The sequence below is a fragment of the Cupriavidus sp. CPT47-8839-RL05A genome, from assembly GCF_058792255.1.
This window is the reverse complement of record NZ_JBYTEG010000002.1, coordinates 285,756-341,405: the sequence shown is the minus strand read 5'-3', so window position 1 is coordinate 341,405 and position 55,650 is coordinate 285,756. Positions and strand designations below refer to the sequence as shown.

Here is a 55,650-nt window from a genome sequence, read left to right as displayed (position 1 = left end):
TCCGCCGCGGTGTTCCTGATCGCGCTGGCCACCGCCTTCCCGGTGGCGGTGCTGACCTGGTCAGGCGTGGCCGGCGTCAACAAGAGCTACTACGACGTGGCGCGCACCATGGGCGCCTCGGGCTGGTTCCTGGTGCTGCGCGTGGCGATCCCGGCGGCGCTGCCGCAGGTATTCGTCGGCCTGTTCATGGGGCTGGGCGCTTCGTTCTCGGTGCTGGTGACGGCGGAGATGATGGGCGTGAAGTCGGGCCTGGGCTGGTACCTGACATGGGCGCAGGGCTGGGCTTCGTACGTCAATATGTATGCGGCGCTGATCGTGATGGCGCTGCTGTTCTCGGGCGTGATCACGCTGCTGTTCGTGGCGCGTGACCGGGTGCTGTCGTGGCAGAAGGGGACGGTGAAATGGTGAGTGTGGTTGAGCGGTTGAAAGCATCGAGACCCTACACGCACGTGAAGAAGGCTCCCCTCTCCCGCACGCGGGAGAGGGGAGTTAACGCGGCGGCAGACGACACCGCGGAAGCCCGGACCGGTGCCCGCATCGACATCCATCAGGTCAGCCACTGGTTCGGCAGCGGCGGCGACCGGCTGCAGGTGCTGGACGACGTCGACCTGAGCGTCGCACCGGGCGAGTTCGTCGCGCTGCTGGGGCCCAGCGGTTGCGGCAAGTCCACGCTGCTGCGGCTGGTGGCAGGGCTGGACCAGCCCTCCTCCGGCGAGATCCTGCAGGACGGCACCTCGATCACCGAGCCTGACCCGTCGCGCATCGTGGTGTTCCAGGACCCCACGCTGTACCCGTGGCGGCGCGTATGGGACAACGTCGCGCTGGGCCTGCAGGCGCGCGGCGTGCTGGCAAGCCAGCGCCCGCGCGTGGATGACGCGCTGCGGCGCGTCGGGCTGGAAACCTTCGCCCACACCTTCCCGCACCAGCTCTCGGGCGGCATGGCGCAGCGCGTGGCACTGGCGCGCGCGCTGGTCAACGATCCGCGCCTGCTGGTGCTGGACGAGCCGCTGGGCAAGCTGGATTCGCTGACGCGGCTGGCGATGCAGAGCGACCTGGTCGAACTGTGGCAGCGTTCGCGCTTCTCGGCGCTGCTGGTCACGCACGACGTGGAGGAAGCGCTGTTCCTGGCGCAACGCGTGATCATCTTCAGCCAGCGTCCGGCACACATCACGGCAGAGATCCGGGTCGACCTGCCCTACCCGCGCCATCGCGGCGATCCGCGGCTGACCGGGCTGCGGCACGAAGCGCTGCGCCACCTGGGGCTGGACGCGAGCTGGTAATGGCGTTGCGCTCCGCCTCGCGGGCCGCCAGATGAACGGCCCGCCGCCGCAGGCATGGCTCAATGCATTGCTGGTTCTGATCGAGAAATTCCAGCTTGGCTTGCTGTCGCTCTGGCATGCCCTTGGCCTGACCGGCGACAGCCACGGCCAGCCCGCGTGGCCCTGGGCACGGCGCGTGGCGGGCCAAACCCTGCTGATCGACCTGGGCCTCGCGCGCCAGGTCGGCCTGAGCCTGTGCGCGCTTGTCTTTGCCGTGCTGGCCATTACCGCCGCGCTGGCATGGCGACGCCAGCGCGGCATATTGCTTGCCGCCGGTGCGCTCGCCCTGGTGGCGGCTCCCTGGCCCGGCGCAGCGCTGCTGTTGGTGCCAGCCGCGCCGACCAGCTTCCACGCCAGCCCTACCCGCTTCTCCGTCGATGCCATCGCGCTCGGCGCCCGGGTCTATGCGCAGCATTGCGCCAGCTGCCACGGCGCGGACGGGCGCGGAGAAGGCCCGCTGGCCGCCAGCCTGGCGCAGTGGCCGCCCACGCTGGTCAGCCCGCTGCTGGCACGCCGCGCCGATGGCGAACTGTTCTGGCATGTGCTGGCCGGCATGCGCGACCGTCACGGCCAGCCCACCATGCCGGCCTTCGGCAATGTGCTCGGCCTCGGCGAGGCCTGGGCTGTGATCGACTACATGAAAGCGCTGTCGGCCGGCGGTGGTGCCGAGGGCAACTGGCCGGTGCCGTTGCGGCTGCCGGAGATGGCAATCCGCTGCGCCAATGCCGCGCCGCTGGCGCTGTCGCAATGGCGCGGCGACCAGCGCGTGCGGCTGGTGGCGGTGGACGGGACGGCATCGTTGCCGTTCGAGGATCCCCGCTTCCTGACCGTGCTGGTCACCCCCGACGGGCAACCGCCGGCGCAGGTGCCGCGCTTCCGTGCCGGCTGCACCGCGGTTTCCTCACATGCCTGGCAGGCCGTGGCGGCAATCGCCGGGCAATCGCCTTCGCGCCTGGCCGGCACCCAGCTGCTGGCCGACCGCGGCGGCTGGCTGCGCGCCCGCGGCACGCCGGGGCGGCAATGGTCCGACGCAGACCTGGTCTGCGTCTCGGGACCGGACGCCGGCGCACAGCGCGCGCCGTCACCCGCGGCTGACGGGCTGACTGCGCTGCTCCTGCGCATGGACGCCGAGCCGGTGCGCTTCGTCAAGGGCGGTTTCATTCACTGAACCGCCCCCCAGGCCGGCACGCAGCCATCCGAGTGCCGCACGCCTGCCCCTCCTCCCCCTTGTTTCCTCCACCGCAGGTGAGCCCTCGCCCGCGGCGCACCTTCCGTCGCCGCTCTGGAACGGCCAACCGACCCCTATAAATGCCGTACAAGGCACTCAAAACCGCATCTTGTCTCAATTTTTCATCAATTTCATTCCGTAAACCAAAACTTCCTATTGACCAACCGAAGTCTTCCGCCTACATTTCCCCCAACAAGCAATTTTCCGGAACGCCCTGTTCCACTTTATAAGACCCTCATCAGGAGACAACGCCATGCGCGACCTCGATACCACCTCGAATCCCGCCGTTTCCGGTGGCTCGGCCGCCGCGAAGGAGAGCCAGGTCCCGGCCGGCCCGCAGACCATGACCCCGTCGGAAGCCTTCGTTGAAACGCTGGCCGCCAACGGCGTGACCGACATGTTCGGCATCATGGGCTCGGCCTTCATGGATGCGATGGACATCTTCGCGCCGGCGGGCATCCGCCTGATCCCGGTGGTGCACGAACAAGGCGCCGGCCACATGGCCGACGGCTACGCCCGCGTGTCGGGCCGCCACGGTGTGGTGATCGGCCAGAACGGCCCCGGCATCTCCAACTGCGTGACCTCGATCGCCGCTGCCTACTGGGCCCACAGCCCGGTGGTGATCGTCACGCCCGAGGCCGGCACCATGGGCATCGGCCTGGGCGGCTTCCAGGAAGCCAACCAGTTGCCGATGTTCCAGGAGTTCACCAAGTACCAGGGCCACGTCACCAACCCGGCCCGCATGGCCGAGTTCACCGCCCGCTGCTTCGACCGCGCCACCGCGGAAATGGGCCCGACCCAGCTGAACATCCCGCGTGACCACTTCTACGGCAAGGTCAACGTCGAGATCCCGCAGCCGCGCCGCCTCGACCGCGGCCCCGGCGGCGAGCAGAGCCTGAACGATGCGGCCGAGCTGCTGGCCAACGCCAAGTTCCCGGTGATCATCTCGGGCGGCGGCGTGGTGATGGCCGATGCGATCGAAGAGTGCAAGGCCCTGGCCGAGCGCCTGGGCGCGCCGGTGGTCAACAGCTACCTGCACAACGACTCGTTTCCGGCCAGCCACCCGCTGTGGTGCGGCCCGCTGGGCTACCAGGGTTCGAAGGCGGCGATGAAGCTGATCTCGCGCGCCGACGTGGTGATCGCGCTGGGCTCGCGCCTGGGGCCGTTCGGCACGCTGCCGCAGCACGGCATGGACTACTGGCCGAAGAACGCCAAGATCATCCAGATCGACGCCGACCACAAGATGCTGGGCCTGGTGAAGAAGATCTCGGTCGGCATCTGCGGCGACGCCAAGGCCGCCGCGGTCGCGCTGAGCCAGCGCCTGGCCGGCCGCACGCTGGCCTGCGATGCCAGCCGCGAGGCCCGCGCCACCGAAATCGCCAACGAAAAGGCCGCGTGGGAGAAGGAGCTGGACGACTGGACCCATGAGCGCGACCCGTACAGCCTGGACATGATCGAAGAGCAGAAGCAGGAGCGCACGCCCACCGGCGGCCACTACCTGCATCCGCGCCAGGTGCTGCGCGAGCTGGAAAAGGCCATGCCGGAAGATGTGATGGTGTCCACCGACATCGGCAACATCAACTCGGTGGCCAACAGCTACCTGCGCTTCGAGAAGCCGCGCAGCTTCTTCGCGGCAATGAGCTGGGGCAACTGCGGCTACGCCTTCCCGACCATCATCGGCGCCAAGGTCGCGGCACCGCACCGCCCGGCCGTGTCGTACGCCGGTGACGGCGCCTGGGGCATGAGCCTGATGGAAACCATGACCTGCGTGCGCCACAACATCCCGGTGACCGCGGTGGTGTTCCACAACCGCCAGTGGGGCGCGGAGAAGAAGAACCAGGTGGACTTCTACAACCGCCGCTTTGTCGCAGGCGAGCTGGACAACCAGAGCTTTGCCGAAATCGCCAAGGCGATGGGTGCGGAAGGCATCGTGGTGGATCGGCTGGAAGATGTCGGCCCGGCCCTGAAGCGCGCCATCGACCTGCAGATGAATCATGGCAAGACCACGATCATCGAGATCATGTGCACGCGTGAACTGGGCGACCCGTTCCGCCGCGATGCGCTGGCCAAGCCGGTGCGTTACCTGGACAAGTACAAGGACTACGTCTGAGTCTGAGCCTGTACAGGCGCCCCGCTTGCAATCGGTTTGCTCCCTCTCCCGCTTGCGGGAGAGGGTTGGGGTGAGGGCGGGGATCTCCACGAAGTTCCGCCTGGTGGCATGCCACCGCCTGCCCTCACCCCCTGCCCCTCTCCCGCAAGCGGGAGAGGGGAGCAAACCGCAAGCATGACAAGGGCTCCGGCCCTTTTTTCCGTTTCTGAAACCATCCGACCATGAAAGCCATCCTCCGCATCATCGACCGCGCCCGCGCCGCGCCTCGCCGCATCGTGCTGTGCGAGGCCGAAGACCCGCGCATCCTGCAGGCCGCGCAGCGCGCGACGCAGGAAGGCATCGCGCGCATCGTGCTGGTCGGCAACACGCGCCAGATCAACGCCGCCGCGGCCATCCACGGCATCGGGCTGGACGGCATGACGCTGGTCGATCCATCGACCTCGGCGCTCACGCCCTCGTTCGCGCAGCAACTCTTTGCGCTGCGCCAGAAGAAGGGCATGACGCTCGATGAAGCCAAGCGCGCGGTGCTCGATCCGCTGTGCTTCGCCAACCTGATGGTGCGGCTCGGACACGCCGACGGTTCGGTGGCGGGCGCCGACCACACCACCGCCGACGTGGTGCGCAACGCGATCCAGCTGATCGGGCTGGCACCCGGCTTCCGGCTGGTGTCGAGCTTCTTCCTGATGATGCTGTGCGAGCCTTTCCACACGCTCAAGGGCGGGCTGATTTTCTCCGACTGCGGGCTGGTGGTGGATCCGGATGCCGATGCGCTTGCCGATATCGCCATGGCCGCGGCCGACAGCGCACGCACCTTGCTGATGGAAGAGCCGCGCGTGGCCATGCTGTCGTTCTCGACCAGCGGCAGCGCCAGCCATGCGGCGGTGGACAAGGTGGTGGCAGCCACCGAGCGCGTGCGCGCGCAACGCCCGGGCCTGGCCATCGATGGCGACGTGCAGCTCGACGCCGCCATCGTCGCCGAGATCGCCGCGCGCAAGGTCGCGCATTCGCAGGTGAACGGCCACGCCAACGTGCTGGTGTTCCCCAGCCTGGAAGCCGGCAATATCGGCTACAAGCTGGCCGAGCGGGTCGGTGGCGCCAAGGCCATCGGGCCGATGCTGCAGGGGCTGAACAAGCCCGCCAACGACCTCTCGCGCGGCTGCAGCGCGGACGATGTGTTCCACGTCATCGCCGTCACCGTGGTCCAGGCGCAAGCCACCGCGGAACAGGCCGGCAAGGGCGAGCAGGCGGCGGCATGAAAGCAGAACTGTTGTTGCCGCTGCTGGGCCTGCAGGCCCTGCTCGGTGCCGGCACCTATTTCCAGACGGTGACCGGCTTTGGCCTTGGCATGATCGTGATGGGCGTCACCAGCGGACTGGGGCTGGCGCCCGTGGCCACCGTGGCCGCGGTGGTGAGCCTGGTCACGCTGGCCAACAGCGCCTGCGCGCTGCCAGGCAAGCTGCAGCATATCGACTGGCGCGCCGTCGCCGCGGCAGCCATCGGCATCCTGCCGTCGGTAGTGGTCGGCGTGCTGGTGCTGGAGTACCTGAGTTCCAGCGCAGCCACCCTGCTGCAACTGCTGCTGGGCGCCGTGATCCTGTATGGCGGCCTCAGCGCCGCACTCAAGCCCGCGCCGCTGGCGCAACGCTCCGGTGATGGCACCTTCTTCATGAGCGGGGTCTTCGGCGGACTGCTGAGCGGCATGTTCGGTGTCTCTGGCCCGCCACTGATTTTCCAGTTCTACCGGCAGCCGATGAAGCCGGTTGAAATCCGTTGCGCGCTGATCCTGGTCTTTACCGTGACCTCAACCGTGCGCACGCTGTTCTCGGCCTGGCAGGGGCAGCTCGATGCCGCCGTGTGCATGCAGGCCGCCATCGCCGTGCCGGTGGTGGTGATCGCCACGCTGCTGGGGCGGCGTTTCCCGCCGCCGTTCTCGCCGATGACGACGCGACGCCTTGCGTTTGGCGTGCTGATCGGGATCGGGGTCAGCCTGATGCTGCCGGCGGTGGTGGGGTGGGTGATGTAACGGCGGCTGCCGCTGTACGTGTTCCGTGCGATGTACACGTTACGCGTACATCGCGAAATATCGGACAGCGCACACTGATGCGTGTCCGCGCCCTCACCGCCCCTCAGCGTCTTCTCGCCCCCACCAGCCCCGCCACCTCATCCAGCATCGCCATATCCACCGGCTGCGACAGGTCCAGCGCCAGCGTGTGCCGGTAGTAGGGGCTCAAGTCCAGCCCCACCCCCAGCCCCAGCACTTCCACATCCCGCAGCGCCTCGTGCCGCGCCACCACGGCCTTCAGGTGGTTGTCCAGGTAGCAAGCGTCGTTGGCCTGCCCGGTCGCGGTATCCATGGGGCTGCCGTCGGACACCACCACCAGGATGCGGCGCACCTTGCCGGTGGCGTGCAGCCGCGCGCATGCCCACTCCACCGCCTCGCCGTCCACGCCTTCGCGGAACAGGTCGGCCTTGAGCAGCGCGGCGATGTCGGTGCGCGCGCGCCGCCAGCTGCGCTGCGCGTCCTTGAACACCATATGGCAGGTCTCGTTGAGCCGGCCAGGGTGCTGCGGGCGGCCGCGCGCGAGCCAGTCGGCGCGGGCGCGGCCGCCGTTCCAGGCGTTGGTGGTGAAGCCGAGCACCTCGGTGGCCACGCCGGCCTGGTCGAGCGCGCGGGTGAGCATGTCGATCAGCAGCGTAAGCGGCTCGGCCTGCGCCTTCATGGAGCCCGAGCAATCGATCAGGAAGGCGACCACGCAGTCGGCATGGGCCTTGTGCGCTTCCAGGCGGAAGAGCCGGCGCTCGGCGGGGGAGCTGACCAGTTGCGCCAGGCGGCGGCCGTCGATGCGGCCGCTTTCCTCGCCGAAGGACCAGCCGTCCACGCGCGGCTGCGACAGCGCGGCGCGCAGCCGGCGCGCCAGCCGGGCGACGTTCACGCCCGCGCGCGCGATGCGTGCGTCGAGCCGCGTGCGGTACTCGTCCAGCAAGGCGCGGCGCACCAGCGTGGCGGCGCGCACTTCGCGGTCGTAGCGGGCGGTGAAGACGCGGTAACCGTCGGTGGCGTCAGCCAGCACGCGGCTGTGGCCGCTGTCGGCCAGTGCAAAGTCTTCCGCAGGCGGTTCGTCGAAATCCAGCCACAGCGCAAACCCGGCGCGCGCGGCCGAGGCTAAGTTGTCGTCGTCTTCGCCGGCAAGCGGGGCTTCGGTACGGATCATCTGCGCCACCGCGCGCGCCAGCGCCAGTGCGTGCGCGGCGTAGGCGGCCTGGTCGTGGCGTTGCGCGCGCAGGCCGGCCAGCGAGGTGCCGAGCACCGGCACGATGGCGGCGCGCGTGGCCTCGATCAGGTCTTCGGTCTCTTCCAGCACCGGCTCCCCCGTCAGGCGCGACCACGACACCTGCGCCACGGTATAGAGCAGGATGCCGAGATGCCCCTCGGTCAGCCCGGAGCGATGGAAGGCCCGCGACCACGCCATGAAGCGGTGGCGCAGGTTAGCCGCCACGCCGGCCATGCCGCGCGGCAGGCGGGTCTCGCAACGCAGCTGCTCCAGCAGTTCGAAGACCAGGCGCTCGACCGGATCGGCCGGGCACAGCTGCCGATGCAGCGCGGCGTCGGAATGCGCCTGGCGCAGCGCGGCACCATCGGCCGCGCCGCGCAGGCAGGTGGCGGTGTCGGTTTCCAGGTCCGTGCGCAAGTGCGGCGCATGCTGCGGCACCGGGCGCATCGCGCGCCAGAGCTGGCCGTCGCGGAAATGCAGCGCCGCATCGCCGGTGATCGCGCGCACCGCGGCACCGGACAGCGCATCCTGCCGCTGGCGCCGGCGCAACTGCTGCGCGACCGTGCCCGCACTCATCGCGCGGGCTCCGACTCGGCGCTCACGCCGGCGGCCTCACCCGGCAGGTGGCCGAAGCAACGCTGGTAGTACTCGGCCACCACCGGCCGCTCGGCCTCGTCGCACTTGTTCAGGAAGGTCAGGCGGAAGGCGAGCGCGGGGTCGCGGAAGATCTGGCAGTTCTCGGCCCAGCTGATCACCGTGCGCGGCGACATCAGCGCCGACACATCGCCGGCGGCAAACCCGCGGCGCGTGAGGCCGGCCAGCGCCACCATCGCATCGACCAGCGCGCGCCCGGCGTCGTGGTCCAGCTCCGGCACGCGCGCCAGCACGATGCCGGCCTCCTCTTCATGCGGCAGGTAGTCCAGCGTAGCGACCACGTTCCAGCGGTCGATCTGCGCGTGGTTGAGCAGCTGGGTGCCGTGGTAGAGGCCGTTGACGTTGCCCAGGCCGACGGTATTGGAGGTCGCAAACAAGCGGAAAGACGGATGCGGGCGGATCACGCGGTTCTGGTCCAGCAGCGTGAACTTGCCGTCGCGCTCCAGGATGCGCTGGATCACGAACATCACATCGGGCCGGCCTGCGTCGTATTCATCGAAGATCAGCGCCACCGGGCGCTGTAGCGCCCACGGCACGATGCCTTCCTGGAATTCGGTGACCTGGCGCCCGTCGCGGATAACGATGGCGTCCTTGCCGACCAGGTCCAGCCGGCTGATATGCCCGTCCAGGTTGACGCGCACGCAAGGCCAGTTCAGCCGCGCGGCGACTTGCTCGATATGGGTCGACTTGCCGCTGCCGTGCAGGCCCTGCACCATCACTCGCCGGTCGCGCATGAAGCCGGACAGGATTGCCAGCGTCACCTCGGGCTGGAAGCGGTAGGCCGGATCGATCTCCGGCACGTGGTCGTCGCGCTGGCTGAAGGCCGGCACCATCAGGCCGGAATCGATGCCAAACGCGCTGCGCACCGGAATCATCCGGTCCGGCTTGCCAAACTGGTCTTGCGTCACCTCATGCTCCTTGTTGCTTGCTGCCATGCCATCGGCACTGCGGCAAGCGGAGCAATCCGCGTGACGCCGTGCGCGCTATTCGTCCTCTTCCGCGCCGCCCTGCCAGTTGCCGGCGCTGTCGGCCTCGATCGCCGCCAGCGCGCCCGCCGCACGCTGCAGCGCGGGCAGCAACTGCAGCACCTTGTCGCGCGTCACGCGCATCACCGGGGCCTGCAGCGCCAGCCCCAGGTTGGACTTGCCGCCGTCCACGGCCGGCACCAGCACGCCGATGCAGACCAGCCCCGGCAGGAACTCTTCATCGTCCATCGCGTAGCCGTCGCGCTTCACGCGCTCCAGTTCGGCTTCCAGCTGCGCGTGGTCGGTCAGCGTGTTCTGCGTGTAGCGTTCCAGCTCCACGTTGGCCAGCAGCCGCTGGCGCTGCGCCGGCGCCAGCTGCGCCAGGAACAGCTTGCCCGTGGCCGAGCAGTGCGCCGGCACGCGCGAGCCCGGATGCAGGTAGAAGCGCAGCGGCGCCGCCGTTTCCACGCGGTCCAGGTACAGCACCTCGCCGCCGGAGAACGCGGTCAGGTTGCAGCTCTCGCCCACCTCTTCCACCAGCCGGCGCAACACCATGTGGCGCGCGCCGTGCGAGGTGCTGTTGAGCAACAGGTTCTCCGCCAGCCGGCGCAGCCGCAGGCCGGTGCCGTATTGCCGCCCGTCGCCGTTGCGCTGGATCAGGCCCGCGGCCTCGAGCTGCTGCAGCATGCGGTGCAGCGTGGGCTTGGGCAGTCCGGTTTCTTCCACCAGCGCCTGCAGGTTGAAGGACTGGTCCTTCTCCGCGATGACTTCGAGCAGGCCGAACAAACGCAGTGCCGGCGTGTCTCCATCCGGCTTGGCGTCACTTTTGGCGAGGCGCATATCGTTCATGCCTGGCTCCATCATAGGTAAGTTTCATTTTCAGAGTCAAATCATATCAATTATCGAAACTTCTGGTTGACCTTCCCCCGCGAACGGCCTACATTCCAGTGAAAGAACAATTTTTCGGAACTTATGGTTCCAATTTTTTAAGCGATCACCGGAGACAAGTCGACATGTACGGATAGGCCTTCCCTCCCCGGGATTGCAAATACTGACCGACCACGGCCCCAGGCTGGCAATTACTGCCCTGCCGCCTATACCGAAGAGAAGCCGTGGCGCCTGCCTTAAACGCTGTACTGGCTGCAACGCAGTACCGACAGCAAGCGCAGCACAGGAGACACAACATGATCCAACAACCAGAGTCCGGCAACGGGCTATCCCACGGCCTGAAGCAACGCCACATGACCATGATCGCGCTGGGTGGCGTGATCGGCGCGGGCCTCTTTGTCGGCAGCGGCGTCGTCATCAAGTCCGCCGGCCCCGCCGCGGTCCTTTCCTTCCTGATCACCGGCCTGCTGGTGGTGCTGGTGATGCGCATGCTGGGCGAGATGGCCTGCGCCATGCCTGGCAGCGGCGGTTTCTATGAGTATGCACGCGAAGCCTGGCGCGACCGCCCGGCGGTGGGCAACCTGGCCGGCTTCCTGACCGGCTGGATGTACTGGTATTTCTGGGTCATCGTGGTGGCGCTGGAAGCCGTGGCCGGTGCCGACCTGGTGCGCTACTGGCTGCCCGACGTGCCCAACTGGATCATCAGCCTGGTGCTGCTGGTGATGCTGACGCTGACCAACCTGGTGTCGGTCAAGTCCTTCGGCGAGTTCGAGTTCTGGTTCGCATCGATCAAGGTCGCCGCGATCATGGTGTTCCTGTTCGTCGCCGGCGTCTATGTGCTGGGCCTGGCCCCGGGCTCCCATGGCATGCAGGTGGCCAACCTGACCGCCAACGGCGGCTTCATGCCGCACGGCATTGTCCCGGTGCTGACCGGCGCGGTAGCCGCCACCGGCTTCTACTTTGGCGCCGAGATCGTCACCATCGCCGCTGCCGAGACCGCCGAGCCGCAGAAGGCCGTGGCCAAGGCCACCAGCTCGGTGATCACGCGCGTGCTGGTGTTCTATGTGGGCTCGATCCTGCTGGTGGTCTGCCTGGTGCCGTGGGACTCCTCCAGCATCGCCACGCCGTACGTCAGCGCGCTGAACGTGATGGGCGTGCCGGCGGCCGCGCAGATCATGAACGCGATCGTGCTGACCGCGGTGCTGTCGGCGCTCAACTCGGGCCTCTATGCCTCGTCGCGCATGCTGTTCGCGCTGACCCGCCGTGGCGACGCCCCCAAGTCGCTGGCCCGCGTGAGCCGCAACGGCGTGCCGGTGCGCGCCATCCTGGTGGCGACCCTGTTCGGCTACGGTGCGGTGGTGATGTCCTATGTCTCGCCTGATACGGTGTTTGCCTTCCTGGTGAACTCGTACGGCACGGTGGCGATCTTCGTCTACATCCTGATCGCGATCTCGCAGCTGCGCCTGCGTTCCCGCCTGGAGCGCGAAGCGCCGGGCCAGCTGCGCGTGCGCATGTGGTGCTACCCGTACCTCACCTACCTGGCGATCGTCGGCATGATCGGTATCGTGGTGGCGATGGCCTTCATCCCCGACCAGCGCACGCCGCTTGCGCTGGGTGTGGTGAGCCTGGGCATCCTGCTGGTGGCCTACGCCGCGCGGCAACTGTTTCGCGGTAGCGTGGATCCGGTAGTGCCGCTGGCGGAGATGCCGCGCCCGGACCTGCATGAGTATTGATGACTGACCATGACTGACGTGGCGCGCCGGTGCGGTATGCTGGCGCGCTTCGCCGTCTAGGCAACGCCCCCGCCCCATGAGCCTGAAGTCTCCCACCACCCTCTGGTCCCAGCTGTTCCAGCAGCATGCCCACTCGGGCCTGAGCCTGCAGGGCAAGATCCGCCAGATGCTGGTCTCGGCCATCCTTGACGAGCAGCTGCCGCAGGGCGAGCCGCTGCCCAGCAGCCGCGAGCTGTCGGCGCAGCTGCGCGTGGCGCGCAACACGGTGGTGCTGGCCTACCAGCAGCTGGTCGATGAAGGCTACCTGGTGGCGCGCGAGCGCAGCGGCTACTTCGTCAACCCGGAGATCCTGGGCACGCGCGTGAGCGGCGTGGCCTCGCTGCGCGGCGAGGCGGTGCCCGCCCGCTCGGGCGAGCCCGACTGGGAGCGGCGCTTTGTGTTCCGCCCCACGCAGCAGCGCAATATCGTCAAGCGCGCCAACTGGCGCGACTACCCCTACCCCTTCATCTACGGCCAGTACGACCCGGTGCTGTTCCCCACCGCGGACTGGCGCGAATGCTGCCTGAAGGCGCTCAGCGTGCTCGACATCCACGACTGGGCCCAGGACATGATCCTGCGCGACGACGAATCGCTGGTGCAGCAGATCCGCACCCGCGTGCTGCCGCGCCGCGGCGTGTGGGCCGGCGCCGACGAGATCGTGGTGACCGTGGGCGCGCAGCAGGCGCTGTACCTGCTGGCCGACCTGCTGGTCAGCCCCGACACGCCGGTGGGCATCGAGGACCCCGGCTATCCGGACGCACGCAATATCTTTGGCTCGCACACCTCCCACCTGGTGCCGCTGCCGGTCGACGGCGACGGCCTGACCCTGTCTGACGCGCAACGCGCCTGCGACTATGTCTACGTGACCCCGGGCCACCAGTGCCCGACCACCGTGACCATGCCGCTGGCGCGCCGCCAGGCCCTGCTGCGCCAGGCCGAGGAAGCTGACTTCGTGCTGATCGAGGACGACTACGAAAGCGAAAGCCGCTTCGAAGGCGACCCCACCCCCACGCTCAAGAGCCTGGACCGCAGCAACCGCGTGATCTATGTCGGCAGCCTGTCCAAGAGCCTGGCGCCGGGGCTGCGCATCGGCTATATCGTCGGGCCGGCGGCGCTGATCGCCGAACTGCGCGGCGCGCGGCGGCTGATGCTGCGGCATCCGTCGGCGTATATCCAGCGCGCGTTCTCGCTGTTCCTGTCGCTGGGCCACTATGACGCGCACCTGCGCCGGCTGGCGGCCGCGCACCGCGAGCGCGCCGAAGCCGTGCTGGCGGCGCTGGCCACGCATATGCCTGACTTCCGCGCGGTGCCGATCGCCGGCGGCGCCTCATGCTGGATCGAGGGGCCGTCCTGGCTCGATGCCGATGCGCTGGCGCGGCTGGCCGAGCTGCAGGGTGTGCTGATCGAGCCCGGCAGCGTCTTCTTCATGGCCGAGCCCGCGCCGCGCAACGGCTTCAGGCTGGGCTACTCGTCGATCTCGCTGGACCGCATCGAGCCCGGCATCCGCGTGCTGGCGGGCGTGGCGCGTGAACTGCAGGCCACCGCCAGCGGCGCCACAACCATCGCCGCCGTCACTTCCCGGGTCCGTCCCGCGGCCTGAGCCTGCCCGCGGCGGTGTCTGCCGCCGCTGGCCCAAGCGATTGTCCCGAACTGGCGCTACAGCGCCGCGCACGGCTTCCCTATCCTCGAGTCATGGCCGGTTCCCCACGGACCGGCAGACAACACTCAGGAGACCAACCCATGTCCAAGGACAACACCGCCGCCGGCATCGAACTGCTGCAGGCCTTCAACGACGCCTGGAACCGCCACGACATCGAGGCCCTGATGAGCTTCATGGCCGATGACTGCGCCTTCCACGGCGTGGCCGGGCCCGATCTGCTGGGCCGCAGCTATATCGGCCGCGACGCGGTGCGCGAAGGCTTCCAGCTGGCCTGGCAGACCTTCCCCGACGCACAGTGGGTCGATGGCGACCACTTCGTCGTGGGCGACCGCGGCGTGAGCGAATCCACCTTCCGCGGCACCCGTGCCGACGGCGCCCGCATCGAGGCGCGCATGGTGGACGTCTTCACCTTCCGCGACGGCAAGATCGCGGTCAAGAACGCGTACCGCAAGGATCGCCCGCCCGTCGTAGCGCCCGCAGCCTGACCGAGGAGACGCGCCATGCAAGCCGTAGCCCCCCGCAGCCTCCTTGCCGGCGAGCAGTCCACCGCTCCCGCCCGCCCGTACGACCCCGCCTACGACCCGCTGCACACCCCCAACCCCGGCCACGGCCGCGAGTACGCGCCCACCTACTGGATCGGCACCGCGGGCGAGCCGCCCGCCGACGACGGCCCGATCACGCACGACATCGACGTGGATGTGGCGATCATCGGCTCGGGCTTCACTGGCCTGACCTGCGCCATCTTCCTGGCACAGGAATACGGCATCAAGGCCACCGTGCTCGAAGCCAACCGCGTCAGCTGGGGCTGCAGCACGCGCAACGGCGGCCAGGCGCAATGCGCGTCCGGGCGGCTCAAGCGCTCGCAGTGGATCCAGCGCTACGGCCTGGATACCGCGCTGCGCCTGCATGAGGAAGTCTGCGACGGCATGGAGACCTTCAAGGGCCTGATCAAGGACATCAACTGTGACCCGCAGCCGGGCGGCCACCTGTATATCGCGCACCGCGCCAAGGTGATGCCGGCGCTGGAGAAGGAGGCCAAGCTCCTGCGCGAAGTCTTCAAGTACGACGCACGGATCATGGACGCCGACACCGTGCGGCGCGAGTATGTCGACGACAAGGAAGCCGCCGGCGCCATGCATGAGCCCGAAGGCATCGGCATCCACGCCGGCAAGCTCGCCTTCGGCTACCTGCGCCGCGCGCGCGAGCTGGGCGCCAAGGTGCATCCGTCCAGCCCGGTGACCGGCTGGGAAACGCGCAACGGCGTGCACTACCTGCGCACCCCCGGCGGCATCGTGCGCGCCCGCGCGGTGGGTGTGGCCACCGGCGGCTATACCTCGCAGACGCTGCACCGCGAGCTCAAGAACCGGCTGTTTCCGATCCTGTCGAACTCCATCGTCACGCGCCCGCTCACGGCCAGCGAACTGGCCGCGTGCAACTTCCGCACCACGCAGGTCATCACCGACACCCGCATCCTGCGCCACTACTACCGCCTGATGCCAGACGGCCGCCTGCAGATCGGCAGCCGCAGCGCCATCACCGGCAACGACGCGCCGCAGGAGCAGTACAAGCACAAGCTGATCGGCGACATGTACCGCAAATTCCCAGCGCTGCAGGGGATCCAGGTCGATTACTCATGGTGGGGCTGGGTCGATGTCAGCCACGACATGATGCCGCGCATCACCCAGCCGGATCCGGCCCAGTCGATCTACTACGCCATGGGCTATGGCGGCAATGGCGTGATGTACTCCGCGCAGGCCGGCAAGCGGCTGGCGGCGTTGATTGCCGGCAAAGCTGCCGCGCTGCCGGAACTGCCGATCTTCCGCTCGCCGCTGCCGTTCCCGAACGTGCGCGAGATGGTGGAATCGCAGATGTTCGCGCCGTTCCGGAGGATGGGGCAGCGCGTGCTGTACCACTGGTATCACTTGAAGGATGACGTGCTTTGAGGAATGTGGTCGGGCGGCTGCATCGAGGACGCCGGCAACGCGATAGCAGGCCTTCGCCTCCCATCCTTGTCGAGCCCGCCGTGGCGGGCCCCTTCGCGCTATGCCATATGCCCGGCGCTTCTGCACAGGGCTATGTACTGGCAGGCCACCTGCATCCGGCCTGCCGCCTGCGCGGCGCAGGCGCAGACAGCCTGCGCCTGCCCTGTTTCCTGTTCGGCCCGCATGGCGCCATCCTGCCGGCTCTTGGCGCCTTCACCGGCCACGCCACCGTCCGGCCGCAACCGGACGAGCGCGCCTATGGGGTCGGCGGCGGCCGGGTCTGGCCTGTTGGACCTGCCGGACGTCCGGCTCAGAACAGCGTATAGCCACCGTCGATCACGAAGGTGTCCCCCGTGTGGTATGCGGAAGCCGGGCTCATCAGGTACACCGCAATCCCGGCGAAGTCGCTGCCCTCGCCCCAGCGGCGCATCGGCACGCGCTTGTGCACCATTTCCTGGAAGGCATCGTTGCCCTGGGCCACGCTGGTCATCTCGGTCTTGATCCAGCCCGGCAGGATCGAGTGCGCGCGGATGCCTTTGCGCGCGTACTCCACCGCCAGCCCCCGCATCATCGAAATCACGCCGCCCTTGGTGGCGGCATAGTGCTCGGAGCGCGGCGCGCCTTCAATCGCTGCAACCGAGGCCGTACTGCACAGCACCCCGCCCTCGCCCTGCACCAGCATCTGCCGCACCGCGGCGCGCAGCGTGAAGAAGGCACCGTCCAGGTTGACGCGCATGGTCCTGCGCCAGGCCTCGGTCGGCATCTGGTCGAACGGCCCCTTGTTGCCGCTGCCCACCCCGGCATTGGCAAAGCAGCCGTCAATGCGCCCCAGCGCCGCCACCGTGCGCTGCATTGCAGCATCGACCGCCTGCTCGTCGCCAACGTCGCAAAGCTCGGTATGCACCTTGCGCCCACGCTGGGCCAGGCGGTCGGCGGCGGCAGCGTTCTTGGCGGCATTCGTGCCCCAGATCGCGATATCGGCGCCGGCCGCGGCCAGCCCTTCGGCAATGCCCAGGCCGATGCCGCCGTTGCCGCCGGTCACCAGTGCCACTTTGCCGCTCAGGTCGAATGGATGCTTTGTCATGTGATTGTCTCCTTGGGTGGTGGGACATTGTTCACATGGCAAAGGGTTCAAGGCGTCGTCGGAATGGATGAAATCGCCGAGGCAGCTGACGGGCGCCGGACAGGCCATGAACGGCCAGCCGGTGAATGCGCATACGAACGAACTGGGCGTCAAGGGATTAGCCGAAATCGCGTTGGTGGGCGTGGCGCCGGCCGTGACCAACGCCGTGTTCCACGCAACCGGAAAGCGCGTGCGGGAGCTTCCGATCCGCGTCGAGCACCTGGTCGAGCAAAAGTCTGCGCACTGGCCTGCCCTTGCTGTTTTCGTACTACCGGCTGGCATTATGATGGCCACATTCCCAACCTCTGGTTGCCAGTCATGGACAAGGCCCGTGTCCTCACCCTCTTCCTCGGCGTGGTGCGCGCCGGCAGCTTCCACCGCGCCGCGGTGGAAGCGGGCGTCACGCCGCAGGCCGCCAGCAAGGCCTTGCGCACGCTGGAGGATCATCTCGGCGTGCGCCTGCTGCACCGGACCACGCGCAAGCTCAGCCTGACGGAAGAAGGCGCACGCCTGTTCGAGCTGGCCGCGCCGGGCATGCGCCAGCTTGACGAAGCGCTAGAGCAGGTCCGCAGCAGCAAGAGCGACGACGACGGTCTGATCCGCCTGACCGCTCCGCCGTCGCTCGGCAGCCGCGTGCTGGTCCCGCTGGTGCGCGGCTTTCGCGAACAATATCCCGGCATCACCTTCGATGTGGTGCTGAGCGACCTCTTCACCGATCTTGTGGAAGCCAAGATCGACGTCGGCTTCCGCGTCGGCACCAGCCCCGGCCAGAACCTGGTGGCGCGGCGGCTGTGCGACCTGCCGCTGGTCATCTGCGCGGCGCCGGATTACCTGGCGCGGCACGCCGAGCCGGCCACCCTCGACGACTTGCTGCAGCACCAGTGCACGGGCTTCCGCCGCCCCGCGACCGGGCGCATGGTGCCGTGGGAACTGCAGGTGGACGGCGACCTGATCTACCAGGAGGTGCCTGCCGTGGCGAGCTTCAATGACGTGGAAACCGAGGTCGAAGCGGTGCGCGCCGGCATGGGCATCGGCCAGCTGCCCGCCTACATGATCCACGCCGACCTCGTGAGCGGGCGGCTGAAGGCGATCCTGCCGGGGTACAGCAGCAGCAATGTCGGCTTGTACATGTACTACCCGCATCGCAGCCAGATGCCGGTGCGGGTCCGGCGCTTCATCGACTTCGTGGTGGAGGCGGGCCGGGGCGCGGAGCAATCGCTGTCGCGCCTGGTCGGGATCGTGCCCTGAGCCGCTTCACCACCGCTTGTTTGCAACGACGACAGCAGCAAGCACCCCGCCGCCAAAGCACGTCTGCAAACGCCCTCCCTCCCCTTTCGCTTGATTCTTCTCAACCGAAAACGCCGGAAATATCGTTTGTCGCGCAAGCCGACGACGACAACCATTACGCCAAGGCCAACCAACAGCGATCTCAGACCAGCTCTATCCGCTCTGGAGCGCGGAACCCGTCCCCAACTGCTCGCGTCGCGCGACCGCGCCACCGGCGAGTGGATCTTCCCGGCGCTGCCAGCCCGACTCGCCACTGGCGGACGGGCACGAGACCGTCGCCATCCCGGCACGGGCGTGCTCTACAGCTTCACCGTGTCCACCCCGCGCGCAAGAGCGGACTGGCTCCGCATGCGCTCGGCTATGTCGATTTCGTCGGCTCGACGCGCCGGCCTTCCATTCACAACTAATGGTTGTCGTTGAAACGCGATTACATCGCCTAGTGTTGTGGGCGTTGCCGGCCTAAATTGGTCTCCGTGGCCCCCACCATCAGACATCGCAGTCAAACCGAGCACCCTGAAAGGAGATTCACCATGTCCGCCAACACCACCAACACCGCCATCAACGCTGCCAGCAAGGTCTGGTTCATCACCGGCGCTTCGCGCGGCTTCGGCCTGGAACTGACCCGTGCCGCGCTGGCACGCGGCGACCGGGTCGTCGCCACCGCGCGCCGCCCGGAAACCATCACCGCCGCACTGGGCGAGCACGACAACCTGCTGGGCGTGGCGCTGGACGTCACCAACGAAGCGCAGGCGATCGCCGCCGCCGAGGCCGCCGTGGCCCGCTTCGGCCGCATCGACGTGCTGGTCAACAACGCCGGCTACGGCCTGCTCGGCGCGGTCGAAGAGGCCTCCGCACAGGAAGTCGAGCAGCAGTTCGCCACCAACGTGTTCGGCGTGCTGACCGTGACGCGTGCGGTGCTGCCGCAGATGCGCCGTCAGCGCAGCGGCCGCATCCTCAACATTTCGTCGATCGGTGGCTACGCCGCGTATCCCGGCTGGGGCGTCTATGGCGCCACCAAGTTTGCGGTGGAGGGCCTGACCGAAGCGCTCGATGCGGAACTGTCGCCGCTGGGCATCCGCGCCACCGTGGTCGAGCCGGGCTTCTTCCGCACCGACTTCCTCGATGCCAGCTCGCTGGTGCGCGTGCGCACCGAGATCGCCGCATATGCCGATACGGTCGGGGCAATGCGCGAGCACATGGCTTCGGCCAACCACCAGCAGCCCGGCGACCCGGCCAAGCTGGCGGCAGCGCTGCTGACCCTGGCCGACAGCGAAACCCCGCCGGTGCGGCTGCCGCTGGGCTCGGACACGGTCTACCGCATCACCGAGAAGAACCGCAAGGTGGAAAGCGAACTGGCCGCCTGGCAGGCGCTGGCGGTGTCGACCGACCACGACGACGTGCGCCGCTGATCTTGCTGCAACGCAGCAGCGCACGCTTTGCTGCAATGCGGGCAAGCTGTGTGAAACGCGAAGCGAGGCCGGCCGAGCGCCGGCCTCGCCACTTGCGAGCCATCTTGCGTCAGGCAATGCACCGAGTCGGGCATCCGCGTATGTCGCTTCCGGCGAATTTGGCCAATAATTCCCGGACAGCCATTGCCGGACGAGAGCCACCATGCACGATAGTCCCGATGCCATCCGCACCGCCGCCTTGCTAGGGCACGCGGGGTGCGGCAAGACCTCGCTGGTCGAAGCGCTGTTGCACAAGGGCGGTGCCCTGCACACGCCCGGCAGCGTCGAACGCGGTTCCACGGTCTGCGACAGCGACCCGCTCGAGCGCAAGTACAAACGCTCGCTCACCACCGCCGCCGCCCACCTGCACTACCGCGACACCCGCATCTACCTGCTTGACACCCCCGGTTACCCCGACTTCTCCGGCCTCGCCATCAGCGCGCTGGCGGCGGTGGAAACCGCCGCCATCGTCATCAATGCCCAGACCGGCATCGAGATGACCACGCGCCGCGCGATGGCGTGGGCGCAGGCGCGCCAGCTGTGCCGGATGATCATCGTCAACGGCATCGACGGCGACAAGGTCGACCTGCCCGCGCTGCTTGCGGATATCCAGGAGGCCTTTGGCAAGGAATGCCTGCCGATCAACCTGCCTGCCGGCAACGGCAGCCAGGTGGTGGACTGCTTCTTCAATCCGGCCGGCGAGTCGGATTTTTTATCTGTTCCCGCCGCCCACGATGCGCTGATCGACCAGGTGATCGAGATCGATCCCGAACTGATGGAGCTGTACCTGGAACAAGGCGAGGCGATCACGCCGGAGCAGCTGCATGCGCCATTTGAGCGCGCGCTGCGCGAAGGCCACCTGGTGCCGATCTGCTTTACCTCGGCCGCCACCGGCGCCGGCATCACGGAACTGCTCGACGTGTTCGTGCAACTGCTGCCCAACCCGACTGAAGGCAATCCGCCGCTTTTCTATCGCGATACGGGCGATGGCAGCGAACACCGCAAGGCCGTGCGCGCCGAGCCCGTGCCTGACAAGCACGTGCTGGCCCATGTCTTCAAGGTGGTGATCGACCCCTATGTCGGCAAGCTGGCGGTGTTCCGCATCCACCAGGGCACAGTCACGCGCGACAGCCAGCTCTATATCGGCGACGGGCGCCAGCCGTTCAAGGTGGCGCACCTGCTGCGGCTGCAGGGCAAGGAGACCCAGGAGATCCCACGGGCCGGCCCGGGCGATATCTGCGCGGTGGCCAAGGTCGACGAACTGGGCTTCGATGCCGTGCTGCACGACGCCACCGAGGACGGCAATATCCACCTGACGCCGCTGGAGTTTCCAACCCCCATCTACGGCCTGGCGATCGAACCGGCGCGGCGCGGCAACGAGCAGCGCCTGGCCGAAGTGCTGCACAAGCTCAGCGCGGAAGACCCGTGCCTGCGCGTCGAGCATCCGGTTGGCACCAATGAGACCGTGGTGTTCGGCCTGGGCGAATTCCACCTGCGCTGCGCGCTCGAGCGGCTGACCGAGCAATACAAGCTGGAGGTGGTGACGCGCCCGCCCAAGATCGCCTACCGCGAAACCATCGGCGGCAAGGCCGAGGGCCATCACCGGCACAAGAAGCAGACCGGCGGCGCCGGGCAGTTCGGTGAAGTAATGCTGCGCGTGGAGCCGCTGTCGCGCGGCGAGGGCTTCGACTTTGTCGATGCGGTAAAAGGCGGCGCGATTCCCGGCCAGTTCATTCCCGCCGTGGAAAAAGGCATCCGCCAGGTGCTGGACAGCGGCCCGCTGGCGGGCTTCCCGATGCAGGACGTGCGCGTAACCGTGTATGACGGCAAGAGCCATCCGGTCGATTCCAAGGAAGTCGCGTTCGCGACCGCCGGGCGCAAGGCCTTCATCGATGCGGTGCTCAAGGCCAGGCCCAGCGTGCTGGAACCGATCGTCGACATCGAGGTGACGGCGCCGGGCACAGCCATGGGCGACATCATCGGCGACCTCTCCACCAAGCGCGGCCAGGTCCACGGCACGCGCACCGCGGTCGGCAACGCCGTGGTGGTGGCCGGCCAGGTGCCGCTGTCCGAGCTCAACGACTACCAGTCACGGCTGAACAGCATCACCGGCGGCCACGGCAGCTATACCATCCAGTTCAGCCACTACGACAACGTGCCGCCGGCGCAGCAGGACAAGATGGCATCGAAACACAAGGCGCAGCAGGATACGGATTGAGCGGTTCGCGCCCGCGGCTGCGTCTAGTACGTTTCCAGATGCAGTCGCCCCTCCCGCTTCAACCCTTCAGCCAGCGCCTCCCATTGCAACCCCGCCTGCTGCGCTACGTCCCTCAGCGCCAGCACCACGCCCTCTTCCATGCTCTTTAGCCCGCACACATAGAAGCAGGTGTCGGAACTCGCCAGCAACGCTGCCAGGTCCGCCGCGCGCTCGCGCATCAGGTCCTGCACATAGCGCTTGGGCTGCCCCGGCGTACGCGAGAACGCCAGGTTGATGTCGATGAAATCCTTGGGCAGGTTCTGCAGCGGGCCGAAATAAGGCAGATCCTCCTGCGTGCGCGCGCCGAAGAACAGCATCAGCTTGCCGCCGTCGAACTTGCCGGCCTTGCGCAGGCGCCGGCGCCATTCGGTCATGGCGCGCATCGGTGCGCTGCCGGTGCCGGTGCAGATCATCACGATGTTGGAGCGCGGGTGGTTGGGCATCAGGAAGCTGGCGCCGAACGGGCCGATCACTTCGACCTTGTCGCCGACCTGGAGGTCGCACATGTAGTTGGAGGCCACGCCACGCACCGGGTTGCCGTCATGGTCCTGCAGCACGCGCTTGATGGTCAGCGACAGGTTGTTGTAGCCCGGACGCTCGCCGTTGCGCGGGCTGGCGATCGAGTACTGACGGGCATGGTGCGGGCGGCCGCCGGCGTCGGTGCCGGGCGGCACGATGCCGATCGACTGACCTTCCAGCACCGGGAACGGGGTCGCGCCAAAGTCCAGCACGATGTGGTGCGTGTCGTATTCGCGGCCCACTTCGGTCACGCGCACATTGCCGGTCACGGTAGCGGTGATGGTCTTGTTGGCGGACTTCGCGCCATACAGGTTGGTGTATGCATGCGCGGCGGACCAAGGCGGCACCGTGGCGCCGTAACGGGCGCCGTTGATGGCATCTTCGCCGGAGCCGGCCAGCGGCGACGCGGCGGGAATCTCCGGCGCGGCGGTCTGCAGCTCGGCGCCGGGTGCCAGGTCGGCCAGTTGCTCGGGCGTCAGCTCGTCGGGCAGCGTGTCCCAGCTGAGCTGCTCTTCGATGCTGTAGGCGCGCAGCTTCGGCATGGCGCGCCAGTTGTCGATCGAGCCGGTCGGGCACGGGGAAATGCAGGCCATGCACAGGTTGCACTTGTCGGCATCGACCACGTAGTTGCGCGAGTCGTGCGTGATCGCGCCCACCGGGCAGGTGGCTTCGCAGGTGTTGCAGCGGATGCAGATCTCGGGATCGATCAGGTGCTGCTTGATGACTTGAATTTCTGCCATGTCCATGGCGGTCTCCAGAATCAGAGTGCTTCCAGGGCGTGTATCCCTGCCCTTGGTGTTCCCCTCTCCCTCAGGGGAGAGGTAGGGTGAGGGGTGGTTTAAGCACCGGCGCTTCGTTGATGCCCCCGCCCTCACCCCACCCCTCTCCCGCATGCGGGAGAGGGGAGCAAACCCGCAGCGGGCGGATGGCCCGAAGCTCAGTTAAACCGCACGTACTCGAAATCCACCGGCTGGCGGTTGATGCCCATCACCGGCGGCGCGATCCAGTTGGCGAACTTGCCCGGCTCGACCACGCGGCCCATCAGGCTGGCGACAAAGGCGCGATCGCCTTCGCCGGGCAGCCACTGGTCGCGGAAGTCGCGCCATTCGGCGTCGGAGATCACGCGGCCGTCCGGCGATACCTTGACGCCCGCCAGCGCGCCGATATTGCGGTGGAAGGCCTTGTGCGGCACCTTCAGGCGGAACGGGATGCCGGCCTTCTCGATGACCTTGTTCCAGCGTTCGATGCCGGCCATGCTGTCCTTGATGTAATCGTCGCGCAGCACTTCATTGAGCGCGTTCAGCATCGGCACTTCCTTCTCGGTCAGCTGGCCGTTCTGCGCCTGCAGGATGCGGTAGGTCTGGCCCTTGAGCACGTGGTCGTCCATGCGCTTGCCTTCTTCGTAGCGGCCCTTGAGGCCGGTGCTGTAGAAGGTGGCGGCGTTGCTCGACTCATCGGCACCGAACAGGTCGATGGTGACGCTGTAGTGGAAGTTCAGGTAGCGCTGCAGGGTCGGCAGGTCGATCACGCCGGCCGCGCGCAGCTTGGCGGGATCGTCGGTCTTGAGTTCGTTCATCACCTGGCAGGTGCGCTGGATCACGCGCGACACGCCGGACTCGCCCACGAACATGTGGTGCGCTTCCTCGGTCAGCATGAACTTCGTCGTGCGCGCCAGCGGATCGAAGGCGCTTTCCGCGAGCGCGCACAGCTGGAACTTGCCGTCGCGGTCGGTGAAGTAGGTGAACATGAAGAACGACAGCCAGTCCGGGGTCTGCTCGTTGAACGCCTGCAGGATGCGGGGATTGTCCTGCTGGCCGCTGCGGCGCTCCAACAGGGCCTCGCCCTCCTCGCGGCCGTCGCGGCCAAAATACTTGTGCAGCAGGTAGACCATCGCCCACAGGTGGCGGCCCTCTTCCACGTTGACCTGGAACAGGTTGCGCAGGTCATACATGCTGGGCGCGGTCAGGCCCAGGTGGCGCTGCTGTTCGACCGACGCGGGTTCGGTATCGCCCTGCGTCACGATGATGCGGCGCAGGTTGGCGCGGTATTCGCCGGGCACGTCCTGCCACGCATCCTCGCCCTTGTGGTCGCCGAAATGGATCTTGCGGTTGGCCTCGGCCGGGTTCAGGAAGATGCCCCAGCGGTAGTCCGGCATCTTGACGTGGCCGAAGTGGGCCCAGCCCTGCGGATCGACGCTGATCGCGGTGCGCAGGTAGATGTCATGGCTGTGCGAGCCTTCCGGGCCCATGTCGTTCCACCAGCTCAGGTAGTTAGGCTGCCATTGCTCGAGCGCGCGCTGCAGGGTGCGGTCTTCGCTCAGGTTGACGTTGTTGGGGATCTTGTCGCTGTAGTTGATGCCGGACATGGTGGTCTCCTTCGGGGGACGATTCGGTTGTCGTGTAAGGCTGGATCAGACGCGGTTCCAGTCGAAGGCGGCCTTGTCGCCCTTGCCGTAGACCTTGAGCGCGCCCTTGTCTCCCACCGCGTTGGGACGCTGGAAGATCCAGTTCTGCCACGCGGTCAGGCGGCCGAAGATGCGGGTGAACATGTTTTCCTGGCCGTTGAAGCGCAGGTTGGCTTCCATGCCGGTGAGCGCATCGGGCGACATCGCCACGCGCTCTTCCAGCGCGATGCGCACTTCGTCGGTCCAGTCGATGTCGTCGGGGTTGGCGGTGACCAGGCCCAGCGCATAGGCGGCATCGGCATCGAGCGGCTGGCCGGCCTTGGCGCGCACCGCGTCCAGCGCGGGCTGCTCGTCGTAGAAGCGGCGTCCCAGGCGGCTCTGGCCGGTGGCCATCGGGTACAGGCCGAAATTGACTTCCGCCACGGTGATCTTCGGTGCGCGCGCCTCGTCGTCCGGCAGTGCCAGGTGGTAGCTGCGGTCGCAGGCCAGCGCCAGTTCCAGGAAGGTGCCGGCAAAGCAGGACTGCGGCTCGATCAGCGCGAACAGGCTGCGCGACGACACGTCCAGGCGGCTCAGCGTGCGGCGCAGCAGGCCGATGGTCTCGCGCACCAGCCAGTGGTCCTTGTGCGCGAGCAGCGTGGCGTCGGTGGCCAGTACCGCGGCGGCATCGCCGCTGGTCTTGATCAGCCAGGTGCCGATGTCGAGTTCATTGGTGCGCATCGACAGGATCGCGTCTTCCAGTTCGCGCGCCAGTTGCAGCGGGTACCAGGCGGCGCCGGCGGCGACGATCTCTTCGATGCTCTGCGGTTGCGCACCGACGGGCGCCTTCACGGTGAAGGTCGCGGTACGGCCGGTGCGATCGATCTCGACCGTCACATGCGTATAGCGCAGCGCATCCGCTTCGATCGTCCGCTCGATCGGCTCGAGCGCCACGCCCTGCGCATCGGCCGGACGATCGCTCTGCGCGGCCAGCGCCAGCGCGCGCTCCTGCACCTTCTGCGCGAACACGGCGGGCTTGGCGATATCGTCCACCAGGCGCCAGTCCTTGGCACGCTGGCCGCGCACGCCTTCGGTGGTGGTGCAGAAGATGTCGGCGAGGTCATGGCGCACGTGGCGCTTGTCGGTCACGCGGGTCAGGCCGCCGGTGCCGGGCAGCACGCCCAGCAGCGGCACTTCCGGCAGGCTCACGGCCGACGAGCGGTCGTCCACCAGCAGGATCTCGTCACAGGCCAGCGCCAGCTCATAGCCGCCGCCGGCGCAGGCGCCATTGACCGCGGCCAGGAACTTCAGGCCGCTGTGCGCCGAGGAATCCTCGATGCCGTTGCGGGTCTCGTTGGTGAACTTGCAGAAGTTGACCTTCCACGCATGGCTGCTGACACCCAGCATGAAGATATTGGCGCCGGAACAGAACACCTTGTCCTTGCCGCTGGTGACGACCACGGTGCGCACTTCCGGGTGCTCGAAGCGGACGCGGTTGAGCGCGTCGTTCAGTTCGATGTCGACGCCGAGGTCGTAGCTGTTGAGCTTGAGCTTGTAGCCGGGGCGCAGGCCGGCGTTCTCGTCGATGTCCACCGCCAGCGTGGCGACGGGGCCGTCGAACGTCAGCTTCAGGTGTTTGTATTGGGCGGGGGCGGTCTGGTAGTCGACGCGGGGGGCGGTTGTCACGGCGGTGTCTCCTCTGCGAAACTGCACTATCGTGCATGAACAGGAATCTGGTGAGACGAACTATAGTTCATCTATCAGATTTTCTGCAAGCATTATTGTGCAGATTTCTCAGGAGGTGCCGCTCGCTGCCCCCGATGCCGCGTTATTGCGCCCCAGCCGTCACAACGGCATGCGCAAGGCCTGGCGCACCAGCTCGCGCAGCGCGGTAAATGTGGGTTCCAGCGGTTGCGCGCTGGTGTCCAGCGCGAACTCCGCCTTGGAATAGAAGGCCGCGCGACCGGCCAGGATATGGCGCAGGTCCTCCATGGCCTCCTTGCTTGCCGCCATCGGACGGAAGTCGCCCTGCCCGCGCACCCGCTCCATATGGTCTTCCGGCTCCGCCTGCAGCCAGACCGTGGTGCAGTGGGCCAGCAGCAGGTTGAAGGTGGCCGGATCGGAGACCAGGCCGCCGGGCGTGGCGATCACGGCCTCGGGGTAGATCTGGATGGCTTCTTCCAGCGCGCGCCGCTCATAGCGGCGATAGGCGTTCATGCCATACAGGCCCTGGATCTCCGAGATGCTGCAGCCGGCAAACTTCTCGATCTCGCGGCTCAGCTCGACAAAGGGGAAGTCCAGGTCTTCGGCCAGCATCCCGCCCAGCGTGCTCTTGCCGGCGCCGCGCAGCCCGATCAGCGCCACGCGCGGGCTGCGCGCGGCCTGGCCGGCATTCTCGCCACCCGTGCCGAGCATCTCGCCCACGGCAATGCGCACGCGCCGCAGCGTGGCTTCGTCACGGTGCTCCAGCAGTTCGCGCAACAGGATCCATTCCGGCGACGAAGTGGTGACGTCGCCCAGCAGCCCGGCCAGCGAGCACTGCAGCGCATCCGCAATCTGCTGCAGCACCAGGATGGAAGCGTTGCCGCTGCCGTATTCCAGGTTTGCCAGGTGCCGCTCCGATACGCCGGCGGCCTGCGCGGCGGCCTTTCGGGTCAGGCCGCGGCAGGCGCGCAACTCACGCACACGCTCGCCCAGCGCGACCAGAAACGGGTTCTTCTCAGTGCCATTGGCAGCGCTTGCATCTGAATCATGATGCATGTCGGCTGCCGGGGTTAACCCAGATTTATGCAATATAGTGCTTGACATGATTTCTGTGCGGCTCTATTTTCCATACATGCACAATAATGCATGAAGCCAGTGATAGCAACTGGCGAATCAGATGGAGCCCCCAACACCATGTCCCCCACAGAATTCCGCAGCCAGATCGCGCAGCTCACCGCGCAACTGGCAGGCCGCCCGCTGGATGCCGCACTCGATGCGTGGCTCAATGCCGAGCACGGCGCCGGCAGCCCCACCTACCAGCAACTTAAGGACGCCTGCCAGGCCGGCGTGGCCGAAGGCTGGCTGTGCGACCGCGAAGGCGGCGGCATCCGCTACGGCCGCATCTTCAAGCCGGCTGACGACCTGCACGGCTTTTCCGTCGACGTGGTCGACATGCAGGACATTGCCGGCCCGCATCACACCCATCCCAACGGCGAGATCGACCTGATCATGCCGCTCGAGGGCGACGCGCAGTTCGACGGCCGCCCCGCCGGCTGGCTGGTGTGCCCGCCGGGCAGCGCCCACCGCCCCACCGTCAGCAACGGCCGCGCGCTGGTGCTCTATCTGCTGCCGGAAGGCCGCATCGACTTCACGCGCTGAGATCCCCCATGACTGAATTGCTATCCAACTACCTCGGCGGCAAGTGGCAGGCCGGCAGCGGTGCCGGCACGCCCTTGTTCGATCCGGTGCTGGGCGACGAACTGGTGCGCGTTGACGCCACCGGGCTGGACCTCGCTGCCGGCTTCGCCTTTGCCCGCGAACAGGGCGGCATGGCCCTGCGCGCGCTGACCTATCGCCAGCGTGCCGCGTTGCTGACTGACATCGTCAAGGTGCTGCAGGCCAATCGCGATGCCTATTACGACATCGCCACGGCCAACAGCGGCACCGTCAGGAACGACTCCGCGGTCGACATCGACGGCGGCATCTTCACGCTGGGCACTTACGCCAGGCTGGGCGATGCGCTCGGCGACCGGCACTACCTTCCGGATGGCGAGGCCGCGCGGCTGGGCAAGGACCCGTTGTTCCAGTCGCAGCACGTGCTGGTGCCCACGCGCGGCGTGGCGCTGTTTATCAATGCCTTCAACTTCCCGAGCTGGGGACTGTGGGAGAAGGCGGCGCCGGCATTGCTGGCCGGCGTGCCGGTGATCGTCAAACCCGCTACCGCCACCGCCTGGCTGACCCAGCGCATGGTGCGCGACGTGGTCGAGGCCGGAGTGCTGCCGGCCGGCGCGTTGTCGGTGGTGTGCGGCAGCTCGGCCGGACTGCTGGACCAGTTGCAGCCCCTTGACGTGGTGTCGTTCACCGGTTCGGCCGATACGGCCGCGGTGATCCGCTCGCATCCCGCCATCGCGCAACGCTCTGTTCGCGTGAATATCGAAGCGGACAGCATCAATTCCGCCGTGCTGCTGTCGCAGGACGGCCCTGATACCGCCGCCTTCGACCTGCTGGCGAAGGAAGTCGTGCGCGAGATGACGGTCAAGTCCGGCCAGAAATGCACCGCGATCCGGCGCGTGTTCGTGCCTGAAGCGCTGTATGGCCAGGCCGCCGAGGCCATCGGCGCACGGCTGTCGAAAGTGACCGTGGGCAACCCGCGCAACGATACGGTGCGCATGGGTGCGCTGGTCAGCCGTGCGCAGTTCAACGCCGTGCAAGACGGGCTGGCAACCCTGCGCAAGCAGGCACAGGTGCTGCATGACGGCACGCAGCAGCCGCTGGTCGATGCCGATCCGGCCGTGGCCTGCTGCGTCGGCCCGACGCTGCTGGGCGTGACCGATGCGGACTCCGCCGCCGCGGTGCACGACACCGAAGTGTTCGGCCCGGTGGCCACGCTGCTGGCCTATCGAGATACCGCCCATGCACTGGCACTCGTGCGCCGTGGACAGGGCTCGCTGGTGGCATCGCTCTATGGCAGCGACGCGGCCGCGCTCGGCGCGGCCGCCGTCGAGCTGGCCGACAGCCATGGCCGCGTGCATGTAATCTCGCCCGACGTGGCGCAGCTGCACACCGGCCACGGCAACGTCATGCCGCAATCGCTGCATGGCGGCCCCGGCCGCGCCGGCGGCGGCGAGGAACTGGGCGGACTGCGCGCCCTGCACTTCTATCACCGGCGCAGCGCCATCCAGGCCAGTACCGCGGTGCTCGACGCGCTCGCCTGACCGTTCAAGCCAACCCGCTTCACCGCGCCGCCACGTCCGCATGGCGGCGCGCGGCACACCGTACACCAGCAACGGGGAGACACCCATGACCGCCACGCCTTCAGAACCACCCGTCCGGCCACCCGGCACGTCCTTCAACTTTGCCGGGCACCTGCTCGGCTGCAATGCCGGGCGCGCCGGCAAGGTGGCCTATATCGATGACGACGGCCAGCTCACCTACGGCGAACTGGCGCAGCAGGTGCGGCGCCTGGCCGCGGCGCTGCTCGGCGCCGGCATCCGCCGCGAGGAACGCGTGCTGCTGCTGATGCACGACTGCAGCGACTGGCCGGTCTGCTTCCTGGGCGCGATGTACGCCGGCATCGTCCCGGTGGCCGTCAACACGCTGCTGACCGCCGACGACTACAGCTACATGCTGCAGCACAGCCGCGCGCAGGCGGTGCTGGTGTCGGCCGCGCTGCTGCCCGTGCTGCAGGAGGCGCTGGCACGTCCCGGGCATGAAGTCGGGCAAGTGTTCGTGTCCCGTGCGCATGAGCCGCTGCCTGATGGCATGGCGGCGCTGGATGCGCTGCTTGCCGCGCAAACGCCGTTGCAGGCGCCTGCCGCCACCAGTTGCGACGACCCCGGTTTCTGGCTCTACTCGTCCGGCTCGACCGGCCAGCCCAAGGGCGTGGTGCACAGCCACGGCAACCCGTACTGGACCGCGGCGCTCTATGCAGTCCCGGTGCTCGGCCTGCAGGAGCAGGATGTCTGCTTCTCTGCGGCCAAGCTGTATTTCGCCTACGGGCTGGGCAACGGCCTCAGCTTCCCGCTCAGCGTAGGCGCCACCGTGGTGCTGATGGCCGAGCGGCCCACGCCCGAGGCCACCTTCCGCCGCTGGCTGCAACACCGGCCAACGGTGTTCTTCGGCGCGCCGACAGGCTACGCCGGCATGCTCGCCTCGCCGGCGCTGCCGCAGCGCGCCGAGGTCGCGCTGCGGCTGTGCTCGTCCGCCGGCGAGGCCCTGCCCGCCGATATCGGCCAGCGCTTCACCGCGCATTTCGGCTGCGAGATCATCGACGGCATCGGCTCCACCGAGATGCTGCATATCTTCCTGTCCAACCGCCCCGGCCAGGTGCGCTACGGCACCACCGGCTGGCCAGTGCCGGGCTATGCCATCGAGCTGCGCGACGAAGAAGGCCGCCCGGTGCCCGACGGCGAGATCGGCGACCTCTATATCCAGGGCCCCAGCGCCGCGCTGATGTACTGGGCCAACCGCGAGAAGTCGCGCGAGACCTTCCGCGGCGGCTGGACCAAGAGCGGCGACAAATACGTGCGCAACCCGGATGGCACCTACAGCTACGCCGGGCGCAGCGACGACATGCTCAAGGTCAGCGGCATCTACGTTTCGCCGTTCGAGGTCGAGGCCACGCTGGTGCAGCACCCGGCAGTGCTGGAGGCTGCGGTGATCGGCGTACCTGACCAAGACGGACTGGTCAAGACCAAGGCCTTCGTGGTGCTGAAGGCCGGCGCGCAGCTTGGCGACGGCGAACTGAAGGCCTTCGTCAAGGAGCGGCTGGCGGCCTACAAGTACCCGCGTGCGATCGAGTTCGTCGATGCGCTGCCCAAGACCGCCACCGGCAAGATCCAGCGCTTCATGCTGCGCGAACGCGAACTGAAGGCCGCCGCAGAGCGCGCCGTCGCGGTGGCGTGAGCGGCAACGCCGCCCGCCCCCATCATACCACCATACCGGAGACAAACCATGCGTCAGATCGATGTCCACAAGCTGGCCGACGAGGCCCGCTTCAACCGCTTCCATGCGCTCATCCTGTTCTGGTGCGCGCTGATCATCATCTTCGACGGCTACGACCTGGCCGTGGCCGGCATCGCCCTGCCGTCGATCATGAAAGAGATGGGCGTGACCGCCACCAGCGCCGGCTTCATGGTCAGCTCGGCGCTGTTCGGCATGATGTTCGGCGCGATCTTCCTCGGCACCGTGGCCGACCGCATCGGCCGCAGGCGCGCCATTGCCATCTGCATCGTGCTGTTCAGTGTCTTCACCGCGGCGGCGGGCTTTACCAGCGACCCGGTGACGTTCAGCGTCACGCGCTTCCTGGCGGGCCTGGGCATCGGCGGCGTGATGCCCAACGTGGTGGCGCAGATGACCGAGTACTCGCCGCGCAAGCTGCGCGGCACGCTGGTGACGCTGATGTTCAGCGGCTATTCGGTGGGCGGCATGCTGGCCGCGCTGCTGGGCAAGGGACTGATCGAAAGCTACGGCTGGCAGTCGGTTTTCCTCGCCGCCGGCCTGCCGGTGCTGCTGGTCCCGCTGGTGCTGCGCTCGCTGCCGGAGTCGATGCCATACCTGCTCCGCACGGGCCAGACCGACGCTCTGCAATCCGTGGTGTCGCGCCTGGTGCCGGCGCACCGGCCGCAGCCGGGCGACGTCTTCACCCTGGCCGCGGACGACAAGGCCGGCAGCGCGCCGATCCGGCGCCTGTTCCAGGACGGCCGCGGCTTCAGCACGGTGATGTTCTGGGTGGCGTTCTTTATGTGCCTGTTCATGGTGTACGCGCTCAGCTCCTGGCTGACCAAGCTGATGGCCGCCGCCGGCTACAGCCTGGGCTCGGCGCTGACCTTCGTGCTGGTGCTGAACTTCGGCGCCATGCTCGGCGCCATCGGTGGCGGCTGGCTGGCCGACCGGCTGCCGATCAAGCATGTGCTGATCGGCATGTACGCGCTGGCGGCAGTGTCGATCACGCTGCTGGGCTACCCGATGCCCAGCGCCGCGCTGTTCGTCGTGGTGGGCCTGGCTGGTGCTTCCACCATCGGCACGCAGATCGTCACCTATGCCTATGCGGGCCAGTTCTATCCGATGGCGGTACGCGGTACCGGCATCGGCTGGGCCTCCGGCGTGGGACGCAGCGGCGCCATCCTGGCACCGATCGTGATCGGCGTGCTGGTTGGGATGTCCCTGCCGTTGCAGCAGAACTTCATGGCGATGGCAATCCCGGCGGTGATTGCGGTGGGGGCGGTGTCGATGATCAATCACCGGAGGTCGGCGTCGGCGCAGGCGGAAGTCGCTGCGGTGCCGGTGCGGGCGGCTGTGAAGGAGGCCTGAGGAAAATTGCTTGCCACTTGGGCCCTCCCCCGTCCCAATTGTTTGCTCCCTCTCCCGCAAGCGGGACAGGGAGCAAACCAGCGGCTTGTTGAAGGGCGTTGCCTACTTGCTGCCCTTCACGGTCGTATAAGCCGTAATCAAATTCCGATAGTCCGGAATATGGTTCGAGAACAGCGTGCCCAGGCCCTCGATGTCGTTGCGCCAGTCGCGATGCAGTTCGCAAGCCACGCCGAACCACGTCATCAGCTGCGCGCCGGCATCCGACATCCGCTGCCAGGCCGAATCGCGCGTGATTTCATTGAAGGTGCCCGAGGCATCGGTCACGACAAAAACTTCGAAACCCTCTTCGATCGCCGACAACGCCGGGAAGGCCACGCACACTTCGGTGACCACGCCGGCGATCAGCAGCTGCTTCTTGCCAGTGGCACGCACCGCGGCAACGAAGTCCTCATTATCCCAGGCGTTGATCTGGCCCGGGCGCGGAATGAACGGTGCGTCAGGGAACATGGCCTTGAGCTCAGGCACCAGCGGTCCGTTGGGGCCATCCTCGAAGCTGGTGGTCAGCACGGTCGGCAGCTTGAAGTACTTGGCCAGGTCGGCCAGTGCCAGCACGTTGTTCTTGAACTTGTCGGGCTCGATATCCCGCACCAGCGACAGCAGGCCGGCCTGGTGATCGACCATCAGGACGGCGGCCTGGCTCTTGTCAAGGCGCTTGTAGGGCTTGCTCATGGTGTGCTCCTGTCAACAAAAAAAGTACGCACGCGTGGCGTCTGCCACGCGTGCGTACCCCTGGGTATGCCGTGCGTTGCCGGCAAGGCGTCAGCGCTTGGAGTCCAGCACCTCGTGGTTCTTCTCCACGTCCTGTGCCTTGAGATAGCTTTCAATCAGCAGGCGGTAGGCCGGGAAGATCTGCGTGTAGACCTCGGCCCATTGCTGCGCGTCCGGGCGGTTCCAGCTCTGCTGCAGCTCAGAGGCCACGGCGGCGGTATCCATCGGCACCACGCCGGCCTGGACAATGCGCGCCAGGGTGATTTCCTGCGCCATCTTGGAATAGGTGCCCGATGCATCCACCACGGCAAACACCTTGTAGCCGTCAGCCACCGCGCTGATCGACGGGAATGCCATGCACACGCTGGTGATGGTGCCGGCGATGATCAGGGTCTTCTTGCCGGTCTCGCGCACCGCGGCGACAAAGTCGGGGTTGTCCCAGGCGTTGATCTCGCCCTTGCGCGCAACATATTTGGCATGGGGGGCGTTTTCGTGGATTTCCGGAATCAGCGGGCCGTTCGGGCCTTGCGGCACGGATGCCGTGGTGATCACCGGCAGCTTGCACAGCGTCGCCATCTTGGCCAGCGCGGCCGCACGGGCGCGCAGCTCAGGCATCGGCATGTCGCCAACGGTCTGGAACAGGCCACTCTGGTGGTCGATCAGCAGCATGGCCGTATCGGCGGGATCCAGAACCGGACGCTTGCCGTTGAAATTCGCGGGTGTGGTCATTTGGCTTTCTCCTATGCGGTTGGCGAAACCGGCGACTCTGGGCAATCCCCAAGCCGACCGTGTGGCGAAAGCATAGGTCTTGGCAGATCGCATCGCTAGGAGGGAAAATCTGCCCTCAGCGTCCTACTGGCAGGACGACAGGAGCAGCCCGCTTGCATCCCGACCTGAATGACCTGTATTACTTCGCGCAGGTAGTCGATCACCAGGGCTTTGCGCCCGCCGGGCGCGTGCTCGGCATACCCAAGTCCAAGCTGAGCCGGCGCGTGGCCATGCTGGAAGAACGCCTGGGCGTGCGCCTGATCCAGCGCTCGACGCGGCGTTTCTCCGTGACAGAAGTGGGGCAGACCTACTACGCCCACTGCAAGGCCATGCTGGTGGAGGCCGAAGCGGCCGAGAGCGCGATCGCGCAGAGCCGCGCCGAACCCAGCGGCCTGGTGCGCATGAGCTGCCCGGTGGCGCTGCTGCACGCGCGGGTGGGAGACATGATTGCGGATTTCATGGCGGCCAACCCCAAGGTCATCGTGCACCTGGAAGCCACCAACCGGCGCGTGGACGTGGTGGCGGAGGGGATCGACCTGGCCATCCGCGTGCGCGTGCCGCCACTGGAAGACAGCGACCTGGTGATGCGCGTGCTGGCCGAGCGCGCCTGGTGCTTCGTGGCCAGCCCGGCGCTGCTGGCCGGCCATGGGCCGCTGCTGGCGCCCGCGGACCTCAACGCGCTGCCAACGCTGGACCTGGGGCCGCCGCGCCCCTCGCACACCTGGTCGCTGTACGGCCCCGATGGCGCCAGCGCCGAGCTGCACCACAAGCCCCGCCTGGTCACCGACGACATGATCATGCTGCGCACCGCGGCCGTGGCCGGTGCCGGCATCGTGCAGCTGCCGGTCATGATGATGACCGACGAGCTGCGCGATGGCCAGCTGGTAAAAGTCCTGCCGGACTGGTCGGTCAGGGGCGGCGTGATCCACGCCGTGTTCCCGTCACGGCGCGGGCTGCTGCCTTCGGTGCGTGAACTGATCGACTTCCTGTCGCGGCGCTTCGCGCAGATCAGCGAACTCTAGGCACCGCAAGGCGGCCCCTCCAGGGGCACTGCCCGTCACGCGGGCAGGATTGACCCGGAAGTGGTATCATCCGGGATCCTATGCACGGATCGGCAACGCCCGACATCTGTGCGCCAGCCGCAAGACAATCCCACAAGAAGCATTCAGCGGCGGCATATCGGGCGTACACCCGATGCGTCTTTGGGCCAGCCTATGCAGAACGGCCCACCACCCTATCCGACCAGCGGCACGTCCGCTCCGCAACGATCGCCCCTGTACCTGGCGCATCGGCTTGCGCAGGCATGGTCCACTTCACGCCAGATGCAACGCCTGCGCAGCCGCGCGGGCCCGACGCTGGCCTACAGCAACGGCGAACGGCCGCCACCGCGCGACGCCTGCATCGGAACGATGCTCCGCGCCCCTGCGGCCGCGCCTTAGAACAGGCATCACATTGAATCGAGTCAACCCTACCCCTTACACCGTTTCCGTCTATCCCATCCAGCAGGAACCCGGCCTCTGGTTCGCGACCTACATGATTGCGGAATACCGCAATGGCGCCGAACGCATCGTCGCCAACGTGGCAATGCGCCACGACACGCACCACTCTGAAGCCCGCGCCAGGCAGTCCGCCCGCCGTGCCGGCGAACGCGCCGCAGCACGCCTGCGCCAGCAGTAAGCCAGGCATCGCAAGCCCCATCCCATCGGCCAGTTGGTGTCCAGTTGGCCGTCACAACAGCTCGCGCACAAGCGGCGCGGCTACAGCAAGGAGCCTCCTTGGCAAAAGAAGAACTGGTCGAATTTGGCGGCAAGGTGTCGGAAGTCCTGCCCGACAACCGTTTCCGCGTGATCCTGGAAAACGGCTTCGAAGTCTGGGCGTATTCGTCCGGGCGGCTGAAGAAGAACCGCATCCGCGTGCTGGCGGGCGACCGCGTCACGCTGGAGATGTCGCCCTATGACCTCACCAAGGGGCGCATCAACTACCGGCACAAGTCGTAGGCCGGCGTCATGGCATGCGCCGCGCCGGCGCGTGCCGTCCCGCTAACGATTCATCCCTCAATCAAGGAGAACCGATCATGTCCGTCATCGAAGAATGGGAAGCCGTGCACCTGACGCCCGAAGGCTGGCAGGCAGGCAGTTACCGGCATGCACCGTGGCAGGCGGTTGAAGTCGCACCGCCCGCATCCGGCGTGCTGACCGTCAGGCGCCACGTGACTGCCACCTATTGCGGGCCGTCGCGCGCGGTGGAAGACCGTACTCCCGAGATCGCCGACATGGCGCTGATCGAGGCGCTGCTGGAGCGCCACGGCAATCCGGTATTCCAGATCTGACCTGACCTGGCTTGACGATTGCGTGCGGCCTCAGCCGAGCACGCGCACATGCGGCCGGGCCGTCCTGAGCCCCGCGCCGACCGTCCTCAGCTCGCCGTCCCATGGCGAGGCGGCGAGGTCCAGCACCGCATCGCCCTCGCGAGCCTTGTCGTGCAGCTGGTCGCGCACCACCTGGCCGATGGCCAGGCGGCACAGCGCCTCGCCGCTGGCGGCAAGCTGGCCCTGCAGGGCCCCTGGCTCGGCCAGCACGCCGAACGACCGCCGCCCCACACCCACGAAGCTGGTGAACAACACCCCGGTGGGGCGCTCCGCATCGATAAAGCAGACCGCAACGTGATAGGTGATGCCTTTGCCCTCACCGGGCAACGTGCACAGAAAACCGGATGATCCCGAACGCATGTCCATGAACGGACTCCTTGCAGTCTGACGGATAGCGCCGCGCCTGTTTCCCCGCTCCGCAACTGGCCTGTGACCAGGCCGCTGCGGAACCGAAAATACCTAGATCGACGCCACGGATTCGCCGGCGACCAGGCCATTGATGATGTCTTCGCCGAACTGCAGCGCGCCGCGGCGCGCCGAGCCGATGTTCTCCCAGCGCGACTCGCTCATGGGGTACACGCGCGCATGGTCGCTGCCAGGGCGATAGCCCTCGCGGCAAATCACGATCGACGCGAGGAAGCTGCTGTCGGGCTTGGTGCGCGGCCAGGCCTGCTCAGGCCGATGGCGATAAACCAGGGGATACAGATCGAAACCCTTGTAGCTGGCAAAGGGCGTACTGCCGGGAACAGTGTTGCCGGGACTGCGGCTGGGACTGCTGTCGCTCACGACATCTCCATGCGGCATCGTGCCGCGCTGATGGGAAGGATTGCTGAACTCATGTGGATCACGCGCACGGCATGGGCCATGACCCCGCGCAGGCGTCAGCGGCGCAAATGCACCGCGGCGCCAGGGTCCGTCGTCGGACCTTCAGGACGCCATCGGCGCGCCGGCCGTTGTTACCGATACCCCCGGCACCGCGCCATTGATGATGGCCTCGGCATAGCGCAACGCACCGCGTCGCGCGCCACCGACGTTATCCCACGGTGCGGCGTCCAGGCGGAACGTGCGCGCCTGCATGCCTTCTGGTGACTCGCCTTCCAGGCAGATCACCACGGCAGCATCGAAGGAACGGTCGGGCCGCGGCTCGGGCCACACGCGCTCGGCGGCGTGCTTGTACACAAGGGGATAGAGGTCGTAGCCCTTGTAAGTTGCAGCCGGATAGATATCCATGGCAGCCTCCGCCGTGTGGTGATCCTGCCCCCACTCTACGCTTGTTGCCGCGCCAGCAGTGGCTTTATTTCACGGTTGCGGGGAATAGCGGCAACGGAAATAAAAAAGCTCCGCGTTGGCGGAGCTTTTTTCATTGGACTGGCGCCTCGGCGCTCAGCTCAACTCAGGTCGGTGCGATTCAGATCGGCTCGATCTTGGTCGCGGCCGGGCCCTTTTGGCCGACGCCAGCGACGTAACGCACCTTCTGGCCTTCTTGCAGCGACTTGAAGCCGTTGCCCTGGATTTCGGAGAAGTGCGCGAACAGGTCGTTGCCGCCTGCATCAGGCGTAATGAAGCCAAAACCCTTCGAATCGTTGAACCACTTGACGGTACCGGTTTCCATGTTGGATTCCTCAATAAGTTTTTTCTCACCGGCAAAAGCGCCGGCAAGGCATGACGATCAAGGAAGACACAAGGAGAAAAAGTGGCGCCGTGTGGGCAAGCACCTGGACTTCTAGGTTGCTGCTTGAAAGATCCTGCACTCATCCTTATACAGGCCCCACCCAGGCATGTCAACGAACTTCACCGGATCGGGCCCAAATCACATGGAAAGTGCGGGTTGAGGGTCTCGCCGGGCGAACTCTCGAGTGCGCCGCATGTTCCTGCCCACTTCCGGCCCCGAAGGCGCCGGCATGCTACAGTGGCCGATCGAACGGAACAGACACGGATGACACTCTGCACTGCCTGCCAGGCCATTGAACGCCACGTGCGCGGCGCCCCCGGGCACGCGGCACTGCGCATCACCGACACCCGACGCATCAAGCCCCCCGGCTCCGCCGCCGTCACCATCAGCAGCTTCGTCTGCCAGGACTGCGGCGCGCTCTGGACCTACCGGGACCAGAAGAGCGGCCCGGAACAGGGGTGGGACATCCATATGGAAGCGCAGCAGCCATAACGCCTTCCGCGGCGCAAAGAAAAACCCCGGGCCAGGGCCCGGGGTTGCGACACCTGCCGGCCCGCCGAGCGGGCCAGTCCGGTCAGGCCGTCACGGTCGACAGCGCGGCGTTCAGCGTCTGGCTCGGGCGCATTGCGGCGCTGAGCTTGTCGGCTTCCGGCATGTAATAGCCGCCGATATCCACCGGCTGGCCCTGCACGGCGCCCAGTTCGCCAACGATCTTCTGCTCGTTGTCGGTCAGCGTCTTGGCCAGCGGCGCGAACTTCGCGGCCAGTTCGGCGTCCTCGGACTGGGCGGCCAGTTCCTGCGCCCAGTACATCGCCAGGTAGAACTGGCTGCCGCGGTTGTCCAGCTGGCCGGTCTTGGGCGACGGGCTCTTGTTGTTGTCCAGCAGCTTGCCGGTGGCAGCATCCAGCGTCTTGGCCAGGATCTTGGCCTTGGCATTGCCGGTCTTGATGCCAACGTCTTCCAGCGACACCGCCAGCGCCAGGAACTCGCCCAGCGAATCCCAGCGCAGGTGGTTTTCTTCCACCAGTTGCTTGACGTGCTTCGGAGCCGAACCGCCGGCGCCGGTCTCATACATGCCGCCACCGGCCATCAGCGGAACGATCGACAGCATCTTGGCGCTGGTGCCCAGTTCCATGATCGGGAACAGGTCGGTCAGGTAGTCGCGCAGGATGTTGCCGGTCACCGAGATGGTGTCCAGGCCGCGGATCACGCGCTCCAGCGTGTAGCGCATGGCGCGCACCTGCGACATGATCTGGATGTCCAGGCCGTTGGTGTCGTAGTCCTTCAGGTAGGTCTCGACCTTCTTGATCAGCTCGGCTTCGTGCGGACGGTACGGGTCCAGCCAGAACACCGCCGGCATGCCCGAGTTGCGCGCGCGCGTGACGGCCAGCTTGACCCAGTCGCGGATCGGTGCGTCCTTGACCTGGCACATGCGCCAGATGTCGCCCTGCTCGACGTCCTGCGTCAGCAGCACTTCACCGGTGGCCAGGTCGACGATGTTGGCGACGCCGTCTTCGGCGATCTCGAAGGTCTTGTCGTGCGAGCCGTATTCTTCGGCCTTCTGCGCCATCAGGCCCACGTTGGGCACGGTGCCCATGGTGGTCGGGTCGAAATTGCCGTTGGTCTTGCAGAAGTTGATGATCTCCTGGTAGATGCGGGCAAAGGTGCTTTCCGGGATCACGGCCTTGGTGTCCTTCGGACGGCCGTCGGCGCCCCACATCTTGCCGCCGATGCGGATCATGGCCGGCATCGAGGCATCCACGATCACGTCGTTGGGCGCGTGCAGGTTCGAGATGCCCTTGGCCGAATCCACCATCGCCAGTTCCGGGCGATGCTCGTGGCAGGCGTGCAGGTCGCGGATGATCTCTTCGCGCTTGGAGCTGGGCAGCGCCTCGATCTTCTCGTACAGGTTGACCAGGCCGTTGTTGACGTTCACGCCCAGTTCGTCGAACAGCGCGCCGTGCTTGGCGAAGGCTTCCTTGTAGAAGATCTTGACGGCGTGGCCGAACACGATCGGGTGCGACACCTTCATCATGGTCGCCTTGACGTGCAGCGACAGCATCACGCCGGTCTTGCGCGCGTCTTCGAACTGCTCTTCATAGAAGTCGCACAGCGCCTTCTTGCTCATGAACATGCTGTCGATGATCTCGCCATCCAGCAGCGAGACCTTGGGCTTGAGCACGATGGTCTTGCCGCTCTTGGTGACCAGCTCCATCTTGACGTCACGCGCCTTGTCCAGGGTCATGGACTTTTCGCCGTGATAGAAGTCGCCATGCTTCATGTGCGCCACGTGCGTGCGCGAAGCCATGCTCCACTCGCCCATGCTGTGCGGGTGCTTGCGCGCGAAATTCTTGACCGCTGCCGGTGCGCGGCGGTCGGAGTTGCCTTCGCGCAGGACCGGGTTCACGGCCGAGCCCAGGCACTTGGAATAGCGCTTCTGGATCGCCTTTTCTTCGTCGTTCTTCGGGTCTTCCGGATAGTCCGGCACCTTGTAGCCCTTGCCCTGCAGTTCGCGGATGGCGCTGACCAGCTGGTGCACCGAGGCGCTGATGTTCGGCAGCTTGATGATGTTGGTGTCCGGCAGCTGGGTCAGCTTGCCCAGCTCGGCCAGGTTGTCCGGCACGCGCTGCGCTTCGGTCAGGAATTCGGGGAACTCGCCCAGGATACGGCCCGCCACCGAGATGTCGCTGGTGGTGACGTTGATGCCGGCGGGCTTGGTGAAGGTCTGGATGATCGGGAGGAACGCACTGGTCGCCAGCAGCGGAGCTTCGTCGGTCAGCGTGTAGATGATGGTGGGTTGCTGGGTACTCATTGCTTCTCTCAGATCCTCGAACGGGTGGTAGGACATCCGCCTGCTGGGTCACAGCGCGGCGGCATACTAGGCGAAAAATAGAATTTTGCCTCAGTTTGCTTTCAGGGGCCTGAAAACCCACTGCTTTTTGCGCGGCTATCGGCAGAAATCCGGACGCCGGTGCCGCGTTGGGCCGTCCTCGCAGCATGATCGTTCGCAGATTGCACCGGCACGGTGCCCATATGGCACCTACGCTGCAGTGCAACATGCCGGGCCATGCGTCCCACGGATCACAGTTCTGTCAAACTTGGCGCCGACAATGCAGGGTTTTGTCATCTTGAACGCCAAGGAAAACCACAATGTCTCGTCATTTGCTGCTGGCCCCGGCGGCCATCGCACTGGGCTGCCTGGGCGCGGCGCAGGCGTGGGCGCAGGCCCCTGCCGCCTACCCCGCCACGCTGGCCGGCCACGCAGTGCTGCCGGCCCAGACCCTGCTTGCCGTGCCGAAGGATGCGCCCGCTGACCTGCAGGTCAGCGGCAAGTTCACCACCGCGCAGCGCGTGGACACGCCGGGCACGGTCGAAGGCAAGTCCAATGGCCGCCCCACCGGCGTGTCGCTGCCGTTCCGCGGCCAGCCGGCACAGGGGCATTCCGGCATCAAGCGCATGGCCGACGGCAGCTTCTGGGTGCTGACCGACAACGGCGCCGGCGCCAAGGCCAACTCGCCGGACTTCATGCTGTACCTGAACCGCTACAAGGTGGACTTCGGCAGCGGCCGCCTGCAGCGCCTGAAGACCATCTTCCTGCACGACCCCGACAAGAAGGTGCCGTTCCGCATCGTCCACGAGGGCACCAGGCAGCGCTACCTGACGGGGTCGGATTTCGATACGGAGAGCTTCCAGTTCGCCGATGGCGCGATCTGGATCGGCGACGAGTTCGGCCCGTTCCTGATCAAGGCTGACATGGACGGCAAGGTGCTGGCCGTGTTCGACACCAAGGTCGACGGCAAGGTGGTGCGCTCGCCCGACCATCCCGCCGTCACCGCGCCCGGCGCGCCGGACGGCAGCGTGAAGTTCCAGGTGCGGCGCTCCAAGGGCTTCGAGGGCATGGCGTCCTCGCCCGATGGCAGCAAGCTGTACGCGCTGCTGGAAGGCGCGCTGTGGGACGAGGCCGCCAAGGGCTACGAGAACGATGGCGGCAAGCCCTACCTGCGCGTGCTGGAGTTTGATGTCAGGCAGCAGGCCTGGACCGGCCGCCACTGGAAGTACGTACTGGAAGGCGCCAGCCACGCCATCGGCGACTTCAACATGATCGACGCCACCACCGGCCTTATCATCGAGCGCGACAACGGCGAAGGCACGCCGGACAAGGCCTGTCCGGCCGGGCAGAAGCGCCCGGACTGCTTTGACGACGTGGCGAAGTTCAAGCGCGTGTACAAGGTCGAGCTGAGCGATGCCAACGCCGGCGGGCCGCTGCGCAAGATCAGCTATATCGACCTGCTGCGCATTGCCGACCCGGCCAAGCTTGCGCGCAAGCCGTTGACCGATGGCGTGCTGGCGTTCCCGTTCTTCACCATCGAGAACGTCGACGTGGTCGACGCCACGCATATCGTGGTGGGCAACGACAACAACCTGCCCTTCAGCAGCAGCCGCGAGCCGAACCAGGCGGACGACAACGAGCTGGTGTTGCTGGAGGTGGGGGAGTTTCTGAAGGCGCGGTGAGCGTCCGCTGCGATGGAGATGCTCCCCTCTCCCGCTTGCGGGAGAAGGGAGCAAGCAAACAGCCTACGCTTACGCCGCCAGCCTGAACGTCGACACCGCCTCCTTCAGCCGCTGCGCCTGCTCCTCCAGCGAGCCTGCTGCAGCGGCGGCCTCTTCCACCAGCGCGGCATTCTGCTGCGTCACGGTATCCATCTGCGTCACCGCCTGGTTGACCTGCTCGATCCCGGCGCTCTGCTCGGCCGAGGCCGCGCTGATCTCGCCCATGATGTCGGTCACGCGCTTGACCGCGGCAACGATCTCCACCATGGTCTGGCCGGCCTGCGTCACCTGCATCGAACCCTTCTCGACGCGATCGACCGAATCGCCGATCAGCGCCTTGATCTCCTTGGCGGCGGAAGCGCTGCGCTGCGCCAGCGTGCGCACCTCGCCCGCGACCACGGCGAAACCGCGGCCCTGCTCGCCGGCGCGCGCGGCTTCCACCGCGGCATTGAGCGCCAGGATATTGGTCTGGAAAGCGATGCCTTCAATCACGGCGATGATGTCGACCACCTTCCTCGACGCGCCGTTGATCTCCTCCATGGTCTCGGCAACCTTGCCCGCCGCGTCGCCGCCCTTCTCGGCGATGTCCGATGCATTGACCGCCAGCGTGCTGGCCTGGCGCGCGTTGTCGGCGTTCTGGCGCACGATGCTGGTCAGCTCTTCCATGCTGGCCGCGGTCTGCTGCAGCGACGAGGCCTGTTCTTCCGTGCGCTGCGACAGGTCGGTGTTGCCGGCCGCGATCTGGCTGGTGCCGGACACGATCGACTCGGTGCCCGCGCGCACCTGGCGCACGATGCGCAGGATATTGGCGTTCATGTCCGCCAGTGCCTGCAGCAGCTGTCCGGTTTCATCGCGGCTGTCGACATCGATGCGGCTGGTCAGGTCGCCCGACGCCACGGTGCGCGCCACCGCCACGGCGCGATGCAGCGGCCGCGTGATGCCCGCCGTCAGCCATACCGAGAACGCGATGCCGATCGCCAGCACCACCACGCCCAGCCCGATCAGGCTGTTGCGCGCGTTGACGTAGATGCCGTTGATCTCGCGCGCGGTGGCGTCGATGCTGGCGCGCTGGATGTCGAGCAGCTTCTGGATCTCGCCCAGATAGGCGTCGCCGGCCGGGACGAACTCTTTCTCCAGCACCTGGTTGGCCTCTTCGGTCAGCCCCTCTTGCTTGAGTTTGGTGATCTTGTCGCGGCCGTTGTTGTACGGGTCACGCACGCTCAGGATCTTCTGGAATGCGGCCTTTTCCTCGGCCGAGCTGAGCATGGGCTGGAGCTTGTCGCGCAAGGCGGCGATGCCTTCGATCGACGCCTTGGTCTCGGCCGCGAAGAACGCGCCGAGCGACGGGTCGGCACTGCGCGCCACCGCCGTGGTGCGGCGCACGCTGGTGTGCATGAGGCGGTACCAGTCGCTGACCAGCCGCTCCTTGGTCAGCGGCTGCTGCATCATCGCGTGCGTGCGCTCAGCCACCTGTTGCAGGCGCATCATGCCGAATACCGTCATGAGCGCAGAAAGCAGCAATACCACCCCAAAGCCGATGCCGAGGCGGACCCCGATGCCTAGATTCTTCATGTCTTCTACCTGATTAGCACTGGTTACGGCGAAGTGCCGGTCCGCGCCTGGGACGGCGCGGCGTTCTTCGCTCTCATCGTCCGCGGACGCGCCCGGTCGGGCCGACGCACTTGCGGGCTATGGATGCCAACGGCATGGGGTCCGGAAACTTTAGGGTCTTCCTCGATTGACGGCCAGAAGTGTGCGGATACCGGCTATAGTGGACAGGAACCCGGCCGAAGGGCACGCTCCATCCCCGCCGCCGGCCACCCTGCCAGTCCTTCCAGAAGGAGACCCAGCATGGCCACGCCTCCCAATCCCTTTGCAGACTTCACCAAGATGATGGAACAGTTCCGCCTGCCGGGCGTGGACATGAGCGCGGTAATGGAAGCGCGCCGCAAGGACATCGAGGCCCTGACCGAGGCCAACAAGCTGGCCTATGAGGGTATCCAGGCCCTGGTGCAGAAGCAGCAGGAGATCTTCGCCCAGACCATGCAGCAGCTGCAGGCGGCCGCTCAGCAGTACAGCACTGCAGGCAATCCTGCCGAGGCCATGACCAAGCACAGCGAATTCGTGCAGCAGCAGCTGCACCAGGCATTGGAGAACATGCGCGCGCTGGCCGAAACCGCGCAGAAGGCGCAGGCCGAAGCGCTGGCCGTGATCAGCAAGCGCGCCGAGCAGAATGTGAAGGAGGCTGGCGAGTTGCTCAAGCCGAAATCCAAGGGCTAGCCCAGGCCACCGCTAGCGCTGCTCGGGCGGGACCGGGGCGATCGCTCCGGCAAAGCGGGCATGCACCTCGAGGTCGACCGGCCGGTGCTTCACCCTGGTACTGGCCGGGTTGTTGCCGAGGTAGTTACCGTTCTTCCAGTCGCGTACCGGGCGCACCGGCCGCGGCACGAAGCCACCCCCGCAGTTCGGGCAGACGTTGCTGAGCCTATCCACGCAGTCTGCACAGAAGGTGCATTCGTACGAGCAGATGCGGGCTTCGGTCGATGCGGGTGGCAGGGGCTTGTTGCAATGCTCGCAGCCCGGTCTGAGTTCCAGCATATCGCTTGCTTCCTGTGTGGGTGAACGATTGGGGATCGACGCTATCGTAGCCGCATTTCCGGTGGCGAGGCTCGCCCGTTCCCGCGCGGCATCGCAGCCGGCCCCGGCCTGATGCCCGGCGCCGCCGAATTGCTGCGCTACCACCGCAAGGATTATCAGCCGGGCCTGTGGCAAGGCCACTTGGCTTCTACGAACTGGCCCACTACCCCGAGGCCCGGCCCTTGCCGGGGCTGCTGATCTACCGCTTCGAATCGCCGCTGACGTCCTTCAACGCCGATTTCCTGCGCCAGCGCATCCTGGCGCTGACCACGCGGCACGAGGTGCGCTGGGTCGTGACCGATGGCCCTTCCGCCGCAGGCTCAGCACCATAACGCCAGCCCCCACCAGCGCGATGCCCAGCCATTCGCGCGGGGCAGGCCGCTTGCGCAGCGTGCTGATCGCGAAAATTCCCCGCGTCCCGCAGACATCTCTCTGCCCCAAACGGCCAGAACTGCATGGCCTTGCAGAATCGGCCGTCTCCGCAAGCCCGCTGGCGTGGCTAACCTGCGGCATATCGGAAGTAATGAGAACTATTTTCATCTCAGCGCTGCTCCGGACTTCGCAGAACTTGTTCCAGACGCCCCGACATGAAACGCAAGGCCATTTCCTTTCTCGCTCTGACACTAGCCCAGGTTTGCGAAGCGACCGCGGTAGGCACGCCCTCAGTGCGCTCATGGACGGCACTGCGCGATACCGGCGTGATCAAGCAGAAATTCGACTACTCCTGCGGCGCCGCTTCGCTGGCGACCTTGCTGCACCACTACTACGGCGATCCGGTAGACGAAGCCGCGGTCCTGCAGCAGATCGCCGCGACGGGCCCTGCCACCTTCAGCGCGCTGTCCGCGGCGGCGGCCCACTTCGGCTATGAGGCGCGCGGCTATTCGCTGTCGCTGGACGCGCTGCGGCAGCTCGCGCTCCCTGCGATCGTCTTTCTCTACGCAGGCAACGACAACCATTTCTCTGTCTTGCGCAGCATCGACGCGCATTCGGTGGAGCTTGCCGACCCGTCGTACGGCAACCGCATCTACGCCATCCCCGATTTCCTGCGCCTGTGGACCACCCGGCCCAGCCGCGACTATCCCGGCCGTGCGCTGGTGGTGCTGCCGCGCAAGGCGGGGCAGGCCGGCAATGCGGCGTTCATGCGGCCAATTCCCGCGAAATTCGGCGGGCTGCCGTTGAGGCCCATCCAGCCATGAAGTGGCGCCTGCGCAGAATGGTCGCGGTGACCGCCACCGCCTTCGCCCCGTGTTCCGCGTCGGCGCAGATCGTGCCGACGCTGGAGGACTTGCTGACGGCACAGAACCGCTGGCGCGCAAACCTGGGGCTTTCGTACTTCAACCATGAAGCCAATGGCACCGCGGCTAGTGGGCCGATCTATATCCAGGTCGGGCAGAACATCATCCCGGTAGCGACGGGTGTCATCCCAAAAACGCGGAATGTGGATTCGCTGGTCGCTTATGCCGGGCTACGCTATGGCTACTCGGCCGACACGGAACTCTCGTTCTCCGGTACCGGTTCGCATACCAGCGAGCGCACCTTGTTCGAGGGCGTCGGCAACCGCTCGAACACGAACACCAACTTCTCCAGCCTGTCGCTGGCCATCAGCCATCGCTTCCTTAAGGAACGAGGCAGTCCTGGGCTGGTGGCCTATCTGGAAACCGGTGCCGTGGAACACACCGGCGATGCCACCACCTACTTCAGCAGCTTCACCGCCGGCGGCACGCTCTATCGCACCATCGATCCTGTCGTGCTCAGCCTGAACGCTGCCTATCGGCTGAACCTGCCGCGCCATGATGGCGCCTCGCCCACACCGGGCAACGTGCTGTTGCTGACGCCACAGGTCGGCTTTGCCGTCAACGAGACCGTGACGCTCTATGGCGGCATCAAGTGGCAATTGCAGCAGGCCGAAGACGACCCGCAGGGCTTGCCCTCGCAACGCAACACGCAAACCGCATTGGTCTTCGGGCTGGGTTACCGGGCCAGCGACCGGACCACCATTTCACTGAGCGGCAACGCCAATATCAGCGGCCGCGGCGGTGCACAGGTAACGCTCAGCACAGTAGTGAAGCTGGGCGCCATGCCCGAAAGGGAACGTTTTCAGTGAGTGTTGACCTTTGACTTCAAGGAGAGCTACCGATGCAAGTCGTACCAAGAGCTTCTGCCGCCATTGTCCTGGCGTGCCTGTGCTGCGGCGCGTGGGCCAAGGCGCCCGTGACATTCAGCGATATCGAGCGGATGGATAGCACACCAGGACTGCATATCAGCCAGTTGTCGAGCATGGAGATGGATACTATCGAAGGATCTCTTGCTCCAATAGTGGTCGCTGCAGGAGTGGCGGGGGCAGCCGTTGCCAGTGGCGCAGGATATCTTATGGCCGCGGACAACCCCAACGCCAGAGATTTCGCCTGGTACACCGGCTTGGGCTTTACCGGCGGGACATTGGCAGCCATTGCCGCAACGATGCCGCCTGTTGCAGGCAGCATCACTACGTTAGGAGGGGCCCTGTTGCCCTTGCTCCCGCCACCGCCGCGGGACTTCAACCCGGACGACTGCGCCGTCCGCGCGTGCTGACACCTTGATCCGACAGCCCGGGGATCGCCATCGCCGGGCAAGGTGAATATGACTATGGAATTAGGCGTCAGCAATTTCGACAAAGTAAAAGGCTTGTACAACTCGGTGGTCTTCTTCATGCTCGTACCGAGATACCTGCTGTTTCCGCAGCTATTTAAGGAGCGGTACCTGACGGTTGCGATACATCTTCTGTGCTGCTTTGTAGGGAATTTGTTTGTCCTTACCTTCTATTTCCCGGGATCCCGGATTCCACCCTTCTATGAAGCGATGTTCAATCCGGTGATGAGCTTCTGGATGGCAGTGGTCTTGTGCATCATCGAACAAGCGTATCCGGGTTACTACAAGGACCTTGATCGCCGTTAATTTCGCGAGTCCCGCCATGCCGGATATACAACTCAGTACTTCTGACATTACCAAAATCTTTTACTTGGGCATCGTATTCGTTGCACTTGTTCCCCGGTATTTTCTGTGTCCACTTATCCGGCGGCGTCGCTATCAGGCGCTCATCGGCGCGATGTTTGGCATCTTCCTCGCAAACTTCGCAATTCTGGCGTTGCTGCTACACGGCAAGCTGGGGCTGGCCTATTTTCAAACGTTCGGCGCACTGTTGGTGAGCATATGGGTGTCGTTACTCCAGTGCCAGATCGACAGGACGAACGCCGGAAAGCCCGCCCCCCGCCAGGGCCAAAGCAAAGGCCATGCGAACGGGCGTTGTTCACGAAACGGAGAAGACGGGCAAGTCCCGCTGACTTTGCCGCGCCCCCCTCACCGCACCCACCCCCTCTCCATCAACGGCACATCCCACGGCGGCTCGCCCTGCAGCCTTTCCGCCAGGTAGTCCACCAGCACCCGCACCTTCAGCGCCTGCCGCTGCGTGGCCGGATACACGGCGGCGAACTCGAACGATGACAGCGCATAGTCGTGCAGCACCGGGACCAGCCGGCCGGCCAGCAGGTCTTCGCTGGCGACCAGCGTGGGCAGGCAAACCACGGCGGCACCGCTGACCGCATAGTCGCGCAGCAGGTGGACGGAGTTGGTGCGCATGCGCGGGGCCAGGTCGATCTCGACCGATTCGGCATCGCGCGAGAAGGTCCACTTGTTGCGGGTCGGGTAGGCGGAGTACAGCGCCACCTTGCTGCAGATCAGGTCCGCCGGCCGCTCCGGCTTGCCCCAGCGCTCGATGAACGCCGGGGCCACGCAGAAGATGCGGCGCAGCGTGAACAGGCGCCGCGCGATCAGCGAATCGTTCTGGGGCGCGAAGATCTGGAAGGCCACGTCGAAGCCTTCCTCGATCGGGTCGATGACGCGGTCGTTGACGACGACGTCCAGTTCGATATCCGGATACTGCTGGCTGAAGCCGGCCAGGATATCGGCGAAGTGGCCAATGGCGAAGCCGGGCAGCACCTGGATGCGCAGGCGCCCCGCCGGGGTGGCGCGCAGGTCGCGCATCTGGTCGGTCAGGTCGGCCAGGTTGGCGACCACGTCGGCGCATTGACGGTAGTAGGTCTCGCCCACTTCCGACAGGCGCACGTGCCGCGTGCTGCGATGGAACAGCGGCGCGTTGATGTACTTCTCGAGCTGCTGCACGCGATGGCTGACGACGGAATTGGTCACGCCGAGCTGGCGCGCGGCCTCGGCAAAGCTTAACGTGTCCGCGACCCTGACAAAGGCTTCGATACTGAGAAAACGGTCCATGGCAAACCCGTGCGAAGAGGATCATGACCCACCGCAGTGCTACCATCTGGCCCTCGCCGGGCCAGCAAGGCCGACAACGTACCGCGGTTGCTTGCACAACGGTGGGGCGCGGCGACATCCTGGCCGCGATCAGAAGGCAGTTCGACGGCAATCATAGCGAACGAGGGGCAGATCCGTCATGCAGATCCGTGCATTGCATCGCCGTCGCCTGGTGCTGGGCGGCGCCGCAGCCATGCTGCTGGCCGGCCGCGCCGGCGCACAAGCGCGCAGCAACGGCCCGCTGATGCTGGTCGTGCCGTTTGCGCCAGGCGGCGTGGTCGACAAGACCGCGCGTGCAGTCCATGTTGGCCTCGGACGGCGGCTCGGCCAGACCGTGGTGATCGAGAACCACGACGGCGCCGGCGGCACCATCGGCACGGGCATCGTGGCGCGCAGCAAGGCCAACGGCCACACCATCGGCCTGGTCTATGACTCGTATGCGACCGAGCCGCTGGCCTACCCGAACCTGCCTTACCGCGCCGGGCGTGATCTGACCGGCGTGTCGTATATGGTGCGCGCGCCAATGGCGCTGGTGGTGCCGGCAGCGTCGCCGTGGCGCACGCTGCAGGACTATGTGCGGGCATGCCGACAATGGCGCGAGGTGTCTTATGCCTCCGTGGGTATCGGCAGCTCCAACCACCTGACCGCCGAATGGTTCCACCAGGCCGCCGGCACCCATGGCCTGCACGTGCCGTTCCGCGGCGGCGCCCCGGCACTGAAAGACCTGCTGGGCGGCCATGTCGATTCGATGTTCGCCAGCCTGCCGCTGGTGCTGGCGCAACTGCAGGCCGGCAAGCTGCGGGCGCTCGCGGTCAGCTCTTCTGCGCGCAATGCGCATCTGCCGACGGTGCCCACGCTGGCCGACACCTGGCCAGGCCTGGTCACCTATTCCTGGGTCGGCATGATCGCGCCGGCCGGCACGCCGGCCGCGCAGCTCGACCGCCTGGCCGCCGCAGTCAGCCAGACGCTGCGCGAAGCGGCCGTCACGCAGTACCTGTACGACAATGGCTTTGAAGTCGTGGCCAGCGGACGCGAGGCGATGAATGCACTGGTCGCTTCCGAAGCGGCGCGCTGGGCGGAACTGGCGCGGCAACGCACGCTGGCGCTGAGCTAGCGCGATGCCTAGTGCGCCTGCGGCTCGTCCCGTGCTGCTTCCGCAGCCGGGCGAGCCGCCGTCGGCGCCGACGGTGCGCCGGTGATCTTCGGCACGCACTCGCCACGGAACCAGGCCACCGTGACCGGCTCGCCCGCCAGCAGGCGCTTGACGGGCGGCACCACTTGCTCGCCGATCAGCATGCCCAGCAAGCCGATCAGCGCCACCACCGGCGGCGCCGGCGAGCGCACCTGCAGCAGTGCATAGATGATGCCGACCAGGATGCCGGCGGCCAGTGATACCAGATAGAGCTTCATTTCGTTCTCCCTGAAATGATTGGTGGTGCCGCGCTGGCTTCAGCGCGCAAAGTGCGGCGCAATGCCGGCATCCACGTTGATCCATACCGAGCGCGACTCGGTGTAGCCGTGCATCGCCTCGAACCCCATGTCGCGCCCGTAGCCGGATTCACCCACGCCGCCGAAGGGGCTGCCCGGATGGACGCGCTTGTAGCAGTTGACCCAGCACATGCCACCGCGGATATCGCGCGCGAGGCGGTGCGCGCGGGCCAGGTCGCGCGTCCATAGCCCGTTGCCCAGCCCGTATTGCGTGGCGTTGGCGATGGCCAGCGCCTGCTCGTCGCTGGCAAAGCGCAGCACCGTGACGACCGGGCCGAAGACCTCTTCCTGGGCGATGCGGTCCTGCGGGCGCGCAGCGACCACGGTGGGCTCGACATAGAAGCCCTGGCGCAGGCGAGGGTCGGCAGGGGCCTTGCCTCCGGCCAGCACGGTGCCAGTCTGGGCCTGTGCCATCTCCACAGACTCGAGCACGCGGTCGCGGTGAGCGGCCGAGGTCAGCGGCCCCATCTCGGTGGCAGAATCGGCCGGATCGCCCACGCGGATCGATTGCGCCAGGGCCACGAAGCGCTCGAGGAAGGCATCGGCGATGTCCTCATGCAGCAGCAGGCGCGAGCCGGCGATGCAGGCCTGGCCCTGGTTGTGGAAGCTGGCCCAGGCCGCGCCCGCCACGGCGGCATCCAGGTCGGCATCGGCAAAGACGATATTGGCGCCCTTGCCGCCCAACTCTAGCTGGATGCGCTTGAGGTTGGCGCGCGAGGCCTCGACGATGCGCCGGCCGGTGGCAGTGGACCCCGTGAAGGCGATCTTGTCCACGTCGGGATGATTGGCCAGCCGCTGCCCGGCCACGTTGCCGAAGCCGGGCACGACGTTGATCACGCCCGGCGGGAAACCGACGTCAGCCGCCAGCGCCGCCACGCGCAGCGCGGACAGCGGCGTCAGCTCTGACGGCTTGAGCACCACCGTATTGCCCGCCGCCAGTGCCGGCCCCAGCTTCCAGCCGGTGAACATCAGCGGGAAGTTCCACGGCACGATCTGCCCCACCACGCCGACCGGGGCCCGTTGCACATAGTTGAGAAAACCGGGTTCGACCGGCACCACGGTGCCTTCGATCTTGTCGGCCATGCCCGCGAAGTAACGGAAGCACGCCGCGGTGCGCGGTACGTCGAGGCCGCGCGCATCGCGGATGGGGTGGCCGGTGTCGGCGCTTTCGAGCTCGGCCAGACCCGTGTCGGCCTCGATGGCGTCGGCCAGCCGTGCCAGCAGCCTGCCGCGTTCGCCGGCGGCGAGGCGCGACCATGCGGGAAAGGCGCGCCGCGCCGCGGCCACGGCGCGGTCGATATCGAGCTGCGCGCCCGCGGCCACGCGCGTGATCAGGCTTCCGTCGTGCGGATTGACGACGTCGACGGTGTCCCCGTCAAGGGCGTCGACGAAGCGGCCGTCGATAAACAGCTGGTTGTGCATGGGGGTCCTTGGGGACGGGGAACGCGTAGGTGGCAGGGTGGCGGCATTGCCTGAAGGGCGGTGTCGGCGCGCCACGCCTGCCCTCACCCCTGCCCCGCTCCCGCAAGCGGGAGAGGGGAGTTCCGCAGCGGCAGATCGGAAGGCCGTCGCTAGGCTTGCTTATTCCAGTGGCCGCCCCGCTGCCAGCAGGTGCCGCACCCGCGGCGGCCCTTCGCCGGTGTGGAAGCGCGCGACCTCGCGCTGCAGGTCTGCGTCCGCGTGCGGCACGCGCTCGTGCTGGCGCAGGTGCTCGGCCCAGGATTCGACCAGGAACCACTCGGTGTAGGCCTCGGCATCGGCCGGGTCCTCCATCACGCCCCAGTTGAAGGCGCCGTCGCGCAGCCGTTCCTCGGACAGCTTGTGGATGGCTTGCAGGAAGCCTTGGCGGTCGGCCGCGCGCACGCGGTATTCGATCAGGATCATCACCGGGCCGCGGTCGTGCGCCACCTCCTCGGCGGCTTCGGGCGCAGGCCAGTGCCGTGCCGGGCCCAGGTCTTCCTCGCCACGCGGCAGCTTGACGCGGTGCATGACGAAGGCGGCCACGCACAGCGCGGCCGCGGCGATCATCAGCGCCGCCGGCGTGCCCAGCCCCTGCGCGACAAAGCCCCACACCAGGCTGCCCACCGCCATGGCGCCGTTGAACACCATCTGGTAGACCGCCAGCGCGCGGCCGCGCACCCAGTTGGGCAGGATCGCCTGGGCCGTGCCGGCCAGCGTGGTCAGCGCCAGGATCCATGCGGCGCCAAGCAGCAGCAGCGCCAGCATGGCGACCCATGCCGGCGGCGCCACCGACAGCACCGCCATCACCGCCGCGGTAGCCAGCGCCGCGGCCAGCATCAGCTGGTCCAGGTCCAGCCGCTTCTGCAGGCGCGGCATCACCAGCGCGCCCAGGATTGCACCCACGCCGACCGCGCCAAGCAGCATGCCGTACAGCGATGCGCCGCCGTGCAGCATCTGGCGCGCCACCAGCGGCAACAAGGCCCAGATGCTGCTGCCCAGCGCAAAGTAGCAGGCCGCGCGCAGCAGCACCACATGGAGCTTGCTGTGCGCCCTGGCAAAACGCACGCCGGCGCGGAAAGCACCGAAGAAATGCTCGCGCAGCGGGTCTTCGGCGCGTGCCGGGCGCTTCCACCACAGCAGCGCGGCAATCACGAACAGATAGCTGGCCACGTCCGCGCCATAGGTTGCCGCCGCGCCGAACGCGGCCAGCAACAGGCCGCCCGCGGCCGGTCCGATGGCGCGCGCGATATTGACGCCCAGCGAATTCAGCGCCACCGCCGGCTTCAGTTCACCGGCCGGCACCAGCTCCGGCACGATCGACTGCCAGGTCGGCCCCATCATCGCGGTGCCGATGCCGCCCAGGAATGCCAGGCCGATCAGCAGTTCGATGGTCAGCCCGTCCTGCCATGCCAGCAGCATCAGCGAACCGCTGACCATTGCCAGCCCCACCTGGATCACGATCAGGAAACGGCGCCGGTCGAGGATGTCAGACAGCACGCCGGCGGGAATCGCCAGCAGGAACACCGGCAGCGTGCCGGCCGCCTGGATCATGGCGACAGCGGCGGGCGAGCCCGACAGGTCAGTCGCCAGCCAGGCGCTAGCCACATCGCGCATGAAGCTGCCGATATTGCCCAGCACCGTCGCCGCCCACAGCACGGCGAAGGTGCCATGCGCCAGCGGCGCGAAGCTGCCGCCGGCCGGGGCGGCGGCACCGGGGACGGGCGCGGGCTTGGCGGCCGGGCTCATGCCTGGCCCCTGGCCGCGCGGCGTTGCCGCAAGTCTTCCCAGGCCACCAGGCAAAGGCCGCCGGCAAGCGCGATATGCTCGAAGAAGGCGTTGGCCTGCCCGAAGCGCGCATCCGGCGGCGCCTGCCAGAAGCGGTTGGCGACAAAGGTCGCCAGCACGGTGAAGACGGCCAGCGCCAGCGCGCCCAGCCACCGCAGCCGCCCGCTCAGCATCAGTGCGCCCGCGCCCAGTTCCAGCACGATCACGGCTGCCGCCAGCGGCACGGCCGGCGCCAGGCCGAAGTGTTGCATCTCGGCGATGGCGGCACCAAAGTCGGCCGCCTTGACCAGTCCACCCTGCAGGTAGGGCGCGGACAGTGCCAGCAGCGCCAGCCAGCGCAGCCAGGCCGAAGGCGCGCCGGGCTGGGTCGCCGCGCCCGCCGTGGGGAGGATGGGATGGGCAGTCATGATCGGGCCTCCTGGTATCGGCAATGCAGCGGCATCAGAACGCCCAGCATGAGCAACCCAGCGCGCCCCAGAACGTACTCTCGTCCGAGGTGGGCACGCCGGCCGTCCAGGCCCTGGCATGCGCATGGCCGTGCACGCCGCACGAACTGGCACAGCCGCAGGCGGTGTTCAGGGCCAGCTTTTGGGCTTGCGGGCGCGGCTGGTAACCGCCCGCGTGCCGCACCGGCGACCAGTCCGGCATGGCCGGCGGGATGGCGGGCGACAGCTTGCCGAAGTCGCCGTCACCATAGACCACTTCGCCGCCGAGGATGGTCAGCACCGAGGTGATGTCCTGGATCTCGTCGCCCGGCACGCTGAAATAGTCCGCGGACAGCACCGCCAGGTCGGCCAGCTGGCCCGCCTTGACCTGGCCCTTCTTGCCGGTTTCGGAAGAGAACCAGGTATTGGCCTCGGTCCACAGCCGCAGCGCGGTCTCGCGGTCGAGCAGGTTGGCCTGCGGGTACATCGACATGCCGCCCACGGTCTTGCCGGTGGTCAGCCAGTACAGCGACACCCAC

At 66.9% G+C, this 55,650-nt stretch carries 53 protein-coding genes (2 of these 53 running past the window's edge); 30 read left to right on the top strand and 23 right to left on the bottom strand.

What is annotated here, in order from left to right:
- The 6 genes from AC3WVS_RS03625 to AC3WVS_RS03600 form a co-directional block, all read left to right on the top strand.
- On the top strand, nt 1-408 hold the 3' portion of the coding sequence (locus tag AC3WVS_RS03625; RefSeq protein WP_492317419.1) for an ABC transporter permease. The gene continues 639 nt to the left of window position 1, outside the view; 408 of the gene's 1,047 nt are visible here — the last part of the coding sequence; its start codon lies beyond the left edge, outside the window; it ends in the stop codon at nt 406-408.
- A complete protein-coding gene (locus AC3WVS_RS03620; RefSeq protein WP_492317418.1) occupies nt 402-1,280 on the top strand; it encodes an ABC transporter ATP-binding protein in 879 nt (292 codons plus the stop codon). Before AC3WVS_RS03625 ends, AC3WVS_RS03620 begins: the two co-directional genes overlap by 7 nt.
- Before the next feature lie 31 nt (nt 1,281-1,311).
- Nucleotides 1,312-2,487, top strand: a complete 1,176-nt coding sequence (locus AC3WVS_RS03615; RefSeq protein WP_492317417.1) for a c-type cytochrome — start codon at nt 1,312-1,314, stop codon at nt 2,485-2,487.
- A 403-nt stretch (nt 2,488-2,890) separates the two neighbouring features.
- Entirely contained in the window at nt 2,891-4,657 is a 1,767-nt protein-coding gene (gene xsc / locus AC3WVS_RS03610) for a sulfoacetaldehyde acetyltransferase (protein WP_492317442.1), read from the top strand.
- A gap of 221 nt (nt 4,658-4,878) precedes the next feature.
- Complete coding sequence (pta, locus tag AC3WVS_RS03605) at nt 4,879-5,913, top strand: phosphate acetyltransferase (RefSeq protein ID WP_492317416.1); 1,035 nt, start codon at nt 4,879-4,881, stop codon at nt 5,911-5,913.
- Complete coding sequence (locus AC3WVS_RS03600; protein ID WP_492317415.1) at nt 5,910-6,680, top strand: TSUP family transporter; 771 nt, start codon at nt 5,910-5,912, stop codon at nt 6,678-6,680. Before pta ends, AC3WVS_RS03600 begins: the two co-directional genes overlap by 4 nt.
- 103 nt (nt 6,681-6,783) lie before the next feature.
- Here AC3WVS_RS03600 and AC3WVS_RS03595 read toward each other — a convergent pair whose 3' ends face one another.
- The 3 genes from AC3WVS_RS03595 to AC3WVS_RS03585 are packed head-to-tail and all read right to left on the bottom strand — an operon-like array spanning nt 6,784 to nt 10,397.
- Entirely contained in the window at nt 6,784-8,505 is a 1,722-nt protein-coding gene (locus tag AC3WVS_RS03595; protein WP_492317414.1) for a cobaltochelatase CobT-related protein, read from the bottom strand.
- Nucleotides 8,502-9,518 carry an AAA family ATPase gene (locus AC3WVS_RS03590; RefSeq protein ID WP_492317413.1) on the bottom strand — a complete coding sequence of 339 codons (1,017 nt, stop codon included), beginning with the start codon at nt 9,516-9,518 and terminating at the stop codon, nt 8,502-8,504. The genes AC3WVS_RS03595 and AC3WVS_RS03590 overlap by 4 nt, the downstream gene beginning before the upstream one ends.
- A gap of 48 nt (nt 9,519-9,566) precedes the next feature.
- Nucleotides 9,567-10,397, bottom strand: a complete 831-nt coding sequence (locus AC3WVS_RS03585; protein WP_492317412.1) for an IclR family transcriptional regulator — start codon at nt 10,395-10,397, stop codon at nt 9,567-9,569.
- A gap of 335 nt (nt 10,398-10,732) precedes the next feature.
- On the opposite strand from AC3WVS_RS03585, the gene AC3WVS_RS03580 reads away from it, so the two are divergent.
- The 4 genes from AC3WVS_RS03580 (at nt 10,733) to AC3WVS_RS03565 (ending at nt 15,811) form a co-directional block, all read left to right on the top strand.
- Complete coding sequence (locus AC3WVS_RS03580; RefSeq protein WP_492317411.1) at nt 10,733-12,169, top strand: amino acid permease; 1,437 nt, start codon at nt 10,733-10,735, stop codon at nt 12,167-12,169.
- A gap of 76 nt (nt 12,170-12,245) precedes the next feature.
- Nucleotides 12,246-13,808, top strand: a complete 1,563-nt coding sequence (gene pdxR, locus AC3WVS_RS03575; protein ID WP_011617530.1) for a MocR-like pyridoxine biosynthesis transcription factor PdxR — start codon at nt 12,246-12,248, stop codon at nt 13,806-13,808.
- A 140-nt stretch (nt 13,809-13,948) separates the two neighbouring features.
- The gene (locus AC3WVS_RS03570) at nt 13,949-14,353 is read left to right on the top strand and encodes a nuclear transport factor 2 family protein (protein ID WP_492317410.1); all 405 of its coding nucleotides are present in this window, start codon (nt 13,949-13,951) and stop codon (nt 14,351-14,353) included.
- Between the two features lie 15 nt (nt 14,354-14,368).
- Nucleotides 14,369-15,811 (top strand): NAD(P)/FAD-dependent oxidoreductase, encoded by a 1,443-nt coding sequence (locus AC3WVS_RS03565; protein ID WP_492317409.1) that lies wholly within the window; start codon nt 14,369-14,371, stop codon nt 15,809-15,811.
- Nucleotides 15,812-16,160: 349 nt separating this feature from the next.
- Here AC3WVS_RS03565 and AC3WVS_RS03560 read toward each other — a convergent pair whose 3' ends face one another.
- On the bottom strand, nt 16,161-16,934 hold the full coding sequence (locus tag AC3WVS_RS03560) for an SDR family NAD(P)-dependent oxidoreductase (RefSeq protein ID WP_492317408.1): 774 nt from the start codon (nt 16,932-16,934) through the stop codon (nt 16,161-16,163).
- A 357-nt stretch (nt 16,935-17,291) separates the two neighbouring features.
- Between AC3WVS_RS03560 and AC3WVS_RS03555 the strand changes: the two genes are divergently transcribed.
- The 3 genes from AC3WVS_RS03555 (at nt 17,292) to fusA (ending at nt 21,926) form a co-directional block, all read left to right on the top strand.
- A complete protein-coding gene (locus AC3WVS_RS03555; protein ID WP_492317407.1) occupies nt 17,292-18,221 on the top strand; it encodes a LysR family transcriptional regulator in 930 nt (309 codons plus the stop codon).
- A 569-nt stretch (nt 18,222-18,790) separates the two neighbouring features.
- Nucleotides 18,791-19,669: an oxidoreductase gene (locus AC3WVS_RS03550; RefSeq protein WP_492317406.1), complete on the top strand. Its 879-nt coding sequence runs from the start codon at nt 18,791-18,793 to the stop codon at nt 19,667-19,669.
- A gap of 202 nt (nt 19,670-19,871) precedes the next feature.
- A complete protein-coding gene (gene fusA / locus AC3WVS_RS03545; RefSeq protein ID WP_492317405.1) occupies nt 19,872-21,926 on the top strand; it encodes an elongation factor G in 2,055 nt (684 codons plus the stop codon).
- A gap of 23 nt (nt 21,927-21,949) precedes the next feature.
- On the opposite strand, the gene boxA is transcribed toward fusA, so the two are convergent.
- The 4 genes from boxA to AC3WVS_RS03525 all read right to left on the bottom strand — a co-directional run bounded on the left by boxA (nt 21,950) and on the right by AC3WVS_RS03525 (nt 27,675).
- Nucleotides 21,950-23,230 carry a benzoyl-CoA 2,3-epoxidase subunit BoxA gene (gene boxA / locus AC3WVS_RS03540; RefSeq protein WP_492317404.1) on the bottom strand — a complete coding sequence of 427 codons (1,281 nt, stop codon included), beginning with the start codon at nt 23,228-23,230 and terminating at the stop codon, nt 21,950-21,952.
- A 191-nt stretch (nt 23,231-23,421) separates the two neighbouring features.
- Nucleotides 23,422-24,849: a benzoyl-CoA 2,3-epoxidase subunit BoxB gene (gene boxB / locus AC3WVS_RS03535; RefSeq protein WP_492317403.1), complete on the bottom strand. Its 1,428-nt coding sequence runs from the start codon at nt 24,847-24,849 to the stop codon at nt 23,422-23,424.
- A gap of 45 nt (nt 24,850-24,894) precedes the next feature.
- Nucleotides 24,895-26,553, bottom strand: a complete 1,659-nt coding sequence (boxC, locus tag AC3WVS_RS03530; protein WP_492317402.1) for a 2,3-epoxybenzoyl-CoA dihydrolase — start codon at nt 26,551-26,553, stop codon at nt 24,895-24,897.
- A gap of 159 nt (nt 26,554-26,712) precedes the next feature.
- Entirely contained in the window at nt 26,713-27,675 is a 963-nt protein-coding gene (locus AC3WVS_RS03525) for a helix-turn-helix transcriptional regulator (protein ID WP_492317401.1), read from the bottom strand.
- A 90-nt stretch (nt 27,676-27,765) separates the two neighbouring features.
- Here AC3WVS_RS03525 and AC3WVS_RS03520 point away from each other — a divergent pair, with 90 nt between their 5' ends.
- The 4 genes from AC3WVS_RS03520 (at nt 27,766) to AC3WVS_RS03505 (ending at nt 32,883) form a co-directional block, all read left to right on the top strand.
- Nucleotides 27,766-28,230: a DUF4863 family protein gene (locus AC3WVS_RS03520; protein WP_492317400.1), complete on the top strand. Its 465-nt coding sequence runs from the start codon at nt 27,766-27,768 to the stop codon at nt 28,228-28,230.
- 8 nt (nt 28,231-28,238) lie between these two features.
- Complete coding sequence (locus tag AC3WVS_RS03515) at nt 28,239-29,786, top strand: 3,4-dehydroadipyl-CoA semialdehyde dehydrogenase (RefSeq protein ID WP_492317399.1); 1,548 nt, start codon at nt 28,239-28,241, stop codon at nt 29,784-29,786.
- Between the two features lie 85 nt (nt 29,787-29,871).
- A complete protein-coding gene (locus AC3WVS_RS03510; protein ID WP_492317398.1) occupies nt 29,872-31,476 on the top strand; it encodes a benzoate-CoA ligase family protein in 1,605 nt (534 codons plus the stop codon).
- Between the two features lie 48 nt (nt 31,477-31,524).
- On the top strand, nt 31,525-32,883 hold the full coding sequence (locus AC3WVS_RS03505) for an MFS transporter (RefSeq protein ID WP_492317397.1): 1,359 nt from the start codon (nt 31,525-31,527) through the stop codon (nt 32,881-32,883).
- Nucleotides 32,884-32,985: 102 nt separating this feature from the next.
- Here the strand turns inward: AC3WVS_RS03505 and ycaC are convergent, their stop codons facing one another.
- Nucleotides 32,986-33,612 (bottom strand): isochorismate family cysteine hydrolase YcaC, encoded by a 627-nt coding sequence (gene ycaC / locus AC3WVS_RS03500; RefSeq protein WP_010812838.1) that lies wholly within the window; start codon nt 33,610-33,612, stop codon nt 32,986-32,988.
- A gap of 90 nt (nt 33,613-33,702) precedes the next feature.
- Nucleotides 33,703-34,380, bottom strand: coding sequence for an isochorismatase family protein (locus AC3WVS_RS03495; protein ID WP_013953523.1), 678 nt, complete (start codon nt 34,378-34,380; stop codon nt 33,703-33,705).
- A 152-nt stretch (nt 34,381-34,532) separates the two neighbouring features.
- Between AC3WVS_RS03495 and AC3WVS_RS03490 the strand changes: the two genes are divergently transcribed.
- From AC3WVS_RS03490 to AC3WVS_RS03475, 4 genes are all read left to right on the top strand, one after another.
- On the top strand, nt 34,533-35,441 hold the full coding sequence (locus AC3WVS_RS03490; RefSeq protein ID WP_492317396.1) for a LysR family transcriptional regulator: 909 nt from the start codon (nt 34,533-34,535) through the stop codon (nt 35,439-35,441).
- Between the two features lie 430 nt (nt 35,442-35,871).
- Nucleotides 35,872-36,096 carry an isochorismatase gene (locus AC3WVS_RS03485; RefSeq protein ID WP_492317395.1) on the top strand — a complete coding sequence of 75 codons (225 nt, stop codon included), beginning with the start codon at nt 35,872-35,874 and terminating at the stop codon, nt 36,094-36,096.
- A 98-nt stretch (nt 36,097-36,194) separates the two neighbouring features.
- Nucleotides 36,195-36,416, top strand: a complete 222-nt coding sequence (gene infA, locus AC3WVS_RS03480) for a translation initiation factor IF-1 (protein ID WP_008646230.1) — start codon at nt 36,195-36,197, stop codon at nt 36,414-36,416.
- Nucleotides 36,417-36,493: 77 nt separating this feature from the next.
- The gene (locus tag AC3WVS_RS03475) at nt 36,494-36,748 is read left to right on the top strand and encodes a hypothetical protein (RefSeq protein ID WP_018308947.1); all 255 of its coding nucleotides are present in this window, start codon (nt 36,494-36,496) and stop codon (nt 36,746-36,748) included.
- Nucleotides 36,749-36,778: 30 nt separating this feature from the next.
- Here AC3WVS_RS03475 and AC3WVS_RS03470 read toward each other — a convergent pair whose 3' ends face one another.
- From AC3WVS_RS03470 to AC3WVS_RS03455, 4 genes are all read right to left on the bottom strand, one after another.
- Complete coding sequence (locus AC3WVS_RS03470; RefSeq protein WP_492317394.1) at nt 36,779-37,153, bottom strand: hypothetical protein; 375 nt, start codon at nt 37,151-37,153, stop codon at nt 36,779-36,781.
- A gap of 93 nt (nt 37,154-37,246) precedes the next feature.
- Entirely contained in the window at nt 37,247-37,573 is a 327-nt protein-coding gene (locus AC3WVS_RS03465; RefSeq protein ID WP_492317393.1) for a hypothetical protein, read from the bottom strand.
- 141 nt (nt 37,574-37,714) lie between these two features.
- Nucleotides 37,715-38,017, bottom strand: a complete 303-nt coding sequence (locus AC3WVS_RS03460; RefSeq protein ID WP_492317392.1) for a hypothetical protein — start codon at nt 38,015-38,017, stop codon at nt 37,715-37,717.
- A gap of 178 nt (nt 38,018-38,195) precedes the next feature.
- Nucleotides 38,196-38,399 carry a cold-shock protein gene (locus AC3WVS_RS03455; protein WP_010812830.1) on the bottom strand — a complete coding sequence of 68 codons (204 nt, stop codon included), beginning with the start codon at nt 38,397-38,399 and terminating at the stop codon, nt 38,196-38,198.
- A gap of 324 nt (nt 38,400-38,723) precedes the next feature.
- On the opposite strand from AC3WVS_RS03455, the gene AC3WVS_RS03450 reads away from it, so the two are divergent.
- Entirely contained in the window at nt 38,724-38,951 is a 228-nt protein-coding gene (locus AC3WVS_RS03450; RefSeq protein WP_492317391.1) for a hypothetical protein, read from the top strand.
- Nucleotides 38,952-39,033: 82 nt separating this feature from the next.
- Here AC3WVS_RS03450 and AC3WVS_RS03445 read toward each other — a convergent pair whose 3' ends face one another.
- Complete coding sequence (locus AC3WVS_RS03445; protein ID WP_492317390.1) at nt 39,034-41,271, bottom strand: NADP-dependent isocitrate dehydrogenase; 2,238 nt, start codon at nt 41,269-41,271, stop codon at nt 39,034-39,036.
- Nucleotides 41,272-41,609: 338 nt separating this feature from the next.
- Here AC3WVS_RS03445 and AC3WVS_RS03440 point away from each other — a divergent pair, with 338 nt between their 5' ends.
- Complete coding sequence (locus tag AC3WVS_RS03440) at nt 41,610-42,971, top strand: esterase-like activity of phytase family protein (RefSeq protein ID WP_492317389.1); 1,362 nt, start codon at nt 41,610-41,612, stop codon at nt 42,969-42,971.
- A gap of 69 nt (nt 42,972-43,040) precedes the next feature.
- Here the strand turns inward: AC3WVS_RS03440 and AC3WVS_RS03435 are convergent, their stop codons facing one another.
- A complete protein-coding gene (locus tag AC3WVS_RS03435) occupies nt 43,041-44,582 on the bottom strand; it encodes a methyl-accepting chemotaxis protein (RefSeq protein WP_492317388.1) in 1,542 nt (513 codons plus the stop codon).
- Between the two features lie 279 nt (nt 44,583-44,861).
- On the opposite strand from AC3WVS_RS03435, the gene AC3WVS_RS03430 reads away from it, so the two are divergent.
- A complete protein-coding gene (locus AC3WVS_RS03430) occupies nt 44,862-45,290 on the top strand; it encodes a phasin family protein (RefSeq protein WP_492317387.1) in 429 nt (142 codons plus the stop codon).
- Nucleotides 45,291-45,302: 12 nt separating this feature from the next.
- Here the strand turns inward: AC3WVS_RS03430 and AC3WVS_RS03425 are convergent, their stop codons facing one another.
- Nucleotides 45,303-45,608, bottom strand: coding sequence for a DUF1272 domain-containing protein (locus tag AC3WVS_RS03425; RefSeq protein ID WP_492317386.1), 306 nt, complete (start codon nt 45,606-45,608; stop codon nt 45,303-45,305).
- 167 nt (nt 45,609-45,775) lie between these two features.
- On the opposite strand from AC3WVS_RS03425, the gene AC3WVS_RS03420 reads away from it, so the two are divergent.
- From AC3WVS_RS03420 to AC3WVS_RS03400, 5 genes are all read left to right on the top strand, one after another.
- On the top strand, nt 45,776-45,979 hold the full coding sequence (locus tag AC3WVS_RS03420; protein ID WP_492317385.1) for an STAS domain-containing protein: 204 nt from the start codon (nt 45,776-45,778) through the stop codon (nt 45,977-45,979).
- A 255-nt stretch (nt 45,980-46,234) separates the two neighbouring features.
- Nucleotides 46,235-46,843, top strand: coding sequence for a C39 family peptidase (locus AC3WVS_RS03415; protein ID WP_492317384.1), 609 nt, complete (start codon nt 46,235-46,237; stop codon nt 46,841-46,843).
- Nucleotides 46,840-47,751 (top strand): hypothetical protein, encoded by a 912-nt coding sequence (locus tag AC3WVS_RS03410; RefSeq protein ID WP_492317383.1) that lies wholly within the window; start codon nt 46,840-46,842, stop codon nt 47,749-47,751. The genes AC3WVS_RS03415 and AC3WVS_RS03410 overlap by 4 nt, the downstream gene beginning before the upstream one ends.
- A 32-nt stretch (nt 47,752-47,783) precedes the next feature.
- Nucleotides 47,784-48,218: a hypothetical protein gene (locus AC3WVS_RS03405; protein ID WP_492317382.1), complete on the top strand. Its 435-nt coding sequence runs from the start codon at nt 47,784-47,786 to the stop codon at nt 48,216-48,218.
- 48 nt (nt 48,219-48,266) lie between these two features.
- The gene (locus AC3WVS_RS03400; RefSeq protein ID WP_492317381.1) at nt 48,267-48,581 is read left to right on the top strand and encodes a hypothetical protein; all 315 of its coding nucleotides are present in this window, start codon (nt 48,267-48,269) and stop codon (nt 48,579-48,581) included.
- A 402-nt stretch (nt 48,582-48,983) separates the two neighbouring features.
- On the opposite strand, the gene AC3WVS_RS03395 is transcribed toward AC3WVS_RS03400, so the two are convergent.
- Nucleotides 48,984-49,913 (bottom strand): LysR family transcriptional regulator, encoded by a 930-nt coding sequence (locus tag AC3WVS_RS03395; RefSeq protein WP_492317380.1) that lies wholly within the window; start codon nt 49,911-49,913, stop codon nt 48,984-48,986.
- A 178-nt stretch (nt 49,914-50,091) separates the two neighbouring features.
- On the opposite strand from AC3WVS_RS03395, the gene AC3WVS_RS03390 reads away from it, so the two are divergent.
- Nucleotides 50,092-51,066 (top strand): tripartite tricarboxylate transporter substrate-binding protein, encoded by a 975-nt coding sequence (locus tag AC3WVS_RS03390; RefSeq protein ID WP_492317379.1) that lies wholly within the window; start codon nt 50,092-50,094, stop codon nt 51,064-51,066.
- 8 nt (nt 51,067-51,074) lie between these two features.
- Here AC3WVS_RS03390 and AC3WVS_RS03385 read toward each other — a convergent pair whose 3' ends face one another.
- The 5 genes from AC3WVS_RS03385 to AC3WVS_RS03365 form a co-directional block, all read right to left on the bottom strand.
- A complete protein-coding gene (locus tag AC3WVS_RS03385; RefSeq protein WP_492317378.1) occupies nt 51,075-51,362 on the bottom strand; it encodes a XapX domain-containing protein in 288 nt (95 codons plus the stop codon).
- 39 nt (nt 51,363-51,401) lie between these two features.
- Nucleotides 51,402-52,862 (bottom strand): aldehyde dehydrogenase family protein, encoded by a 1,461-nt coding sequence (locus AC3WVS_RS03380; protein ID WP_492317377.1) that lies wholly within the window; start codon nt 52,860-52,862, stop codon nt 51,402-51,404.
- 159 nt (nt 52,863-53,021) lie between these two features.
- Nucleotides 53,022-54,647 carry an MFS transporter gene (locus AC3WVS_RS03375; protein WP_492317376.1) on the bottom strand — a complete coding sequence of 542 codons (1,626 nt, stop codon included), beginning with the start codon at nt 54,645-54,647 and terminating at the stop codon, nt 53,022-53,024.
- Nucleotides 54,644-55,093 (bottom strand): DoxX family protein, encoded by a 450-nt coding sequence (locus AC3WVS_RS03370; RefSeq protein WP_492317375.1) that lies wholly within the window; start codon nt 55,091-55,093, stop codon nt 54,644-54,646. Before AC3WVS_RS03370 ends, AC3WVS_RS03375 begins: the two co-directional genes overlap by 4 nt.
- A gap of 34 nt (nt 55,094-55,127) precedes the next feature.
- Nucleotides 55,128-55,650 carry the 3' end of an amidohydrolase gene (locus AC3WVS_RS03365; RefSeq protein WP_492317374.1) on the bottom strand. 1,418 nt of this gene lie beyond the right edge of the window, so the window shows 523 of its 1,941 coding nt (coding positions 1,419-1,941); the start codon falls outside the window, past its right edge — the gene reads right to left on this strand; it ends in the stop codon at nt 55,128-55,130.

Excerpts from the sequence above, each read along its gene's own strand:
- AC3WVS_RS03385 (WP_492317378.1), bottom strand. The coding sequence starts at position 51,362 with ATGAAGCTCTATCTGGTATCACTGGCCGCCGGCATCCTGGTCGGCATC.
- AC3WVS_RS03615 (WP_492317417.1), top strand. The coding sequence starts at position 1,312 with ATGAACGGCCCGCCGCCGCAGGCATGGCTCAATGCATTGCTGGTTCTG.
- AC3WVS_RS03430 (WP_492317387.1), top strand. The coding sequence starts at position 44,862 with ATGGCCACGCCTCCCAATCCCTTTGCAGACTTCACCAAGATGATGGAA.
- AC3WVS_RS03585 (WP_492317412.1), bottom strand. The coding sequence starts at position 10,397 with ATGAACGATATGCGCCTCGCCAAAAGTGACGCCAAGCCGGATGGAGAC.
- boxA (WP_492317404.1), bottom strand. The coding sequence starts at position 23,230 with ATGGACATGGCAGAAATTCAAGTCATCAAGCAGCACCTGATCGATCCC.
- AC3WVS_RS03410 (WP_492317383.1), top strand. The coding sequence starts at position 46,840 with ATGAAGTGGCGCCTGCGCAGAATGGTCGCGGTGACCGCCACCGCCTTC.
- AC3WVS_RS03555 (WP_492317407.1), top strand. The coding sequence starts at position 17,292 with ATGGACAAGGCCCGTGTCCTCACCCTCTTCCTCGGCGTGGTGCGCGCC.
- AC3WVS_RS03570 (WP_492317410.1), top strand. The coding sequence starts at position 13,949 with ATGTCCAAGGACAACACCGCCGCCGGCATCGAACTGCTGCAGGCCTTC.
- AC3WVS_RS03560 (WP_492317408.1), bottom strand. The coding sequence starts at position 16,934 with ATGACAAAGCATCCATTCGACCTGAGCGGCAAAGTGGCACTGGTGACC.
- AC3WVS_RS03375 (WP_492317376.1), bottom strand. The coding sequence starts at position 54,647 with ATGAGCCCGGCCGCCAAGCCCGCGCCCGTCCCCGGTGCCGCCGCCCCG.
- AC3WVS_RS03620 (WP_492317418.1), top strand. The coding sequence starts at position 402 with ATGGTGAGTGTGGTTGAGCGGTTGAAAGCATCGAGACCCTACACGCAC.
- AC3WVS_RS03510 (WP_492317398.1), top strand. The coding sequence starts at position 29,872 with ATGACCGCCACGCCTTCAGAACCACCCGTCCGGCCACCCGGCACGTCC.
- AC3WVS_RS03415 (WP_492317384.1), top strand. The coding sequence starts at position 46,235 with ATGAAACGCAAGGCCATTTCCTTTCTCGCTCTGACACTAGCCCAGGTT.
- AC3WVS_RS03380 (WP_492317377.1), bottom strand. The coding sequence starts at position 52,862 with ATGCACAACCAGCTGTTTATCGACGGCCGCTTCGTCGACGCCCTTGAC.
- AC3WVS_RS03455 (WP_010812830.1), bottom strand. The coding sequence starts at position 38,399 with ATGGAAACCGGTACCGTCAAGTGGTTCAACGATTCGAAGGGTTTTGGC.
- ycaC (WP_010812838.1), bottom strand. The coding sequence starts at position 33,612 with ATGAGCAAGCCCTACAAGCGCCTTGACAAGAGCCAGGCCGCCGTCCTG.
- AC3WVS_RS03520 (WP_492317400.1), top strand. The coding sequence starts at position 27,766 with ATGTCCCCCACAGAATTCCGCAGCCAGATCGCGCAGCTCACCGCGCAA.
- AC3WVS_RS03525 (WP_492317401.1), bottom strand. The coding sequence starts at position 27,675 with ATGTCAAGCACTATATTGCATAAATCTGGGTTAACCCCGGCAGCCGAC.
- AC3WVS_RS03505 (WP_492317397.1), top strand. The coding sequence starts at position 31,525 with ATGCGTCAGATCGATGTCCACAAGCTGGCCGACGAGGCCCGCTTCAAC.
- AC3WVS_RS03445 (WP_492317390.1), bottom strand. The coding sequence starts at position 41,271 with ATGAGTACCCAGCAACCCACCATCATCTACACGCTGACCGACGAAGCT.
- AC3WVS_RS03450 (WP_492317391.1), top strand. The coding sequence starts at position 38,724 with ATGACACTCTGCACTGCCTGCCAGGCCATTGAACGCCACGTGCGCGGC.
- AC3WVS_RS03470 (WP_492317394.1), bottom strand. The coding sequence starts at position 37,153 with ATGGACATGCGTTCGGGATCATCCGGTTTTCTGTGCACGTTGCCCGGT.
- AC3WVS_RS03435 (WP_492317388.1), bottom strand. The coding sequence starts at position 44,582 with ATGAAGAATCTAGGCATCGGGGTCCGCCTCGGCATCGGCTTTGGGGTG.
- AC3WVS_RS03475 (WP_018308947.1), top strand. The coding sequence starts at position 36,494 with ATGTCCGTCATCGAAGAATGGGAAGCCGTGCACCTGACGCCCGAAGGC.
- AC3WVS_RS03460 (WP_492317392.1), bottom strand. The coding sequence starts at position 38,017 with ATGGATATCTATCCGGCTGCAACTTACAAGGGCTACGACCTCTATCCC.
- fusA (WP_492317405.1), top strand. The coding sequence starts at position 19,872 with ATGCACGATAGTCCCGATGCCATCCGCACCGCCGCCTTGCTAGGGCAC.
- AC3WVS_RS03405 (WP_492317382.1), top strand. The coding sequence starts at position 47,784 with ATGCAAGTCGTACCAAGAGCTTCTGCCGCCATTGTCCTGGCGTGCCTG.
- AC3WVS_RS03580 (WP_492317411.1), top strand. The coding sequence starts at position 10,733 with ATGATCCAACAACCAGAGTCCGGCAACGGGCTATCCCACGGCCTGAAG.
- AC3WVS_RS03550 (WP_492317406.1), top strand. The coding sequence starts at position 18,791 with ATGTCCGCCAACACCACCAACACCGCCATCAACGCTGCCAGCAAGGTC.
- AC3WVS_RS03425 (WP_492317386.1), bottom strand. The coding sequence starts at position 45,608 with ATGCTGGAACTCAGACCGGGCTGCGAGCATTGCAACAAGCCCCTGCCA.
- AC3WVS_RS03370 (WP_492317375.1), bottom strand. The coding sequence starts at position 55,093 with ATGACTGCCCATCCCATCCTCCCCACGGCGGGCGCGGCGACCCAGCCC.
- pdxR (WP_011617530.1), top strand. The coding sequence starts at position 12,246 with ATGAGCCTGAAGTCTCCCACCACCCTCTGGTCCCAGCTGTTCCAGCAG.
- AC3WVS_RS03440 (WP_492317389.1), top strand. The coding sequence starts at position 41,610 with ATGTCTCGTCATTTGCTGCTGGCCCCGGCGGCCATCGCACTGGGCTGC.
- AC3WVS_RS03395 (WP_492317380.1), bottom strand. The coding sequence starts at position 49,913 with ATGGACCGTTTTCTCAGTATCGAAGCCTTTGTCAGGGTCGCGGACACG.
- xsc (WP_492317442.1), top strand. The coding sequence starts at position 2,891 with ATGACCCCGTCGGAAGCCTTCGTTGAAACGCTGGCCGCCAACGGCGTG.
- AC3WVS_RS03390 (WP_492317379.1), top strand. The coding sequence starts at position 50,092 with ATGCAGATCCGTGCATTGCATCGCCGTCGCCTGGTGCTGGGCGGCGCC.
- AC3WVS_RS03590 (WP_492317413.1), bottom strand. The coding sequence starts at position 9,518 with ATGGCAGCAAGCAACAAGGAGCATGAGGTGACGCAAGACCAGTTTGGC.
- AC3WVS_RS03495 (WP_013953523.1), bottom strand. The coding sequence starts at position 34,380 with ATGACCACACCCGCGAATTTCAACGGCAAGCGTCCGGTTCTGGATCCC.
- pta (WP_492317416.1), top strand. The coding sequence starts at position 4,879 with ATGAAAGCCATCCTCCGCATCATCGACCGCGCCCGCGCCGCGCCTCGC.
- boxB (WP_492317403.1), bottom strand. The coding sequence starts at position 24,849 with ATGTCCGGCATCAACTACAGCGACAAGATCCCCAACAACGTCAACCTG.
- AC3WVS_RS03515 (WP_492317399.1), top strand. The coding sequence starts at position 28,239 with ATGACTGAATTGCTATCCAACTACCTCGGCGGCAAGTGGCAGGCCGGC.
- AC3WVS_RS03400 (WP_492317381.1), top strand. The coding sequence starts at position 48,267 with ATGACTATGGAATTAGGCGTCAGCAATTTCGACAAAGTAAAAGGCTTG.
- AC3WVS_RS03600 (WP_492317415.1), top strand. The coding sequence starts at position 5,910 with ATGAAAGCAGAACTGTTGTTGCCGCTGCTGGGCCTGCAGGCCCTGCTC.
- AC3WVS_RS03595 (WP_492317414.1), bottom strand. The coding sequence starts at position 8,505 with ATGAGTGCGGGCACGGTCGCGCAGCAGTTGCGCCGGCGCCAGCGGCAG.
- AC3WVS_RS03565 (WP_492317409.1), top strand. The coding sequence starts at position 14,369 with ATGCAAGCCGTAGCCCCCCGCAGCCTCCTTGCCGGCGAGCAGTCCACC.